The organism is Desemzia sp. FAM 23990 (assembly GCF_045528485.1).
GTDB lineage: Bacteria > Bacillota > Bacilli > Lactobacillales > Carnobacteriaceae > Desemzia.
In genome coordinates this window covers 1-57,671 of the sequence record NZ_JBGQQW010000018.1, presented here as the reverse complement: position 1 = coordinate 57,671, position 57,671 = coordinate 1, and the positions used below count along the sequence as shown (strand labels likewise).

53 protein-coding genes and 1 pseudogene (1 of these 54 running past the window's edge) are annotated in these 57,671 nt (G+C 37.3%); 47 read left to right on the top strand and 7 right to left on the bottom strand.

Annotated elements, in window-relative coordinates; genetic code table 11:
* A protein-coding gene (locus ACEN4I_RS08410; protein WP_407095939.1) for a class I SAM-dependent methyltransferase crosses the window boundary here: on the bottom strand, positions 1–29 show its 5' portion. 814 nt of this gene lie to the left of the window's left edge; the window shows 29 of its 843 coding nt (coding positions 1–29); it begins with the start codon at positions 27–29; its stop codon lies beyond the left edge, outside the window.
* A 152-nt stretch (positions 30–181) separates the two neighbouring features.
* Here ACEN4I_RS08410 and ACEN4I_RS08405 point away from each other — a divergent pair, with 152 nt between their 5' ends.
* The 7 genes from ACEN4I_RS08405 (at position 182) to ACEN4I_RS08375 (ending at position 7,015) form a co-directional block, all read left to right on the top strand.
* Positions 182–1,396 (top strand): MBL fold metallo-hydrolase, encoded by a 1,215-nt coding sequence (locus ACEN4I_RS08405; RefSeq protein ID WP_407095845.1) that lies wholly within the window; start codon positions 182–184, stop codon positions 1,394–1,396.
* Positions 1,397–1,398: 2 nt separating this feature from the next.
* Positions 1,399–1,659 carry a DUF3006 domain-containing protein gene (locus ACEN4I_RS08400; protein WP_407095846.1) on the top strand — a complete coding sequence of 87 codons (261 nt, stop codon included), beginning with the start codon at positions 1,399–1,401 and terminating at the stop codon, positions 1,657–1,659.
* 174 nt (positions 1,660–1,833) lie between these two features.
* Positions 1,834–3,300, top strand: a complete 1,467-nt coding sequence (locus tag ACEN4I_RS08395) for a nicotinate phosphoribosyltransferase (RefSeq protein WP_407102713.1) — start codon at positions 1,834–1,836, stop codon at positions 3,298–3,300.
* Between the two features lie 114 nt (positions 3,301–3,414).
* Positions 3,415–4,245, top strand: coding sequence for an ammonia-dependent NAD(+) synthetase (nadE, locus tag ACEN4I_RS08390; protein WP_407095848.1), 831 nt, complete (start codon positions 3,415–3,417; stop codon positions 4,243–4,245).
* Positions 4,246–4,436: 191 nt separating this feature from the next.
* Positions 4,437–5,576 (top strand): N-acetylglucosamine-6-phosphate deacetylase, encoded by a 1,140-nt coding sequence (nagA, locus tag ACEN4I_RS08385; RefSeq protein ID WP_407102714.1) that lies wholly within the window; start codon positions 4,437–4,439, stop codon positions 5,574–5,576.
* 16 nt (positions 5,577–5,592) lie between these two features.
* Positions 5,593–6,297: a glucosamine-6-phosphate deaminase gene (locus tag ACEN4I_RS08380; RefSeq protein ID WP_407095850.1), complete on the top strand. Its 705-nt coding sequence runs from the start codon at positions 5,593–5,595 to the stop codon at positions 6,295–6,297.
* 10 nt (positions 6,298–6,307) lie between these two features.
* Complete coding sequence (locus ACEN4I_RS08375) at positions 6,308–7,015, top strand: GntR family transcriptional regulator (RefSeq protein WP_407095851.1); 708 nt, start codon at positions 6,308–6,310, stop codon at positions 7,013–7,015.
* A 73-nt stretch (positions 7,016–7,088) separates the two neighbouring features.
* Here the strand turns inward: ACEN4I_RS08375 and ACEN4I_RS08370 are convergent, their stop codons facing one another.
* A complete protein-coding gene (locus tag ACEN4I_RS08370; RefSeq protein WP_407095852.1) occupies positions 7,089–7,967 on the bottom strand; it encodes a hypothetical protein in 879 nt (292 codons plus the stop codon).
* Between the two features lie 157 nt (positions 7,968–8,124).
* On the bottom strand, positions 8,125–8,979 hold the full coding sequence (locus ACEN4I_RS08365) for a DegV family protein (RefSeq protein WP_407102715.1): 855 nt from the start codon (positions 8,977–8,979) through the stop codon (positions 8,125–8,127).
* 257 nt (positions 8,980–9,236) lie between these two features.
* Here ACEN4I_RS08365 and ACEN4I_RS08360 point away from each other — a divergent pair, with 257 nt between their 5' ends.
* Both ACEN4I_RS08360 and ACEN4I_RS08355 read left to right on the top strand, forming a co-directional pair.
* A complete protein-coding gene (locus ACEN4I_RS08360; RefSeq protein ID WP_407102716.1) occupies positions 9,237–9,878 on the top strand; it encodes a YigZ family protein in 642 nt (213 codons plus the stop codon).
* A 457-nt stretch (positions 9,879–10,335) separates the two neighbouring features.
* Positions 10,336–11,397, top strand: coding sequence for an LCP family protein (locus ACEN4I_RS08355; protein ID WP_407095855.1), 1,062 nt, complete (start codon positions 10,336–10,338; stop codon positions 11,395–11,397).
* 92 nt (positions 11,398–11,489) lie between these two features.
* Here the strand turns inward: ACEN4I_RS08355 and ACEN4I_RS08350 are convergent, their stop codons facing one another.
* A complete protein-coding gene (locus tag ACEN4I_RS08350; protein WP_407102737.1) occupies positions 11,490–12,569 on the bottom strand; it encodes a glycosyltransferase family 4 protein in 1,080 nt (359 codons plus the stop codon).
* A gap of 268 nt (positions 12,570–12,837) precedes the next feature.
* Here ACEN4I_RS08350 and ACEN4I_RS08345 point away from each other — a divergent pair, with 268 nt between their 5' ends.
* From ACEN4I_RS08345 to uvrA, 27 genes are all read left to right on the top strand, one after another.
* Positions 12,838–13,851, top strand: a complete 1,014-nt coding sequence (locus ACEN4I_RS08345; protein WP_407102717.1) for an LCP family protein — start codon at positions 12,838–12,840, stop codon at positions 13,849–13,851.
* Between the two features lie 131 nt (positions 13,852–13,982).
* On the top strand, positions 13,983–15,329 hold the full coding sequence (locus tag ACEN4I_RS08340; protein WP_407095857.1) for a DEAD/DEAH box helicase: 1,347 nt from the start codon (positions 13,983–13,985) through the stop codon (positions 15,327–15,329).
* On the top strand, positions 15,326–16,024 hold the full coding sequence (locus ACEN4I_RS08335) for a ComF family protein (protein ID WP_407095858.1): 699 nt from the start codon (positions 15,326–15,328) through the stop codon (positions 16,022–16,024). Before ACEN4I_RS08340 ends, ACEN4I_RS08335 begins: the two co-directional genes overlap by 4 nt.
* A 274-nt stretch (positions 16,025–16,298) precedes the next feature.
* Positions 16,299–16,856 carry a ribosome hibernation-promoting factor, HPF/YfiA family gene (gene hpf / locus ACEN4I_RS08330; RefSeq protein ID WP_407102718.1) on the top strand — a complete coding sequence of 186 codons (558 nt, stop codon included), beginning with the start codon at positions 16,299–16,301 and terminating at the stop codon, positions 16,854–16,856.
* Positions 16,857–17,155: 299 nt separating this feature from the next.
* Positions 17,156–19,693: a preprotein translocase subunit SecA gene (gene secA, locus ACEN4I_RS08325; RefSeq protein WP_407095860.1), complete on the top strand. Its 2,538-nt coding sequence runs from the start codon at positions 17,156–17,158 to the stop codon at positions 19,691–19,693.
* A 126-nt stretch (positions 19,694–19,819) separates the two neighbouring features.
* A protein-coding gene (prfB, locus tag ACEN4I_RS08320; RefSeq protein ID WP_407095861.1) for a peptide chain release factor 2 occupies positions 19,820–20,924 on the top strand; the annotation gives its coding sequence in 2 pieces (ribosomal slippage) (positions 19,820–19,891 and positions 19,893–20,924; 1,104 coding nt in all).
* Between the two features lie 367 nt (positions 20,925–21,291).
* The gene (gene ftsE, locus ACEN4I_RS08315) at positions 21,292–21,978 is read left to right on the top strand and encodes a cell division ATP-binding protein FtsE (RefSeq protein ID WP_407095862.1); all 687 of its coding nucleotides are present in this window, start codon (positions 21,292–21,294) and stop codon (positions 21,976–21,978) included.
* Positions 21,968–22,855, top strand: a complete 888-nt coding sequence (gene ftsX, locus ACEN4I_RS08310; RefSeq protein ID WP_407095941.1) for a permease-like cell division protein FtsX — start codon at positions 21,968–21,970, stop codon at positions 22,853–22,855. Before ftsE ends, ftsX begins: the two co-directional genes overlap by 11 nt.
* A gap of 82 nt (positions 22,856–22,937) precedes the next feature.
* Positions 22,938–24,143 carry an NlpC/P60 family protein gene (locus ACEN4I_RS08305; RefSeq protein ID WP_407095863.1) on the top strand — a complete coding sequence of 402 codons (1,206 nt, stop codon included), beginning with the start codon at positions 22,938–22,940 and terminating at the stop codon, positions 24,141–24,143.
* Positions 24,144–25,041: 898 nt separating this feature from the next.
* Positions 25,042–26,217, top strand: coding sequence for a PDZ domain-containing protein (locus ACEN4I_RS08300; RefSeq protein WP_407095864.1), 1,176 nt, complete (start codon positions 25,042–25,044; stop codon positions 26,215–26,217).
* A 30-nt stretch (positions 26,218–26,247) separates the two neighbouring features.
* Positions 26,248–26,973 (top strand): response regulator transcription factor, encoded by a 726-nt coding sequence (locus ACEN4I_RS08295; protein ID WP_407095865.1) that lies wholly within the window; start codon positions 26,248–26,250, stop codon positions 26,971–26,973.
* Positions 26,970–28,745, top strand: coding sequence for a two-component system histidine kinase PnpS (pnpS, locus tag ACEN4I_RS08290; protein ID WP_407127708.1), 1,776 nt, complete (start codon positions 26,970–26,972; stop codon positions 28,743–28,745). Before ACEN4I_RS08295 ends, pnpS begins: the two co-directional genes overlap by 4 nt.
* A 429-nt stretch (positions 28,746–29,174) precedes the next feature.
* Positions 29,175–30,086, top strand: a complete 912-nt coding sequence (locus ACEN4I_RS08285; RefSeq protein WP_407095867.1) for a substrate-binding domain-containing protein — start codon at positions 29,175–29,177, stop codon at positions 30,084–30,086.
* Between the two features lie 226 nt (positions 30,087–30,312).
* Positions 30,313–31,176: a phosphate ABC transporter permease subunit PstC gene (gene pstC, locus ACEN4I_RS08280; RefSeq protein WP_407095868.1), complete on the top strand. Its 864-nt coding sequence runs from the start codon at positions 30,313–30,315 to the stop codon at positions 31,174–31,176.
* Positions 31,173–31,988, top strand: a complete 816-nt coding sequence (pstA, locus tag ACEN4I_RS08275; RefSeq protein ID WP_407095869.1) for a phosphate ABC transporter permease PstA — start codon at positions 31,173–31,175, stop codon at positions 31,986–31,988. The genes pstC (ACEN4I_RS08280) and pstA (ACEN4I_RS08275) overlap by 4 nt, the downstream gene beginning before the upstream one ends.
* A complete protein-coding gene (gene pstB, locus ACEN4I_RS08270; RefSeq protein WP_407102721.1) occupies positions 31,988–32,740 on the top strand; it encodes a phosphate ABC transporter ATP-binding protein PstB in 753 nt (250 codons plus the stop codon). The genes pstA (ACEN4I_RS08275) and pstB (ACEN4I_RS08270) overlap by 1 nt, the downstream gene beginning before the upstream one ends.
* Before the next feature lie 33 nt (positions 32,741–32,773).
* Positions 32,774–33,445 carry a phosphate signaling complex protein PhoU gene (gene phoU / locus ACEN4I_RS08265; RefSeq protein WP_407095871.1) on the top strand — a complete coding sequence of 224 codons (672 nt, stop codon included), beginning with the start codon at positions 32,774–32,776 and terminating at the stop codon, positions 33,443–33,445.
* Positions 33,446–33,740: 295 nt separating this feature from the next.
* Complete coding sequence (locus tag ACEN4I_RS08260) at positions 33,741–34,610, top strand: phosphate ABC transporter substrate-binding protein PstS family protein (RefSeq protein WP_407095872.1); 870 nt, start codon at positions 33,741–33,743, stop codon at positions 34,608–34,610.
* A gap of 102 nt (positions 34,611–34,712) precedes the next feature.
* Positions 34,713–35,636, top strand: coding sequence for a phosphate ABC transporter permease subunit PstC (gene pstC / locus ACEN4I_RS08255; protein WP_407102722.1), 924 nt, complete (start codon positions 34,713–34,715; stop codon positions 35,634–35,636).
* Positions 35,633–36,517 (top strand): phosphate ABC transporter permease PstA, encoded by an 885-nt coding sequence (gene pstA, locus ACEN4I_RS08250; protein ID WP_407102723.1) that lies wholly within the window; start codon positions 35,633–35,635, stop codon positions 36,515–36,517. Before pstC (ACEN4I_RS08255) ends, pstA (ACEN4I_RS08250) begins: the two co-directional genes overlap by 4 nt.
* 198 nt (positions 36,518–36,715) lie before the next feature.
* Complete coding sequence (gene pstB, locus ACEN4I_RS08245; protein ID WP_407102724.1) at positions 36,716–37,522, top strand: phosphate ABC transporter ATP-binding protein PstB; 807 nt, start codon at positions 36,716–36,718, stop codon at positions 37,520–37,522.
* A gap of 20 nt (positions 37,523–37,542) precedes the next feature.
* Positions 37,543–38,301: a phosphate ABC transporter ATP-binding protein PstB gene (pstB, locus tag ACEN4I_RS08240; RefSeq protein ID WP_407102738.1), complete on the top strand. Its 759-nt coding sequence runs from the start codon at positions 37,543–37,545 to the stop codon at positions 38,299–38,301.
* A gap of 191 nt (positions 38,302–38,492) precedes the next feature.
* Positions 38,493–39,170 carry a phosphate signaling complex protein PhoU gene (gene phoU, locus ACEN4I_RS08235; RefSeq protein WP_407095875.1) on the top strand — a complete coding sequence of 226 codons (678 nt, stop codon included), beginning with the start codon at positions 38,493–38,495 and terminating at the stop codon, positions 39,168–39,170.
* A gap of 129 nt (positions 39,171–39,299) precedes the next feature.
* Complete coding sequence (locus ACEN4I_RS08230) at positions 39,300–39,605, top strand: ArsR/SmtB family transcription factor (protein ID WP_407102725.1); 306 nt, start codon at positions 39,300–39,302, stop codon at positions 39,603–39,605.
* 40 nt (positions 39,606–39,645) lie between these two features.
* Complete coding sequence (locus tag ACEN4I_RS08225) at positions 39,646–40,770, top strand: cation diffusion facilitator family transporter (protein ID WP_407095877.1); 1,125 nt, start codon at positions 39,646–39,648, stop codon at positions 40,768–40,770.
* Positions 40,771–40,898: 128 nt separating this feature from the next.
* On the top strand, positions 40,899–41,552 hold the full coding sequence (locus ACEN4I_RS08220; RefSeq protein ID WP_407102726.1) for an HD domain-containing protein: 654 nt from the start codon (positions 40,899–40,901) through the stop codon (positions 41,550–41,552).
* A gap of 135 nt (positions 41,553–41,687) precedes the next feature.
* The gene (gene uvrA, locus ACEN4I_RS08215; RefSeq protein WP_407102727.1) at positions 41,688–44,525 is read left to right on the top strand and encodes an excinuclease ABC subunit UvrA; all 2,838 of its coding nucleotides are present in this window, start codon (positions 41,688–41,690) and stop codon (positions 44,523–44,525) included.
* 80 nt (positions 44,526–44,605) lie between these two features.
* Here uvrA and ACEN4I_RS08210 read toward each other — a convergent pair whose 3' ends face one another.
* From ACEN4I_RS08210 to ACEN4I_RS08200, 3 genes are all read right to left on the bottom strand, one after another.
* Entirely contained in the window at positions 44,606–45,295 is a 690-nt protein-coding gene (locus ACEN4I_RS08210) for an ABC transporter ATP-binding protein (RefSeq protein WP_407102729.1), read from the bottom strand.
* The gene (locus ACEN4I_RS08205) at positions 45,295–46,419 is read right to left on the bottom strand and encodes an ABC transporter permease (RefSeq protein ID WP_407102731.1); all 1,125 of its coding nucleotides are present in this window, start codon (positions 46,417–46,419) and stop codon (positions 45,295–45,297) included. Before ACEN4I_RS08205 ends, ACEN4I_RS08210 begins: the two co-directional genes overlap by 1 nt.
* Positions 46,420–46,493: 74 nt before the next feature.
* Positions 46,494–47,072, bottom strand: coding sequence for a TetR/AcrR family transcriptional regulator (locus tag ACEN4I_RS08200; RefSeq protein WP_407127706.1), 579 nt, complete (start codon positions 47,070–47,072; stop codon positions 46,494–46,496).
* A 307-nt stretch (positions 47,073–47,379) separates the two neighbouring features.
* Here ACEN4I_RS08200 and liaX point away from each other — a divergent pair, with 307 nt between their 5' ends.
* From liaX to ACEN4I_RS08145, 11 genes and pseudogenes are all read left to right on the top strand, one after another.
* Entirely contained in the window at positions 47,380–48,948 is a 1,569-nt protein-coding gene (liaX, locus tag ACEN4I_RS08195) for a daptomycin-sensing surface protein LiaX (protein WP_407102734.1), read from the top strand.
* A 52-nt stretch (positions 48,949–49,000) separates the two neighbouring features.
* Positions 49,001–49,303: a PspC domain-containing protein gene (locus ACEN4I_RS08190; protein ID WP_407095881.1), complete on the top strand. Its 303-nt coding sequence runs from the start codon at positions 49,001–49,003 to the stop codon at positions 49,301–49,303.
* Positions 49,303–49,662, top strand: a complete 360-nt coding sequence (locus tag ACEN4I_RS08185) for a phage holin family protein (protein WP_407095882.1) — start codon at positions 49,303–49,305, stop codon at positions 49,660–49,662. Before ACEN4I_RS08190 ends, ACEN4I_RS08185 begins: the two co-directional genes overlap by 1 nt.
* Before the next feature lie 478 nt (positions 49,663–50,140).
* Positions 50,141–51,085, top strand: a complete 945-nt coding sequence (gene hprK / locus ACEN4I_RS08180; RefSeq protein WP_407095883.1) for an HPr(Ser) kinase/phosphatase — start codon at positions 50,141–50,143, stop codon at positions 51,083–51,085.
* 147 nt (positions 51,086–51,232) lie between these two features.
* The gene (lgt, locus tag ACEN4I_RS08175) at positions 51,233–52,072 is read left to right on the top strand and encodes a prolipoprotein diacylglyceryl transferase (protein WP_407095884.1); all 840 of its coding nucleotides are present in this window, start codon (positions 51,233–51,235) and stop codon (positions 52,070–52,072) included.
* A gap of 29 nt (positions 52,073–52,101) precedes the next feature.
* On the top strand, positions 52,102–52,776 hold the full coding sequence (gene ppaX / locus ACEN4I_RS08170; protein WP_407095885.1) for a pyrophosphatase PpaX: 675 nt from the start codon (positions 52,102–52,104) through the stop codon (positions 52,774–52,776).
* On the top strand, positions 52,776–53,789 hold the full coding sequence (locus ACEN4I_RS08165; RefSeq protein WP_407102735.1) for an NAD(P)H-dependent glycerol-3-phosphate dehydrogenase: 1,014 nt from the start codon (positions 52,776–52,778) through the stop codon (positions 53,787–53,789). The genes ppaX and ACEN4I_RS08165 overlap by 1 nt, the downstream gene beginning before the upstream one ends.
* A 22-nt stretch (positions 53,790–53,811) precedes the next feature.
* Positions 53,812–54,783, top strand: coding sequence for a UTP--glucose-1-phosphate uridylyltransferase GalU (gene galU, locus ACEN4I_RS08160; RefSeq protein ID WP_407095887.1), 972 nt, complete (start codon positions 53,812–53,814; stop codon positions 54,781–54,783).
* 232 nt (positions 54,784–55,015) lie between these two features.
* Positions 55,016–55,441: a tetratricopeptide repeat protein gene (locus tag ACEN4I_RS08155; protein WP_407095888.1), complete on the top strand. Its 426-nt coding sequence runs from the start codon at positions 55,016–55,018 to the stop codon at positions 55,439–55,441.
* A gap of 107 nt (positions 55,442–55,548) precedes the next feature.
* Entirely contained in the window at positions 55,549–56,517 is a 969-nt protein-coding gene (gene trxB, locus ACEN4I_RS08150) for a thioredoxin-disulfide reductase (RefSeq protein WP_407102736.1), read from the top strand.
* Between the two features lie 231 nt (positions 56,518–56,748).
* Positions 56,749–57,552, top strand: a pseudogene (locus ACEN4I_RS08145) (ArgE/DapE family deacylase); the annotation flags it as partial.
* Between the last annotated feature and the right edge of the window lie 119 nt (positions 57,553–57,671).

The following is a 57,671-nucleotide window of genomic DNA, read 5'->3' as shown; positions in this document are numbered from 1 at the left end:
CTTTTAGCCATTTCTTTTAAGTTGTTCATTCCCAATTCTTATCCCTCTTTCTATTTCTTTCAATGATATGCCGTTTGACTTACTTAGTATACCTTAGTTTTAATCCGTAAAGTGCAGCAAAATGAAAGGCAGTTTCTTGATTTTATGGTATTCTATAGAATAGAAGAAAGGTATGTGAAAGATGAAGAAAAGTTTGATCAAATTAAGAAAAAAATTAGGACTTGTGGCTGCTTTGAGCCTGCTAAGTGCCTGTGGAACAGAAAGTTCAGCAAATGAAGCCTCTAATCCTACTGCTTCTCATGTAGAAACGATTGAAAAAAGCGGCTTAGAAGAGTTGAAAGTTCATTACATAAATGCTGGACAAGCCGATGCAACGTTGTTTGAATTTGCAGATGAGAGTGAAGAATATACGATTCTCTATGATACAGGTGATTGGAACAGAACAGATGTGGTCGATTACTTGTCTAATGAAGGGATAGAAGAACTAGATTTAGTCATCGTCAGTCATCCAGATGCAGATCATATTGGTCAATTAGATAAAGTGATTGAACAATTTGAAGTAGGAGAAATTTGGATGTCTGGAAATACTACCACTTCAGATGTATTTGCACGATCACTCGAAGCAATTCAAGAACATGAAGTAGGGTATTATGAACCTCGAGCAGGAGACCAATTTGATGTTGGTCCATTGGATATGGAGATTCTTTATCCTGCTGAATTGACCGGCAATACAAACGCAGATTCTATTTCAATGATGGTTTCATATGGAGAGATTGATTTCATGTTTACAGCGGATGCTGGAAAAGCGCAAGAAATCGAAATGGTCAATTCTGGGATGAATGTAGATGCGGAAATTCTTTCGTTAGGGCACCACGGATCTGATACTTCCAGTGATCCTTCTTTCGTTGAAGCAGTTAGTCCAGAAGTCGCAGTCTACAGTGCTGGTGTAGATAATTCATACGGGCATCCTCATCAAGAAGTAGTGTCTATGATTAAAGATAAAGGGATAGAGCTTTATGGAACGGATGCCTATGGCACGATCATTGTCACTACCAATGGTGCAGAGTACACTATTCGAACAACTGGCAAAGGGGTTGTGAAGACCGGCAAGAAAGAAAAGAAGGATTCTTCAAAAAATAGTGCTACAATTTCTGAAGTCCCTGAGGAATCGGCTGAAGAAAGCAAACTTGCCCCATCTTCAGAAATGATAAACATCAACACAGCATCTTATGAAGAGTTGCTTGAGATCGTTCATATCGGTCCAGAACGGGCAGAAGAGATTATCGCCTTGCGTCCTTTCGAGCGAGTTGAAGAGCTGAGCGAAGTAAATGGCATTGGAGCTGCCAGGTTAGACGATATTTTAACTGAAGGCAAAGTTTATGTAGGAGGGGAATAAGTGTGAAAGGTATACTAGATCGATTTGAAGAAGATAAAGCTGTCTTATTGGTTGAGCAGTTAAATAAAGAATGGATTGTAGAGGTGGATCGCTTGCCAGCGGGAAGTAAAAAAGGTACTTGGTTTACCTTAGACATCAGTGGAGATGAGATAAGCAGTATATCCGTTGATCAACAGCTTACAGAAGAAAAGAGCCAGAAGATCAATGATTTGATGCAATCTATACGTTCCAAAAGTACAGACAGCAAATTCAAACGCAACTAAAAACGAGATGAATTCAACAGGCTCCATAAAAGATCGGGTAGTCCATTCGATTTTGTATGGAGCCTGTTTATTCTATTTCTTCATTACAATTCTTAGTGATTAAACATAGGTTGCATTTTGTTTTTGTGGTATCATTAAAAGCAAAGAAAAAGTAATTTTTTGGGGGCAATTAGTGTGAATAAAACGTATCCAGATGATAGTTTGGCATTGCATACAGACATGTACCAACTTAATATGATGAAATCGTATTGGGAGTTAGGGGATGCAGATAAGAATGCTGTATTTGAAGTATATTTCCGTGAAAATCCATTTGGTATTGGTTATACCGTTTTTGCGGGGTTGGAACGAGTAGTAAACTATGTAGAAAATTTAACGTTTACAGCATCTGATCTCGACTATTTAAGAGAGACTCAAGATTACCCAGAAGCATTTTTAGACTATTTAAAAAACTTTAAATTTACTGGAACGATTCGTTCAGTCATAGAAGGAGACTTAGTTTTTGCTAATGAACCCATCTTGCAAATAGAAGGGCCTCTGGCTGAATGCCAATTATTGGAGACAACTATTTTGAATGTAGTCAATTTTCAAACCTTGATTGCGACAAAAGCCTCTGAAATGAAGACCGTAGTTGAAGATGATCCCTTATTGGAATTCGGGACTCGAAGAGCTCAAGAAATGGATGCAGCAATTTGGGGAACACGAGCAGCTTTTATTGGCGGAGCAGATGCTACAAGTAATGTTCGTGCTTCAAAATTATTTGGTATTCCAGCCAGCGGAACACACGCTCATGCGATGGTGCAAGCTTACGATAGTGAATATGAAGCATTTATGGCATATGCCAAAACACATAGAGATTGTGTATTTTTAGTAGATACATTTGATACATTAAAAACTGGTGTGCCTAACGCGATTCGTGTTGCGAATGAAATGGGAGATAATATCAATTTTTTAGGTGTTCGATTAGATAGTGGAGATATGGCTTATATATCTAAGCAAGTACGGACGCAACTGGATGAAGCAGGATATCCTGATGCTAAAATCTATGCTTCAAATAACTTAGATTCAAAAACGATTTTAAACTTAAAAATGCAAGGTGCTAAAATCGATGTATGGGGAGTTGGAACACGTTTAATTACCGCGTTTGATCAACCTGCATTAGGAGCGGTTTATAAATTAGTGGCGATAGAAGATAAAAACGGCAATATGAGAAATACAATCAAATTAACCAGCAATGCTGCTAAAATGTCTACTCCAGGTAAAAAACAAGTGTGGCGAATCACCAGTAATGAAAAAGGAAAATCTGAAGGTGACTATGTAGCTCTTTGGGGAGAACGCCCCGATCTGGAAAAGGAGCTGTTCATGTTCCATCCGATCCATACGTATATCAATAAAACTGTTAAAGATTTCACTGCCGTTCCATTGTTGAAAGATATTTTTGTGGACGGTGAATTGGTGTATGAGTTACCTAAATTGGATAAAATCAAATCGCACGCAGAAGAAAGTCTGACGGCATTGTGGGATGAGTATAAACGAATATTGAATCCTGAATCTTATCCCGTTGATTTATCTCAAAAAGCTTACGATAATAAATTAGCGATCATCAGAGAAACGAGACGGAGAATGAAAGAGCTGGAAAGCTGATTATTTCTTTCTTCTCGCGAAACAGTGGTAATTTATAATGGTTATAATAAATATTATTTGCCGAGTAGTTGTAAAGCTTCAATAAATTAGTTGTGATGAGAAAGGGTGCAAGTTATGTCAGAAATCAGAGATGAAATACTAGCAGAAATGAAAGTAAAGCCTTCCATTGATCCTAAAGTAGAAGTTCGACAACGAGTAGATTTTTTAAAAGCCTATTTAACAAAATATCCTTTTATCAAAACGCTTGTACTAGGAATCAGTGGCGGACAGGACTCTACGTTGGCTGGGAAAATAAGTCAATTGGCGATTAATGAAATAAGAGAAGAGACAGGGGACGCTCTGTATCAATTCATAGCTGTTCGATTACCTTATGGAACGCAAGCAGATGAACATGATGCCATGGATGCCATTGAATTTATGCAAGCCGATAAAACGGTTCGCGTAAATATCAAACCAGCAACAGATGCTGTAGTCGAGGCTTTAAAAGATGAAACGATTGAATTGAGCGACTTTACAATTGGGAACATCAAAGCTCGTCAAAGAATGATTGCTCAATACGCGATTGCTGGAACTTACAATGGAGTAGTTGTAGGAACCGATCAATCAGCTGAATCAGTCACAGGTTTTTACACCAAATACGGTGATGGCGGAACAGACATCAACCCGCTGTTTGGATTAAACAAACGTCAAGGGAAAGCGTTACTTGTTGCATTAGGTTGTCCTGAACACTTGTATACTAAAATACCTACAGCAGATTTAGAAGACGACCGTCCATCCCTTCCGGATGAAGTAGCTTTAGGAGTGAGTTACGAAGCTATTGATGACTACCTAGAAGGTAAAGAAGTATCTGAACGGGAAGCCGCTGCTATTGAAGGCTGGTTCAATAGAACACGCCACAAACGCAATATGCCCATAGATGTCTTTGATACATTCTGGAAAGAATAAACGTACGATGTCGAGAATAGTGTGAGACGATAATTATAAGCGAAATCAAAAGTAACAGAAGGTTAAGAAGCTAGCTAAATGCCTAGTTTTCTTAATCTTTTTTGTTAGTGAAAGAAAAAAAGTTCATCCGTTGCATTTTCGGTCTATACCATTTATAATAGAGAGGTATTTTAAATGAAGGAGACAATAATATGACAAATAAAGTATTCGTCAATGGAAATGTTTATACAGGAGAAACTAAAATTGATAACGGTTTCGTCCGTTTCAACAAAGAAATCTTGGCGGTTGGTAGAATGGAAGATTTCACTCAAGAAGCTGAAGAGGAATTAATCGATATTTCCGGGGAAATAATCGTACCTGGATTTATTGATGTGCATAGTCACGGAGGATACGGCAGTGATAATATGGATGCGGATCCTGAAAAAATCAATCAGATGATTCAACAAATGTATCAAGAAGGAATCACTTCTTATTTTCCAACAACTATGACTCAATCTTATGAAAATATTGAAGCTGCTTTAAAAGGGATTGCTGAAGCAGCAGAAACAAATCCGGTGATTCAAGGGATTCATGTAGAAGGGCCATTTATTTCCGCTGTATTCAAAGGAGCTCAACCTGAAGAATATATTAGAATTCCTGATGCTGAAACAATGAAAAAGTGGGATGAGATTAGTGGAGGGCGTGTTCGTCTTGTAACGTATGCTCCAGAAACTAGTGATGCTAGTGAATTTGAAAAAATATGCCAAGAGAATGATATTGTTTTATCAGCTGGTCACACAAACGCGACTAGAGAAGAAATGAAACAATCTAAAGCTAGACATATCACGCATTTGTATAACGCACAACGAGGGTTGCACCATCGTGAACCAGGTGTAACAGGTCATGCTTTCTTAGACGAAGATACGTATGTAGAAGTGATTGCAGACGGGTTCCACATCCATCCTGAAATGGTGAAGATGGCTTACATGATGAAAGGTCCAGATCGCGTAGAGATTATCACAGACGCCATGAGGGCCAAAGGTATGCCGGATGGTGAAAGTGAGCTGGGCGGGCAAAAAGTTATTGTAAAAGATAAACAAGCTCGTTTAGAATCTGGTAATCTAGCTGGCAGTGTTTTGGAGTTCCAAGATGCATTCAAAAATATTATGGAATTCACAGGCTGCAGTGTGGAAGATGCTGTAAAAATGAGTTCAGTCAATCAAGCAAGAGAATTTGGGTTGACACAAAAAGGTATACTATCTGCGGGTAAAGATGCAGATATGGTAGTGTTGAGTCAAGATTTCAATGTCTTGCAAACAGTCAGTTATGGGGAAATCGTGTATAAAGAATAAAAGGAGCGAGTTAAAAATGAACGTTTTTGTAGCAAAAGATAAAAAAGAGGGTAGCCAAAAAGTATTTGATTTGATTACACAAGAAATGGAAAATGGGGCAAAAGTATTTGGTCTAGCAACTGGAAGCACCCCTGAAGATTTATACAAAATCATGACTTCAAGCGATATGGACTTTTCAGGTATTACATCTATCAATTTAGATGAATATGTGGGGTTATCACCAGAAGATCCGCAAAGTTATCGTTACTTTATGGAAAAACATTTATTCTCTAAAAAACCATTCAAAAAGACTTATGTTCCAAATGGTTTAGCAGAAGAAGCAGAAGAAAATACGCGTTACAATAAAATTATTGCTGAAAATCCTATTGATCTCCAAATCTTAGGGATTGGCACAAATGGACACATCGGCTTTAACGAGCCAGGTTCATCTTTTGAGTCTGAAACACGTAAAGTAGCTTTAGTAGAATCTACTATTGATTCCAACAAAGTTTACTTTGACCACGAAGAAGATGTTCCAAGATATGCCTTCTCTATGGGGATAAAATCGATTTTAAAATCTAAAAAAATTATTTTAATGGCATTTGGTAAAAATAAAGCAGAAGCTATTCAACAGATGATCGAAGGTCCTGTGACCGAAGAGGTTCCAGCCAGTGTTTTACAACAGCATCCAAATGTAATTGTGATTGTAGACGAAGAAGCTGGGTCGTTGTTGAATCGTTAGGAGTGAAATAATGACCAAGGAAAAACCGATTTATATTCAAATTCACAATAAGATCCGTAAAATGATCGAAGAAGGTCACTGGAAAGTTGGTGAACGGATTCCATCAGAACGTGATCTTGCTAAGACGTTTGAAGTTAGCCGAATGACTTTAAGGCAAGCTGTTCAGACACTTGTAGATGAAGGGATTTTAGAGCGGAAAGTGGGCTCGGGGACTTATGTTTCCAGTCAAAAAGTCCAAGAGAAAATGACTGGTATCCAAAGTTTTACGGAAACTATGCGTTCTCAAGGACGCAAACCAACGAGCAAGACGATTTCATACCATGTTAAACCTGCCAGTGTCAGTGAAGCAGAACACTTGCATTTGGAAAATGAGACAGTTGTATTGCGCATGGAGCGTGTAAGGTTTGCAGATGATGTTCCGATTTGTTTTGAGGTAGCGACTATTCCGTTTCATTTAGTAGAGTCATTAGGGAAAAAAGAGATCACGTCTTCTCTATATAAAACTCTTGAAGAAGAAAAAGATATCCATATCGGTAAAGCTGAACAAACGATCTCGGCTATGCTGGCATCAGAAAGAATTTCAGAATACTTGGATATCAAACGTGGAGAAGCGATACTGCAGCTGAGACAAATTACGTACAGCAACGACAATAGACCGTTTGAGTACGTAAGAACTCAATACGTAGCAGACAGATTTGAATTCTATCTAGAGAACTAGAACACAGAGCATGCACTGCTTTGTGCAGTGTGTATAAACAAAAGACTGTCTCACTGCGAGACAGTCTTTTTGTTTAGTAAAGTTGTTCCGATTCGAATAGTTGCTTCTGGATAGCCGCTTGATTGTTTTTCAGTTTTGTCTGCAATTCTTCAATATTCCGGCCTAGTTTTTCCAGCAGTTCGATGTTGCGTCCAATTTTTGATTTGGTATCCCAATCTGAAAATAGATTGTCAAAGAAGATATCGAATGTTTTGCTCATTCCGCTAAACTTCTCATAACTCAAAAAAGTATCCATAGACAAATCTGTTAATTCTTTAGAATAATGTTCCAACTGTTGTTCCAATTGACTCATTTTAGCTTCAGCTTTATCGATTTTATCGTATTTCATCATATCAAACAATAGACTGCTATCTGTAAACATATCCCAAGTAGAGTAAGAGTCTGCTGAGTCTAAATCGTCTAAAGCAAAATCGATTGCATCCAAAACACTTTCTCCAGCAGCTAAAGCTTCCTCAATTTCAATCAATTCTTGTTTTAGTTGTGCACGTTTCGTTTCTTCTGCAGTGATTCTTTCACGAAAGAGAGGATCACTTTGATACAGAGTTTCTTTTAATCGTTGGAGTTGAGAAGACGTTTCGTTGACAGCAGTTTGAACCGCATCTAATGCTTCTCTAGATTCAAGGGCCAAGGCTAGTGATAGATCCAGCTCCATTTTAGCCGTGAGTTGCTCTTGTTTCTCTTTATCCAGTCTTTTATCGTAATTGCCCACTAAGCGCTTTAAAAAAGTAGACAATGACTCTTCTTGCAATTTTTCTACATCATCGCTTTCTTTTGCAAAAATAGATTTAGCCGTTTCATAGCGTACTTTATTTTCTTCAAATCTGATTTTTGCATTCGCCTCTTTATTTAGTAAAGAACTCATTTTTGCTTGTAAAACTTCATACTCCTCCATTACTTGATCCTCTCCCTATAGGTAAGTCTTTTTTCTTTTTTATTATGACTGAAAAGAGTGCGAATCTCAATGATAAAAAAAGAGCTTGGACAAATGCCCAAGCTCTCATAAAAATAAATAATGGCTTAACTAATTATATAGTAGAAATGCAAAACAATTAATTTTTACTGAAATCTTCTACCCATGTCATTCCTAATGCACCTTCACCTAAATGAGTGCCGATAACGGGACCAAAATAACTCAGGTGAAATGTAACGTCAGGGTACAAAGATTCTAATTTTTCTTTCCAAATAAGAGCTTTCTCCTCAACGTTTGCATGTATAATGGTAGAAACGATAGGATAACCTTTGGCTGCATCAGCGCCTAATAATTCTTCGATACGTTTTAAGGCTTTTTTGTGTGTACGAATTTTTTCGAAAACGACAATTTGTTTGTCTTCAAAATGCAAGATAGGCTTAATCTTCAATAAGGTACCGATAGATGCAGCACCACTTGATAAACGTCCGCCGCGAACTAAATTCTTCAAATCATCGACTACAAAAAAGGCCTTCAAACTTTGCTGCATGTGGTCAAAGTGATGGAATATTTCTTGTACAGAAGCGCCTTCTCGAACTAAACGAACAGCTTCTAATGCAAAGTACCCTTGAGCAGTACAACTGAGACCGGAATCGTAGGGATAAACTTGTATGCCCTCCATGTATTGTCCAACGTTTGCGATGCTTTGGTACGTACCGCTGATTTTACTGGATAAGTGGACACTGATCACAGCATCATAATCTTTAGCTAGTTCAGCAAATAAAGATTCAATATCGCCAATAGTCGGCTGCGAGCTTGTGGGTAATTTTTCGCTATCTCGAATAAGGTCAAAGTATTGTTCGCTTGTGATATCTACTTCTTCTTTTAACGCTTCGCCATTCACAACAACAGAAAGCGGCAATCGATAAATATGGTTATCTTGGTACTGCTTTTCAGTCAAATAAGCAGTACTATCTGTTACAACAGCTATTTTCAATTCAAAACCTCCCAAGCTGATTTTATTGTGGTGAAATATCAGCACATATTAGAAAATTATAGCATAGAAAGAGTGTAAAACAGAATAGAATCTAAAATGTTTACATTGTTTTAAAATAATCTGGTTTCATAAACAAGTTGTACTTATTCGCACGACTAGTTAAACACAAGCTGTTTACTTGCCTTGTGTCATCAATAAAAAACTTGTAGACTAAAGGCAAAAACAAAATAGAAACTGTCTGAAGAAAGGAAATTATCATGCTGAAAAACTATCGTACTATTGAAAAAGATGGTCAATTTGAAATAGAGATCAAAAAATCTCGGTTTATTTGCCATTTAAAACGAGTGGCAGACGAGACTGAAGCGACAGCTTTTATTGAAGCCGTAAAAAAAGAGCATGCTAAAGCTACGCACAATTGTTCAGCTTATTTAATTGGAGATCAGAACGAAGTCCAACGAGCTCATGATGACGGAGAGCCTAGTGGAACAGCTGGAATTCCTATGTTGGAAGTGCTAAAGAAAAAAGAGTTGAAGAATGTAGCGACTGTAGTAACCCGTTATTTTGGAGGCGTTAAACTAGGTGCCGGCGGATTGATTCGTGCTTATGGAAATTCTGTCAGTAGAGCACTAGAGGAAATCGGACTAGTAGAAGGAATGCTCCAAGCTGAGATCCGTGCAACGATCGAGTATCCGTTATTAGGGAAAGTAGAGAACTTGCTGCGCGAGTCATCTTATACAATAAAAGATATCGTTTATACAGATAAAGTAACATTTAGTTGCCTTGTAAAAGAAGAGGAGAATGCTCGTTTTTATGAAGACCTGATTGAGTGTGTGAGCAATCAGGTCACTTTTGAGGAAGGTGAGTTAAGTTACCGTGAAGTAAAAATTACCTCTGAATAATAGATTAATTTGCAAATTGTAACTTAAATTTTGTGTTTCTTCAACATATATTCAATGGGGAAAAATGTTTCAAAGACTCCCTTTTGTTCTTGTTTCAGTCGTTAATTACAGTTAGTTAAATGTCAGCAGCCAGAGAAATGAGCATTTTGCCATAGTAGAAAATCGTTCTAGGTGGGTTGAACATCAATAAAACTTCTTGAATGATAAAAAAAGGTGAAATTGGGTCTCGATGTTGAACAATTGTTAAGAAACATTTACAATTTTTCAATAAGAGTATTGGAAATTGTAATTTTGTGATAAAATGACCAAGACTTCAAACAAAGCATCTGCATTATTTTTTTTATCCAATCAAAAAAGGATTGTTTGCTCTAGAAAAAACGTTAAGATATAAGCAATAGTACTGCTCATTTCAACAAATAAACTAGTTTCAAGAATACATTTGAAAAGGTGATAATCAGTGAAGAAAAAACAGAAAGACTCTTCAACTCGTTCTGAGTATAGGAGAAGCGGAAAACGCAAAAAATCCAAAGGCCAGAAAATTATTTTGGCTATTTTAATTCCTATCATGGCTGTTTTATTGGTAATAGCTATCTTTGCAGCAAAATTATTTGCTGAAGCTCAAACCGCTGTGGAAGATTCTTATCATTCTATTGAACGAGAAAGTGAAATAGATGTCGATCCAATAGAAGATACTGTCTCTTTACTGATCATGGGTGTGGATGACACTGAAAGTCGAAACTTGGGAAGTGCCAGAACGGATGCCCTGATTTATTTGACGATAGACCCTCAAAATCATGAAATTAATATGGTGAGTATCCCTCGAGATACGTATACCGAAATTATGAATGATGGTGAATTTTACAGAAGAAATAAGATCAATTCTGCTTATGAAGTAGGACAAGAAAAAGCCGTTATTGAAACAGTAGAGAACTTATTGGATGTGCCGGTTCATTATTACGCAACGTTTAACTTTGATTCCTTCTTAGAAATTATTGATGCTTTAGGCGGAATTGAAATGGATGTGCCTGTGACTATCTCAGAACAAAATTCTGATGGACAAATGGGTCAGATCCATTTAGAAGAGGGCTATCAAACCTTAAACGGAGAGCAAGCATTAGCGCTGGCTCGTACTAGAAAAATCGATAATGATGTCAAACGCGGCGAGCGTCAACAATTGATTATTCAAGCGATTGTGAAAAAAGCATTGAGTATCGGTTCGATTCCAAAACTTTCTGATGCAATCGAAGCTGTTGGAAGCAATATGCGTACCGATCTGCGATTTAATGAAATGCTGAATATTGCTCAATCAGGCTTGGAAGGAAGTTACACGTTCGATTCACACATTTTCGAATGGACTGATTTTACGTTTAATGGAGCTAGTATGGTCGAGTTGTATCCGGATAGTGTTGACTACATCAGTCATAAATTACGTGTAGCATTGGATTTAGAAGCTGCAGATGAACGCGATGCAGAAGGGTATGAATTTACTTCTAATCGAATAGCAGAATACGCTGATTAAAATCAAGGATGAAGAATTGTTGCACCTATAAAAAAAGTGAGTTGAGGCATATGAATATGCTTCAGCTCACTTTTTTTAGTATCGTGATAATGCTATTCTTTGCGATTCCAAGCACGAGCAAATTTGCGAATATGTTTTAACAAAGGCTGATTCGATTTACCTGTCAAGCCGATGAGTTCTACAAAAAGCTCCAGACCAAATCCTAAACCAATCGTCAGAAAAATCCAACCCCACAGAGAGGATAAAGGATAAAGCAGTGCAATCAAAGAAAAAATAGCGGCTAAAAAGTAGATAGCAACAACTGTTTGCTTGTGAGTGAAACCCAGCGTCATTAGGCGATGATGAATATGCAATTTATCTGCTGTAGCAATCGATTGTTTGTTTAGAATTCTGCGGATCATTGCATAAATAGTATCTGTAATAGGAATGCCTAAAATAACAATTGGAATAATCAACGTAATCAAAGTAGCATTTTTTAAACCTTGCAGAGACATGACGGAAATCATAAAACCAAGAAATAAGGCTCCGGTATCTCCTAAAAAAATTCGAGCAGGATTAAAGTTGTAGGGAAGAAAACCAGCAATACTGCCTACTAATACAAAAATCATGATTGGTACTGACATACTGTCTACGGTTAAAAAGAAATAGCCGATAATTCCCATAGTAGTCAATGCGATCATGGACACTCCGCTGGCTAATCCGTCTAAACCGTCAATCAAATTAACCGCATTTGTAATGGCTAAAATCCAAAACAGTGTTACCGGTAAACTGAAGGATCCAAAATGAAGCTCGCCAATAAAAGGCAAGTTGATCATATTTAATTGAATGTCTCCGACGTAATAAACGATCAGACCAGCAATAAGAATACCTAGCGATTTTAATTTAGGGCTCAACTCTTTTAAATCATCCACTATCCCAGTGATCAATATGACACTGGCCCCTAAAAAAATCGGCAGAGTCTCCTGATTGGGAATAGGCAACAGGAAGAAAATTGAGAGGAAGAAAGAGATGAAGACAGCAATTCCTCCTAAAGATGGTACGATTCTTGTGTTTACTCTTCGTTCATTTGGCAGGTCAACAGCTCCGATTGAAATAGCTAATTTCCTTACAAAAGGCGTTAAAACAATGGATATCAATGCTGCAGCTATACAAGTCAAAAGAACATGGAACATATTATACATTCAAATGATCCTTCCTTAACGTTATCTTCATTTATTATACAAATTTAAATGGTTAAACACAATTGCAGACCTTATTTATTTTAGGATTACGGGTCAGAACAGTATTGAACTCATGGCATTCAACATAAAAATTTTCTTTTGTTTCATTGTATTCAGAGAAATAATCCTATAAACTAGTTGAAAGAGCTTTTTTTGATAACGAGCATACCTGGAAAATAGTCCGTAATGGTGATGAATCTAACTTACGAGGAGAAAAAATATGCGCTCTACTGACAGAAAGAAAAAAAAGAAACGAACTAAATGGATTGTCCTTTCGGTTTTCATTTTCATTATACTAGGAATAGGTATTTATCTTACTTATGCGTTTATGTCGGCAAATCATTTTTTTAATTCCATTCAAGGAGAACCGATTCCTTCAGATGACGCAAATGAACAAGTCATTATTGAAAATAAAGAACCCTTTTCTATTTTATTGTTAGGTGTAGATGAGCGACCTGGGGATATCGGCAGAGCCGATACGATCATGGTGGCTACTGTGAATCCAACGAGTGAGGACATTAAATTGGTATCTATTCCTCGGGATACATTGATCGAATTACCCGATACACAAGAAGAAGATAAAATAAATGCTACTTATGCTTATGGAGGTATTCCTTACGTCATTGATACGGTTGAAGAGTATTTAGAGATATCGATTCAATATTACGCTCAAATCAATTTTCAAGGCATGGTTGATTTAGTAGATGCAGTTGGCGGAATTGATGTGAATTCTCCTTTAAAATTCACCGTACAGGATAGTACTGAGAAAGCCGATGCGATCCATATTGAAGAAGGCAATCAGCACTTAAATGGGGAAGAAGCTCTGGGATATGCTAGAATGCGAAAACAGGATCCTCGTGGCGACTGGGGGAGACAAGAGCGTCAACGGCAAGTGATAGAAGCTATCGTAGATGAAACGATCTCTATTTCGAGTTTGACAAACTTTAATACAATCTTTAATGCGATTGCTCCAAATTTGAAAACCAATTTAACTGGTCGCGAGATATGGATTTTAGGCACAAATTATGCGCCGGCAGCACGAAACATTGAATCATTGACATTAGACGGTGAAGCAGATACAGTTTATTTTTCAACGTATGGACAAGACGTCTATGTATGGGTCCCTTATGAAGAGACATTAGAAGAAATTCGTCAAGTATTGCAAGAACACTTGGAAATCAATTCTTCTAATAATGATATATCCATAGAGGAAAGCAATACTGAAATAGAGTAAATAAAAAACGAGGGAAATGTGGATGGTTATCCACTTTTCCCTCGTTTTTTATGGTTCATAATTGCATTATGTTATTTAGTGTATTTCAAAAAATAGTTCTTTTTTTGCGTAAATTATTTTGAGGTGATGTGATGGAAAAGTGGTTAGTTGGAAGAGAATTGTTGCGGAACGAACTGATTTCTGTAATAGAAGCTTCAGAAAACATTCAAGAGAGAAAAGGCTTTACGTTAAATGCCAAAGAAATCATCTGTAATCGATGCGGCGCCAGTCAATCGAAAGATAGAATCAGTGCGCCTTGTCCATGTAGTACAGACTGTTTTTATTGTGTCAGCTGTCTGCAAATGGGGAAAGTAAAAAAATGCAGTGTTTTGTACTATCAGCAAGAAGAAAACAGTTTTGATGATCTAGAGGAACCTATTTTGACTTGGACAGGATCGTTGTCTCCCCAACAGCAGCAAGCTTCAGTAGAGATTTTGAATGCTGTACGAGTTGGAGAAGAGCGGTTGATTTGGGCGGTTGCAGGTGCGGGGAAGACGGAAATGCTATTTCAAGGAATAGCCGATGCATTAAAGGATAAGAAGAGAGTCTGTGTGGCTTCTCCTCGAGTAGATGTTTGCTTGGAGTTAGCGCCTCGATTGCAACAAGCTTTTTTGCATGTAGAAATAGCTGTTTTGCATGGAAATATGGAAGAACCTTATACTTATACACAGCTTGTGATTGCGACAACGCATCAGCTGATACGGTTCCGTGAGGCGTTTGATGTGCTGATTATTGATGAGATAGATGCTTTTCCATTTCATATCGATAAAAGCTTGCAATTTGCTGCTCAAAAGGCTCGTAAGAAAAAGGGAGCCTTGATTTACTTATCAGCTACACCAAGTAAGGAAATGCAAAAAGCGATTCGGTCAAAACAATTATCGGCATCGATTTTACCCGCTCGTTATCATGGTTTTTCACTGCCTGTGCCAAAGTTTATTTGGACAGGAGATTGGCGAAAAGGGATAGCAGATCATAAAAAAGCCTTACCTTTCTTGGATCACGTCAAAAGATTGACAGAGAAAAAACGGAGATTTCTTATTTTTGTGCCTCATATTGCATTGATGGGACAATTGGATGCTTATTTACAAATCCTGTTTCCAGCACATTCTTTTACGAGTGTTTACGCAGAGGATCCAGAGAGAAAAGAAAAAGTTTTAAAGATGAGGCAAGAAGAATATGATTTTTTACTGACTACCACTATTTTAGAAAGAGGAGTAACCTTTAGAGATATTGATGTATTGGTCTTAGGTGCAGAAGACAAAACTTTTACAGAAGCTGCACTGGTGCAAATTGCCGGTCGAGCTGGAAGGCACAAAGATTATCCAAAAGGAGAAGTGTTATTCTTTCATTATGGGCAGTCAAAAGAAATGAAACGAGCGCGTAAACAAATTCGGCAAATGAATAAATGGGCATCGGAGAGAGGACTGATCCAAAAATGACCAATTGTTTGTGGTGTGGACGTGAAGAGTTGCCTAAAATTCGTTTGATCGATATTGTTGGACTGACAAAAATTAAAACAGAACCTCTGTGCAGACAATGTAAAAAGCAATTAAGCTATTTAGACGATCAATCAACTTGCAGGGGGTGTGGAAGACCTGAAGACGGGGAGGAATACTGTAAAGATTGTATACGTTGGCAAAATCTTTATCCCCATTATGATTTTCATAATGAAGCATTGTACGAATACAATGAGTTTATGAAAGAGTGGATAGAAGCCTATAAATTTAAAGGAGACTACCGCTTAGGAAAGGTATTTGCGGAACCGCTAAAGTACAAGGTTGAAAAGAGAGCTGATACAGAGTCTGTTATCATACCGATTCCCATCAGCAAGAAAAGTATGGATATTAGAGGATTTAATCAAGTGAAAGGATTGCTGGATTTTGCAGGCCTTTCATATAATGAAGTTTTGGTTCATGTAGGGATTGGAGAGAAGCAATCTAGTAAGAATCGACAACAGCGGATGACCAGCTCGCAACCATTTGAAATCAAACCAAGTAAACGGATAGAAATAGAATGTCGGAATATATTATTGATCGACGATGTTTACACTACAGGAAGAACTCTTTTTCATGCAGCAGATTGTTTGTTTTTGAATGGTGCGGCTAACGTGCAGTCTTTGACGATCGCACGTTAAAGCGGATTAAAAGCGTGCAAAATTCTTTTGACGACAAAAGAAAGATTTCAATTGAAAAGTTTGCTTATTAAAACGCTATCTTTTATAATGATAATAAGCAATACATCCTGTGAGTGGTCCACATGGTGTTGCGGTATCTGATGATGAGAGGTGTTAAAACAGCAGAATCAGAACTACTAATATATGAAGATAGGCGGATTCATAAAGAAAGTTCTGCTATTTAAACGAATCATTGAATTACCAAAAAGGTATCAGATGAAAGGGGAGACTGTTTATGATTAGATACAATGTCCGTGGAGAAAACATCGAGGTGACTGCTGCAATTCGCAGTTATGTTGAGAAAAAAGTAAGTAAGATTGAAAAATACTTTAATGATGTACCAGAAGCCACAGCTCATGTAAACTTAAAAACTTATTCTGATAAAACAGCTAAAGTAGAGGTTACAATCCCAGTACCTTATATTGTATTACGTGCAGAAGAAACCTCTCCAGATCTATATGGAAGTGTGGATTTGGTTGTAGATAAATTGGAAAGACAAATGCGCAAATACAAAACAAAATCAAACCGTAAAGGGCGCGAACAAGTATCTCAACCTGTTGACCCATTGATTGGAACTGACTTCGAGCATGCTGATGCAGAAGAAGTCGAAGAAGAGTTGCCAATTGTGCGCACAAAACGCTTATCATTGAAACCAATGAACAGTGAAGAAGCCGTATTGCAAATGGATATGCTTGGACACGACTTCTTTATTTTCGAGGACGCAGATACAAACGGAACAAGCATTGTTTACCGCAGAAATGACGGGAAATATGGATTGATTGAAACAGAATAATCGTTGATTCTATCTATTAATAAATGAGTTAAACTAAAAGAACACAAGCGAAGAGTTCATTCTCCGTTTGTGTTCTTTTTACGATTTGAGGTCAATCATAGAGTATTTAGTCCATTACTGCCATAAGTTTAGGAGAGGGAAGCTGGTTTTATCGAAAAAAGCTTTAATTTCTTTCTATATATGATAGAATTAGAAAGAATGTAAACTGAATAATAGGCGAAGTGTAACAAAAAGGATATGTCAGATTATATAGGCAAATAACTAGTGGATAGAATGACCATATAGGGGAGAAATATTGAATGGCAAATTTATTACGCAAAATTTTTGATACAGATAGAACAGAATTAAAAGAATTGGATAAAATCGCAAAACAGATAGAAACGTTTGCTGATCAAATGGCAGCTCTAACTGATGAGCAGCTGCAAGCAAAAACGCCAGAATTGCAAGAACGTTACCAAAAAGGTGAAACTCTGGATGAAATGTTGCCAGAAGCATTTGCTGTAGTTCGAGAAGCTGCAAAACGAGTGTTGGGATTGTATCCTTTCCATGTTCAATTAATGGGTGGTATCACCTTGCACAGAGGAAATATCGCGGAAATGAAAACTGGTGAAGGGAAAACTCTGACTGCTACGATGCCCGTTTATTTAAATGCGCTTAGTGGTGAGGGAGTTCATGTTGTTACCGTCAATGAATATTTGGCTAGTCGTGATGCGATCGAAATGGGAGAGCTGTACGAATGGTTAGGTTTAACGGTTGGGTTGAACACCAACGATAAATCCTCTGCGGAGAAACGAGAAGCTTACCAATCGGATATTATGTACAGTACGAATAACGAATTGGGCTTTGATTATTTACGTGACAACATGGTTGTTTACAAAGAACAAATGGTGCAACGTCCATTGAATTTTGCTGTAGTGGATGAGGTTGACTCGATTTTAGTGGATGAAGCCAGAACACCATTGATTATTTCTGGACAAACACAAAAATCAAATACTCTTTACACACGTACAGACTTTTTTGTTAAAGGTTTAACCGAAGAAGAAGATTACACGATTGATGTTTCTTCAAAAACGATTGCTTTGACAGAAACGGGTATGGAAAAAGCCGAAAAAACGTTTAGAGTCCAAAATTTATACGATGTTGAAAACCAAGAGTTGACGCATCACTTAGACCAAGCTTTACGAGCAAATTACATTATGCACCATGATTTTGATTATGTAGTACAAGAAGGCAAAGTAAAAATCGTAGACCAATTTACTGGACGTATCATGGAAGGTCGTCGTTATTCAGATGGACTTCATCAAGCAATCGAAGCTAAAGAAGGCGTTGAGATTCAAAAAGAATCTAAAACAATGGCCAATATTACCTTCCAAAACTACTTCCGTATGTACAAAAAATTATCTGGTATGACAGGGACAGCCAAAACAGAAGAAGAAGAATTCCGTGAAATCTATAATATGAATGTAGTCGCTATTCCGACGAACAAACCATTGCAACGGGATGACCGTGCGGACTTGTTGTATCCTTCTTTGGAAAGCAAATTCAAAAGTGTTGTAGCAGAGATCAAAGAACGCCATGCTAAAGGCCAGCCGATTTTGGTAGGTACTGTAGCCGTGGAGACTTCTGAATTGCTTTCTAGAATGCTGAAACAAGAAAAAATTCCACATGCTGTATTGAATGCAAAAAATCACTTTAAAGAAGCGGAAATCATTACCAATGCGGGTCAACAAGGTGCTGTAACGATTGCTACCAATATGGCTGGTCGTGGGACAGATATCAAGTTGGGGGCTGGAGTTCGTGAAATAGGCGGATTATGTGTTATCGGTACCGAAAGACATGAATCTCGCCGTATTGACAATCAATTGCGTGGACGCGCTGGACGTCAAGGAGATCCGGGTGTCAGTCAATTCTACTTATCTTTAGAAGATGATTTGATGAGACGCTTTGGTTCTGAAAAGATTCAAGCTGTCTTGCAACAATTAAAGATTCAAGAAGAAGATGCTGTTATCCAAAGTAAAATGATCTCTCGCCAAGTAGAATCGGCACAAAAACGTGTCGAAGGAAACAACTACGATACACGTAAAAATGTCTTGAAATATGACGACGTGATGCGTGAACAACGGGAAGTCATTTACAAACAAAGACTTGAAGTCATCATGGAAACTGAATCGTTGAAGAATGTATCCGTGCCGATGATCAAACGTACGATCAATCGAATCGTTCAAGCCAATACTCAAGGTGAAACGAAGGATTGGGACTTGCAAAATATTGTTGATTTTGCCGGTTCAGCATTAGTTCATCAAGATGATGTATCATTGAGCGATATGGAAGGCAAAACGGCTGAGCAAATCGAAACCTATTTATTAGACCTAGCTAAGACGGTCTATGCAGAAAAAGAAACTCAACTAAATGGTACTGAGCAAGTACTGGAATTTGAAAAAGTCATTATCCTGCGTGTTGTCGACAGCAAATGGACAGATCACATCGATACGATGGATCAATTGCGTCAAGGTATCGGTTTGCGTGCTTATGGGCAATCAAATCCGTTAGTAGAATACCAAACAGAAGCCTTTAATTTATTTGAAGAGATGATTGCAGCTATCGATTACGATGTGACTCGCTTCTTGATGAAAGCACAAATTCGTCAGAACTTGAAACGAGAACAAGTCAGTGCTGGAACGCCAGCTCATGCTGAAAATGCTAAAAAAGCTGCTGAACAAGCTAAACAAGTGATGAAACAAGCTGTTCATGTTGACGGATCTAAGGTTGGCCGTAACGATCCGTGCCCATGCGGCAGCGGCAAAAAATTCAAGAATTGTCATGGACAAGATGTATAGTCTTTTCATTAAAAATGAAATAAAGCAAATAAAAAAATACGAGCTTCGATAAGCTGTATTTAAAGACTAGAGGGTTTAGACAAATTATTTGGCTAAGCCCTTTAGTGAATTTTAGGAGGAATTTTAATGGAACTCAGTGAAGTAAGAAATTTTTTAGAATTTGTTGAAAAGAAGTTAGCCAATTTCAGGGGGTCTCTTTGACTTAGAAGGTATGGAGCGAGACATTGCTGAGTACAATGAAATGATGGCTGAACCAGGTTTCTGGGACAACACCGAGAAAGCTCAACAAACGATCAATGATGCGAATACGATCAAAGAGAAGTACAACCAGTTTAAAGGATTAGAAACGCAAAAAGAAGATCTTGAAGTGATGCTGGAAATGCTTAATGAGGAAAAAGACGAAGCGTTGGAAAAAGAATTAAGTGATACGACGATCCAATTTGAAAAAGAAGTAGAAGAATTCGAACTTCAAATGCTGTTAAGCGAGCCGTATGATAAAAATAATGCCTTGCTGGAAATTCATCCTGGAGCAGGCGGAACAGAGTCTCAAGATTGGGGCAGTATGTTGTACCGAATGTATACTCGCTGGGCAGAACAAAAAGGTTTTAAGATAGAGATTCTTGATTACCAGGATGGTGACGAAGCGGGAATTAAAAGTGTGACCTTATTGATCAAAGGACAAAATGCTTATGGGTATTTGAAAGCTGAAAAAGGTGTACATCGTCTTGTACGGATTTCACCTTTTGACTCTGCTGGAAGACGGCACACCTCCTTTGCGTCGGTAGATGTGGTTCCGGAATTTGATGATGATATTGATATTGAAATCAATCCGGACGAGTTGCGTATCGATACTTATCGAGCAAGTGGAGCTGGTGGACAACACATCAATAAAACAGATTCAGCGGTCCGCATCACCCATTTACCGACTGGAGAGGTAACGGCTAGTCAAGCGCAACGCTCGCAATTGCAAAATAAAGAGCAAGCAATGAAAATGCTGAAAGCCAAATTGCATCAACTGCAGCTCGAAGAAAAAGAAAAAGAAATGGCTGCTATTCGTGGAGAACAAAAAGAAATCGGATGGGGTTCTCAAATTCGCTCTTATGTTTTTCATCCGTATTCTATGGTTAAAGATCATCGGACGAACTATGAAACTGGAAATGTGAATAATGTGATGGATGGAGATTTAGATCCATTTATCCATGCTTATTTAACTAGTCATATCAGCAACTAAAAATATTCTGTCGAACTTTCGTCATACTTTATAGATGGCGAAGGTTCTTTTTTTGTCATCTTTGTAACATTCAAAGAATCCGGCTCTCTCGAAAAGAGGTGATAAAAGCAGCCAATTGCTCAATATAAGGCAAGCTAACCTCTAAACAATAGTAAAGTTGGAGTGAAGTCGAAGTAGAGAAAGACACAGGTAGAAAGAGTTCTATAGTGACATGTTGTGAAATATATTGAAATGTTTTTGTAAAGAGATTAAAACAGACATTGATTCTCTAAATGATATAATTGTTTTTGGGCAAAGGGAATACTTTGCTTTTTTTATACTGTTAGACAGTGTAAAAAAAATTCAAACTTAGATAGGTGATAAAATAATGATTGAAATGCTCAACGTTTCGAAGAAGTATCCTAATGGGATTACTGCTGTGAATGATTTGTCTATTCGTATTGAGCAAGGCGAATTTGTCTATGTAGTTGGGCCAAGTGGTGCTGGGAAGTCAACTTTTATTAAAATGATCTATAGAGAAGAGCTGCCTACAAAAGGAACGATAAAAGTAGGAGATTTTGATTTAGCGAAAATGAAAAATAAACAAGTTCCTTTTTTAAGAAGACATGTTGGAGTAGTTTTCCAAGATTTTAAACTGTTGCCAAGACTTACTGTATACGAAAATATTGCTTATGCAATGGAAGTAGTGGAAAAAAATCCAAAAGCTATTAAAAAACGTGTTTTGGAAGTACTGGATTTGGTGAAGCTGAAACATAAAGTTAAGATGTTCCCGAATGAATTATCAGGTGGAGAACAACAACGGATTGCGATCGCAAGAGCTATTGCCAATATGCCTCGCGTATTGATTTGTGATGAGCCGACTGGTAACTTAGACCCCGAAACATCATGGGAAATTATGCATATTTTAGATGAAATTGCCAACAGCGGAACAACCATTATTATGGCAACTCACAATAGTCAAATCGTTAATGAAGTAAGACATCGTGTTCTTGCAATCGAAAATGGCCGCATTGTCCGTGACCAACAGGAAGGGGACTATGGCTATGAAGCTTAGAACGATGGGAAGACATATCAAAGAAGCATTTAAAAGCTTAGTCAGAAATGGCTGGATGTCACTGGCAGCGGTTAGTGCTGTTGCTGTAACATTACTTTTAGTTGGTAGTTTTATCGCATTATTAATGAATGTAAATAAATTAGCCTCTGATGTAGAAAATGATGTGAGTGTTCGTGTATATATCGATTTAGCTGCAACAGAAGAACAACAATCGCAGTTAGGTGAAGACTTAGAAAAACTGCCAGAAGTTGAAACCGTTGAATATTCTAGTCGTGAAGATGAATTGCAACAAGTAGTTGGAACTTATGGAACAGAATTTGACTTATTCGAAGGCGATGATAATCCATTGCACGACGTTTATATCGTCAATACCAATTCGCCAGAACAAACTAGTGTCGTAGCTGAAAAAGTCGAAGAAATGGAATTTGTATCTCAAGCCAATTATGGTGGAGCAGAAGCAGATAAATTATTTGAAACAATGGAAAGTGTCCGCAATATTGGTGGGGTAGTTATTATAGCATTACTACTAACAGCGGTCTTCTTGATTTCAAATACGATTCGTATCACTATTTTCTCGAGACGAACAGAAATTGAGATCATGAAATTAGTAGGAGCCACAAACTGGTTTATCCGTTGGCCATTTGTTATTGAAGGAGCACTTATAGGATTAGTTGGTGCTATCATCCCAACAGCTATCATTAGTGCAGTATATGTATACGGATATGATATGATTTCAAATTATTTTGTTGGAACCTACTTCTCATTATTACCGGTAAATCCTTTCTTATTCCAACTGGGAGCAGTACTCTTAGCAGTCGGAATAGTTATCGGAGCAATAGGATCCTTACTTTCTATTAGAAAATTTTTACGTGTGTAAACAAAGTCAAAAATGTTAAAGAACTAGTCAAGTGTAAAGCAACTATCAGTCAAAAACTTATCGAATAATTGGGGGAAACATCGTGAAAAAGAAATTAGTCCATCTAGCATTGCTTACAGTATTAGGGTTTACTACAGTGGTATCGCCGATAACGGCTTATGCATCAATCGATTCAGATATTGAGAGTACAAACAAACAATTGTCAGATTTAGAAGCACAAGAGAAATCTGCTCAAGCAACTCTAGTAGAAATTGCTGATTCTATCAAAGAGAATGAATCTAAAGCAGATTCTCTAGTAAAAGAAATGACAGAAGCTCAAACAACATTGAAAGAATTACAATCTGAAATCAACTCTTTAACAGAAGCGATTGAAAACCGTGAAGAGAAATTGGCTGCACAAGCTCGTTCTGTTCAAACAAGCGGAAACACTGGAAACTTTGTTCAGTTTCTTTTAGAATCTGAAACTTTTGCTGATGCAATGACACGGATGGACGTAATTTCTAGTTTAGTTAAAGCTAATCAAGATCTAGTTACAGCTCAAAATGAAGATAAAGAAGCAGTAGCTGCTGCAGAAGCTGCAACAGAAGAAAAACTGCAAGAACAAAATGTATTAGCTGCGGAACTAGAAGCAGCTAAAGCTGATTTAGAAACTAAAAAGCTTGAAAAAGAAGTAGCAGTAGCAACCATTGCAGCTGATAAAGCTGATGTTCAAGATCAAAAAGACTACTATTTGAGTGTAAAAGAAGCAGCAGAAACAGAAGCTGCATTATTGACTTCAGTAGAAGCCGTTACACCTGCAGCAAGTACGGACAATAGTTCTTCTGATTCAGAAACTGCATCTGCATCAACTGTAGAAGCAGCTTCTGCTCCAGAAGCTGAATTGAAAGCTGCACAAACAGCTAACGCAACCACTTCTCCAGCAGGTGGAGTTTGGGGTACTGTTAAAAATGCAGCATTCTCAGTAAGTGGTACACCGTATCTATTTGGTGGGACAACTACATCTGGATTTGACTGTTCTGGATTTACAAGCTATGCTTTTGCAAAAGCTGGCATTTCACTTCCACGTACAGCAAGCGGACAATATGCAGCTTCTACAAAAATTTCTCAATCTCAAGCACAACCAGGTGATTTAGTATTCTTCAGCCAAACTGGTGGAGTTGATCATGTAGGAATTTATTTAGGAAACAATAAATTTATTGGTGCACAAAGTTCAACTGGAGTAGCAGTTGCTGAAATCAATCAATATTACTGGGCAAAATACCTAGTAGGTTTTGGACGAGTAAACTAATTTAATCATTATAGAGCATCCCCATTTAATTATTCGATAATAGAGATTGAATGCTTTTACGTTGGAGGCAGGACCTAGAGTCCTGCCTCTTTTTGTTCGCCCAGCATGGGCGAACTCTAACGGGTGCAAGTCCCGAATGCGACCTGACAGTGGTAAAGCATATAGTAGAAGGCAAAGGTGTCCACTGTGAGGTGAAATTTGGGTTCTGTGGCATTTAACGTTGGAAACTAAAACCATATTTTCTCATTAATTGTTAATTGTTGCTCGGAGGAGAACATGAATGAATCTGAGACAGCCAGCAACTCTATTGTTTTAGTTTATTAGTCAAGTGAAACTTCATTTTAGGTTCATTTGAGAAGTAAATACAATTTATTAGTCAATTGAGAGCTTAAGTGAACGCTGCTTCATCAATAAACCCCATTTATTCATCGAGTCGGACATTTTTGATTCCTCACTTGATGAATAACCCTCATTTGCTCCCACAAATGAAGGCCTCTTTTCACAGTGAACAGAGCATTCCTCCAAAGGAAGCTGTTGAGTGCCGTTACTCTACTCGAATAAAAACAAAATCGCCTAGTTTAAGTCCGCTTTTGTTTCCTCCTCACTGTTAATTGAAATAGAACCATACGCCTAAATCTTCTTCCTGACTATTAAGAAGAGCCCAGCTTTCTAGAATAAAGACTTATACAATAAACGCACTTTTTTTCAATACTCTTTTTATCATTAGTAAATTATATTTTTGTTTCCTTATGGTATAGTAGAGATAAATAGAATGCGTAAAAAGTTTTTTTGTGTATTTTTGTAAAAGTAATGTAAATTGTATGGTCTTTGTAAAAATCAAGATTATCTAATGTTTATTTGTTAAAATAAATGTTGGAGCTGGGAAGAAGGGGAAAATATGGTAAGTAATCTATTCAGTGCAGTACTACTCTTTTTTATTCAACCAACTTTTTTGATCGGTGTTATGGTGGCACTAAGTTTAGCAGTTAATAGAAAAAAACAAGAACGAAAGTTGTTTCGCGTAGCCATTAATAAAGACAATCATGAGGTGGTTCAATTTTTTACAAAAGGATTGATTCCCGGATTAATCGGTTCGCTCTTGATTGTTGGTGCTGGTGTACCGATCACGATTGAAATTATAGTTCTTTATCAACTATTTGCACTTCTAGGATTGCTGGCTGGATTACGCTTTTTTCATCCTCTATTTACGTTTCCTTTATCCGCTTTAGCTATTATTGGAATAGATAGATTTGGAATAGTGGATCAACTACCGAATCCCATCAATGATTGGTATCAGGGGATTACTCAACTAGAGTGGTTGAATGCTCAGCTCATCCAGAATAGTTTAATGATTGCAGTATTCAGTTTACTTGCAACAACAGCTTATTTGTTTTATCAAAGAGAGACGAGTTTTTCTCCAAGATTCAATAAAACCAAGAGAGGGAAGAAAATCGCGACATACCCATTGACGCCTTTTTGGTTGATGCCCTTAGTGCTTGTTATACCAGGTGAAACCTTTACTGAGTTATTTGATTGGTGGCCAGTCTTTTCTATTGGAAATGGAACTTATTCTTTTTTTGTGTTGCCCCTATTGATTGGATTTAGATACACTGTTCAATCTCAAGTTCCAAAAGAGGCAACTGAAAAAATAGCTAAGGAATTAAGTCTTGTAGCTCTACTCGGGCTCCTGTGCGTTGCAGGTTCTTTTTGGAATTCTTTGATCTTGTTAGGCGGATTAACAGTTTTATTCTTAGGTGGCGTTATTGTACTATGGAGACACTATTTGAGAGAAAAAAGTGGACGACGACTATATGCACCTGCGGATAAAGGATTAAAGATCATCGGTATCCGACCTAATACTCCGGCAGAAAAAATGAAGTTGCAGGCAGGAGAAACAGTAACTTATTGCAATGAAATCCCCATTGAGACAGAAGATGACTTCTATGCAGCTCTTGCTAAAAACAGTGTTTATTGTCATTTAAAAGTCAATGACATCAGCGGTGAACCACGATTAACGGAGACGGCTTTATACGCTGATGATCCACATGGACTTGGAATTGTCTTTTTACCCTGACAAAATGAAAAAAGTTAACGGAGGAACAATATGAAAAAAGTATTGATCGTAGACGATGAACCTTCAATTATTACGTTACTAGCGTTTAATTTAGAAAAAGAAGGCTATTCAGTTAAAACGGCTTCTGATGGATTAGAAGGGTACGAGTTAGCTGTTACGAAATCATTTGATTTTATTATTTTAGATTTAATGTTGCCATCAATGGATGGAATGGATATTTGTAAAAAGCTGCGTCAAGAAAAGATCAACACTCCTATCTTGATGTTAACTGCTAAAGACGATGAACTCGAAAAAATTATAGGGTTAGAACTGGGCGCGGATGACTATATGACAAAGCCGTTCAGCCCTCGGGAAGTCTTAGCTCGAATGAAGGCTATCATGCGTAGAATGGGTGAGCCTTCTGAGAATACTGAAAACGAAGCTAAAACAGATGTGCCAAATGAAGACGAAAAAATCGAAGTGGGAGAAATCGTCATTTACCCACAACAATATGAAGTAGTGGTTCGCGGTGACCAAATCGAATTGACACCAAAAGAATTCGAACTGCTCTTGTATATGACTAAAAGATTGAATCGTATTCTAAGCCGTGAGCAGCTTCTTAATGCTATTTGGAACTTTGATTATGCAGGAGAAACACGAATTGTGGATGTGCATATCAGTCACTTACGCGAAAAAATCGAAGTAGATACTAAAAATCCTGAATACATTCGTACTGTTAGAGGTTTCGGATATAAATTCGAGGCGCCTAAAGTATGAAGCAACTGCATTTAAGGATTTTAAGTACCTTTATGATTATTTTCATTTTGTTCAGCTTAGTATTCGGTGTCTTTTTAAATAATCTATTGGACTCGCATTCTCGTGAGCGACAAAGTGACACATTGATTGAACAAGCTCGATTGATGGGTTCCTTTTTATCCGATGACTTCGTAGAAAACAGCCCGATATCTGACACTTTAATGCAAATGGATGCTCTGTCTGTCCAACTGGATGAACGAATCACATTGATTCAACCAGATGGTACAGTTATTTATGATTCTGAAACAAATGCAGAAACGTTAGAGAATCATGCGAAAAGAGAAGAAGTGGAAACAGTTATAGATGGAAGTTCTTATGGAATAGGATCCCGGGTGAGCAATAGTACAGGGATAGAAGAATACTATGTGGCTGTACCTTTATTTGATGAAACTGGTGAACTCATTAATATCCTGCGTTTGTCTCAACCAGTTGAAACCATTACTCAGTTGTACACTGAAATTAATCAGTCTCTGGTTCTATTTATTATTGTGGCTTTATTAGTAGCGTCAATCATCACGTATTTCACAACTAAACGCATTATAAGCCCTATAGAAGAAGTTATGGATGTGACAAAAGAGCTTTCTGAAAAACACTATACGGTGCGTTATTCGGGTCAAGGATTTGGAGAGATTTCTAAATTGGGCTCAACTGTAAATGAACTGGCAGAGAGTTTAGAAAACCAAATGTTGGAGATTAGACAAAACGATGAACGACTGTATGAGTTGATCAATCATTTAGTGATTGGCGTCATGCTACTGGACGATCAACGCAACATCCAAATGGTCAATCCAGCCATGAATCGGATTTTAGGTGAAGATACGTCTAAACTGTTAGGGAAAACTTATGTGGAAGCCATTAAAAGCTATGGGTTAAGTCATATTATAGAGAGAGCGTACAGAAGGAAAAAAGCTCAAAATAATGAGATTTATTTCTATTATCCACAAGATCGGATCGTGGATGCCAATATTGTTCCGATCAGCGGGAAAAATCCTGGAGAACTCAACGTGATCGTTTTGCTGTATGATATTACGGAAATCAGGAGATTGGAAAAAGTCCGGACAGACTTCGTTGCCAATGCATCTCATGAGTTGAGAACGCCTGTAACAGCTCTAAAAGGCTTTGCAGAGACACTTCTAGACGGAGCGAAGGAAGACAAAGAAGTATTGGATCAATTTCTGGAAATCATGTTAAAAGAAAGCATTCGGTTAGATTCTATTGTCAACGATATTTTAGAATTATCTCGCGTAGAACAAAAACAAGTTCCTGTAAATGCGGAAAACGTGAAGGTGCGAGAGGCTATTGAATCAACTTTCAAATTAGTGAAACAAAAAGCGGAAAGTAAACAAATGGAACTTTCTATTATTGAAGAAGATACAGTCAGTATCCAAACCGACTTAAGTCGCTTAAAACAGGTCTTAGCTAATTTGATCAACAACGCCATTGTGTATACTCAAGAAAAAGGGAAAGTAGTCGTGAAGATTCATAAAGAGGATGAATATGCTGTTATTGAAGTAAGTGATAATGGTATTGGAATTCCTGAAGATGAACAAGACCGGATTTTCGAACGTTTTTATCGTGTAGATAAAGCGAGAAGCCGAAACTCTGGTGGAACAGGATTAGGATTATCCATCGTGAAGTATTTAGTGGAGAACTTAAATGGTTCGATCACTGTACACAGTAAATTAGGACTTGGAACCACCTTCACAGTTAAATTGCCCTATCATTTGATTTAAACTCATAAAAGCTCAAGAAATCAGCAGAAATGTGGAGATTTCTTGAGCTTTTTTGTGTATTTCCAGCGATTACAGTTGAGGATAACTCAACTGAAAGGTTCAAGAAACTGATTATTTGGGGATAAAGTCGGATAGAAAAATACTATTTTTCTTAAGCTATGTACACGCTGAGTATAACTATTAATAGGTACAGTCTATCGAAGTTTGCGAAAATAATGACATAGGTTAAAGACTTATAAAGGAAAGATTGATCAAAAAGGAGCAACTAACCTTCTTGCTCCATGTCCTTTTACATGAAGTTAATAATCTTTACATAATCCCAATGAAACATTACATAAAGTCGATTAAAAATTAATATTCACAGTTTAAGATAGGTTTTGTGGACGAGCGGATGTAGTCCAAAAAACCAAACAAAAAGGATGGGAATAAATGGATTTCAAAAAAATATCTAAATATATGTTAACTACCGGAGCAGCTCTTTTACTAGCAGCTTGTGGCGGTGGAGAAGAAGCTGGAACTGAAAGCGGAGATAATGCTGGGGGAGGAGATTTTGATACTTCTCAAACCATCAATGTTATCACACGTGAAGATGGTTCAGGTACACGCGGTGCTTTTACAGAGATCACTGGTGTTTTAGTTGCAGATGGCGACACAGAAACAGACAATACTTACGCTGGAGCAACGATTCAAAACAGTACTAACGGAGTCATGACCACTGTTGCTGGAGATCCTGTATCAATTGGTTATATCTCGTTGGGATCAATTAATGATACTGTAAAAGCATTAATGATCAATGGAGTTGAGCCAAGTACGGAAACTGTTCAAGACGGTTCATATGAAATTGCTCGTCCATTCAACATTGCATACAGCGGTGAATTGAGCGAAGTTGCACAAGACTTCTGGACATTTGTTATGAGCGCTGAAGGACAAGAGTTAGTCGTTGGAGAAGGATATGTTGAAGCTGTTTCAGATGCACCTGCATACGAAGCTGCTGAAGGACTTTCAGGAAATGTGAGTGTTGTAGGTTCAACTTCTGTAACTCCTGTAATGGAAGTATTGGTTGAAGAATATAAGAACTTAAACCCAGATGTAACGATCGATATCACATCTAACGGTTCATCTGCTGGTATGACAGCAGCAATGGATGGATCTGCTGATATTGGTATGGCTTCTCGTGAATTAAAAGAAGAAGAACTTGCTGAATTAACTGCAGAGGCGCTTGCAATTGATGGTATCGCAGTAATCGTTCACCCTGATAATTCAGTGGAAGATTTAACTACAGAACAAGTAAGACAAATTTATACTGGTGAAGTAACAACTTGGGCAGATGTTGCTGAATAAGTAAAACAATTAAAAGAAGACCAATTTTTCTGGTCTTCTTTTAGAATGTAAGAAAAAACAAGACATTCAACTTTACGAGCCTGCCTTATTGCTAAAGCAGGCTCGTTGTTTTTTTTATGGGGTAATGAAATTAGGTAAACTATTTTACAATTATCCATAAGTATACTGCCTTAAATGATATTGTATTTATGGATGATTTAATCTGTAACACAAAAAGGAGATAATCATGAAAGCAAAAAAATTAGAAGGATTTATGCAAGGTGTATTTCTATTTTCTGCCTTGATATCCGTACTATCAATTATTCTAATTATCATTTTCATGTTTGCAGGCGGAGTTCCGTTTATGATGGAATATGGATTGACTGATTTTTTGTTTGGAGAACGTTGGGCTCCTTCAAACTCGCCAGCATCATTTGGTATTTTACCAATGATTTTAGGATCAATTTTTGTAACCATCGGTGCCATTGTTATCGGTGTACCGATCGGTATTTTAACAGCTATTTTCATGGCGGAATTTTGTCCTCCAAAGCTGCACAAAATCTTAAAACCAGCTGTTAACTTAATGGCAGCTATTCCCTCAATTGTTTATGGTTTCTTTGCATTGCAACTAATTGTTCCGATCATGCGTGACATTTTTGGCGGGACTGGAATGAATATGTTGACGGCGATGATTTTACTTGGAATCATGATTTTACCGACAATTATCGGTTTATCAGAATCTAGTTTACGATCTGTACCTAGATCGTATTACACAGGAAGTATGGCTCTTGGCTCTACTCATGAACGCACGGTACTGAAAGTCATGTTGCCTGCTGCAAAATCTGGTATCATTTCTTCCGTCATTTTAGGAGTCGGAAGAGCTATCGGTGAAACGATGGCGGTCGTATTGATTGCTGGGAACCAACCGATCATCCCTCAAAACTTGACAAGCGGAGTACGTACATTAACGACGAATATTGTTCTTGAAATGGCCTATGCTGCTGGTAATCATAGAGAAGCACTCATTGCTACTGGTGTTGTGCTATTCGTATTTATCTTAATTATCAATGGAATTTTCATGATTATTAAGCGAAAGGAGTCTAAAGCATGAGCAGTAAGATTATCCGCTCTCTAGTATATTTATCCGCCACAATCACATTTGCTTCACTAGTTTTTATTTTAGTGTACATCTTTTCAAATGGACTCCCTCATTTAACAGCAGATATGTTTGCATGGGAATTTACTCCAGATAATCAATCGTTGATGCCTGCTTTGATTACGACTTTTATCGTTTTAGGACTAACGCTATTGATTGCAACTCCAATCGGTGTTTTTACAGGGTTTTATTTGGTAGAATATGCCAAAAAAGGAAATAAAGTAGTAGGAGCTATTCGTATGGCAACGGATACTTTAGCGGCCGTACCGTCAATTGTTTATGGATTGTTTGGAATGTTGTTCTTTGTAACTTTTTTAGGCTTTCAATACAGTGTGGCAGCAGGAGTGTTGACTTCTGTAATCATGGTGCTGCCTTTGATCATCCGTTCAACTGAAGAAGCATTGATGGCAGTAAATGATTCTCTTCGTGAAGCCAGTTTTGGTTTAGGAGCTGGAAAACTGAGAACGATTTTCAGAGTCGTTTTACCAGTCGCTATGCCCGGTATTTTAGCAGGAGTTATTTTAGCCAGTGGTCGAGTGATCGGAGAAACGGCTGCTTTAATGTACACCTTGGGCACTTCTTCTAATTTGCCAACTGGATTGTTTTCTTCAGGAAGAACGCTAGCTTTACACATGTATGTGTTATCAAATGAAGGTATCCATGTCAATCAATCGTTTGCTACCGGTGTAGTATTGATATTGTTTGTATTGGTCATCAACGGACTGTCAACATTTCTTAGCAATAAGCTCACAAAGGGGACTAAATAATGAGTAAAATTAGTATAAAAGATATGAATCTTTGGTATGGGGACTTTCAAGCTTTACATGGCGTAAGCTTAGAGATTCCTAAAAATGAAATCACAGCATTTATCGGGCCATCTGGGTGTGGGAAATCTACGTTGATCAAAAGCTTAAACCGAATGAATGATTTAGTAGAAGGCTGCCGAATCGAAGGAGATATTTTATTAGATGGTAAAGATATCTATAATTCGAGTACAAATGTGAATACTTTACGCAAGGATGTAGGGATGGTTTTCCAACAACCTAATCCGTTTCCAATGAGTATTTACAACAATATCGCGTATGGACCGAGAACACATGGAGTAAAAGATAAAAAAGAGTTGGATGAGATCGTTGAAAAAAGCTTGCGCGGTGCGGCTATTTGGGGTGAAGTGAAAGATGACTTAAACAAGAACGCACTCTCTATTTCTGGTGGACAACAACAAAGAATCTGTATAGCTCGAGCATTAGCTGTTCAACCAGAAGTATTATTGATGGATGAGCCAACCAGTGCATTGGATCCCATTTCAACTGCTAAAATAGAAGAATTGGTAACGGAGCTGAAAGAGAAGTATACTATAGTTATGGTTACTCACAATATGCAACAAGCATCTCGCGTTTCTGATAATACAGCCTTCTTTTTCAATGGGTACATTATTGAATCTGGTGACACCAGAAAGATGTTTACCAATCCAGAGAAAAAACAAACAGAAGACTATATTTCAGGACGATTTGGTTAGAGTAGAAAATATGTAACAGAAAGAGGTCCTTCAATGAGACAAAATTTTGAAGAAGAATTAAATGACTTACACGTTCATTTTTCTGAAATGGGCATGATGGTAAATGAAGCTATCTACAAATCGGTAAAAGCGTTTGTCAATCATGACAAAGATTTAGCGCATGCTGTAATAGAGGACGATGATGCTATCAATAACAGAGAAGCAGAGCTGGAAAATAAATGTTTTGAACTGATTGCTTTACAACAACCTGTGACGAGCGATTTACGGAAAATCATTACAGTGATGAAAGCTAGCGCGGACTTAGAGCGGATGGGAGACCACGCAGTAAGTATTTCAAAATCGACTATTCGAGTGAAAGGCAACAAACGTGTTCCAGAAATAGAAGCAGATATTGCTGATTTAGCTGAAAAAGTAAAAGAAAGTGTCGAAGTCGTTTTAGAAGCCTATCTAAAATACGATGTAGAAAAAGCCGAAGAAATTGCTTTGAACGACAGAAAGATTGATAAAGCTGCTCATACGATCACTGGAAAAGCCATTGAGGATATGAAAAGGAATTCAGAGTTGGTGATTGGGGCTACAGATTACATTTTAGTAGCAGGTTATCTAGAGCGAATCGGGGACTATGTCACGAATATTTGTGAATGGATCATTTACCATGAAACAGGAAAAGTAGTAGAGCTGAATACCAAAAATAAAGGTATCTAAGAAATACATGATGGAATTCTGTGTTTTATATTAGTTATTGTAAAAAAACTAGAAATTTTTTCAACAGACAATATTTGAATATGCAATAAAAAAAGCGTTGAAGTTAGTGTAACTTCAACGCTTTTTTTGTATATTTTAATTTTATGTAAAGGTTTTCCATTCATTCCCTTTACATAAAATTTACAATAAGACTATATAAGATTTACAAAGTATCGGTATTATGGATTTGAGTTAATTTTATGTATACTATTTACATACTCTATTTAAAAAAAGGTAATCTCATGGGAGGTACATGATGAAACTTAAAAAATTCCGTGTTCTTTTGACTATAATGGCCGGTTTGGTGTTGACAGCATGTGGTGAAGTAGTGGACGAAGAGTCTATCACAGCTGTGGGTTCCTCAGCTTTACAGCCATTAGTAGAAGCAGCCGGTGAACAATACAGTGCAGAAAATTTAGGGAAATTTATTAATGTTCAAGGCGGTGGTAGCGGGACTGGGTTAAGCCAAATCGCTGCAGAAGCAGTAGATATTGGAAATTCAGATATTTTTGCGGAAGAAAGCGACGGAATCGATGAGACTAAATTAGTCGACCACCGTGTTGCCGTAGTAGGTATCACACCTATAGTGACACCTGGGACTGGAGTAACAAATGTGACACTTGAAGAGTTACAGGGGATTTTTACGGGAAAAATCACCAACTGGGAAGAATTAGGCGGAGTTGATCTTCCTATTACAGTCTTGAATCGTTCATCAGGAAGCGGGACAAGGGCAACCTTTGAAAAATGGGTACTTGGAGATGACTTGAAGAGTATTGTTTCTCAAGAACAAGAATCCAGCGGGACAGTTCGTCAGATCGTGGCCAACACTCCTGGAACGATTAGTTATGTGGCTTTTTCATACGTAAATGACGATGTCGAAGCTTTGTCTATTAATGGAATTGAACCATCAGATGAAAATGTCAGTACAAATGATTGGCTCATCTGGTCTTATGAGCACATGTATACGAATGGAGAGCCCACAGGTCTTACAAAGGATTTTCTAGAGTACATGTTGTCAGAAGATGTACAAGGCGGTTTGATTGAAACATTAGGGTATATTCCCATCAACAAAATGGAAGTAGAAAGGGATTTTGAAGGGAATACAACTCCTATAGAAAATCCATAATTCAAAAAAATCGATAGTTAAAATATATGAAAGAGACGATTGTTTGAAAGAACAGCGTCTTTCGTTGCGCATTAGGCGGATGAGTACAAGGAGGTTTTCTTTTTGGAAGAGACACAAAGTAAATTTACACAAAAATCTAAAAAACGTAAATTTGAGCAATTTGGACGGACTATTAGTTTTATTTGTATCGCTTTTATTGTATTAGTCGTGTTGTCTATTTTATATTTCGTAATTAGTAAAGGACTATCCACATTTACAACAAACGGGGTGTCCGTAATAGATTTTTTATTTGGTGATACGTGGCGTCCAGGTGAAGTAGGAGAAAATGGCACACCTTTAGTAGGGGCTTTGCCGATGATTTTAGGATCTTTTTATGTTACTTTGCTTTCAGCAGTATTAGCTACTCCTTTTGCGATTGCTGCAGCCATTTATATGATTGAGATTTCTCCTAAAAACGGAAAGAAAATCTTGCAACCTGTTATTGAATTATTGGTAGGAATTCCTTCCGTAGTATATGGTTTTATCGGTTTAACAGTTATCGTACCGTTTATCCGCAATATTTTTGGTGGAACTGGATTTGGTATCTTATCCGCTACAATGGTATTGTTCGTAATGATTTTGCCAACTGTTACTAGTATGGCTGTAGACGCCTTAAATGCAGTGCCAAGGCATTACCGCGAAGCATCCTTAGCAATGGGAGGAACACGCTGGCAAACGATCTATAAGGTCGTTTTACGCGCAGCTACACCTGGTCTGTTAACTGCTGTAGTATTTGGTATGGCACGTGCTTTTGGAGAAGCCTTAGCAGTTCAAATGGTTATTGGGAATGCTGCTCTTGTTCCAACTGACTTGATTACTCCAGCTTCGACTTTAACAAGTATTTTAACGATGAGCATGGGGAATACAGTTATGGGAACGTTAGAGAACAATGTATTATGGTCTCTAGCAACCATCCTCTTAGTCATGGCTTTATTCTTTAACATATTGACACGTTGGATCGGGAAGAAAGGGGCAATGAAAAAATGAATCCGAAGAAAGTAGATAAAATTGCTGTCGGCGTAATTTACGTAATGTCGGGAGTTATCGTACTGATTCTTGCTAGCTTATTACTATTCATTTTATGGCGAGGATTGCCTCAAATTTCATGGGAATTTTTAACTGCTCCTGCAAAATCTTTCCAAGTTGGTGGTGGAGTTGGAATCCAGTTATTTAATTCATTTTATTTATTGTTGCTAACGATGCTGATCAGTACGCCACTAGCTTTAGGTGCCGCTATTTATTTATCAGAATATGCGAAACAAAACTGGATGACAGATTTTGTGCGAACGGCTATTGAAGTGTTGAGTTCATTGCCGTCTGTAGTAGTAGGATTATTTGGTTTCTTGATTTTCGTTATCCAATTTGACTTTGGTTTTTCCATTCTTTCCGGAGCATTAGCTTTAACTATTTTTAACTTGCCCTTGTTAACTAGAACAATCGAAGATTCTTTACAAGCTATTCCAGCTACACAAAGAGAAGCGGGTCTAGCATTAGGTTTATCTCGTTGGGAAACAGTTACCAGAGTTATCTTGCCTGCAGCTTTACCGGGAATTATTACTGGTATGATTTTAGCTGCCGGACGTATTTTCGGAGAAGCAGCTGCGCTGATCTACACAGCAGGACAAAGTGCACCAGCACTCGATTTTACAAATTGGAACCCGCAATCTATCACTAGTCCGTTAAACATTTTCCGTCCCGCTGAAACATTAGCGGTTCATATCTGGAAAATCAATAGTGAAGGTGTCATGCCAGATGGAGCAGAAGTTTCAGCTGGAGCATCTGCAGTATTGATCATCGCCGTAATGCTCTTCAACCTAGTATCACGCTACCTAGGAAGAAAACTACAGAAAAAAGCCACATCCGCATAAACTTAGCATGTGGAGGTCGCTGCTCTGACTCGATAGGAAAATCTATTCTATTTTTAGAGGACGTCCTTTGTCCTCAAAAAATAGAATGATTTTACCAAGAGTCAAGCGACCGCAACTGACCTACAGCATGTGGAGAGGCCTTGGTAGAAAGCAGCTTTATCTAATTCTGACCCCCAGCAATGAAGGAGGACTTTTAAGATGAAAAGTCAATCAACTCAAGATACAAACATTATCACTCTAAAAGAAAATGCAAAGATAGCTCTTAAAACGAATGATCTACATGTTTGGTACGGAAACAACGAAGCCATTAAAGGTGTATCGTTAGAATTTGAAAAAAATAAAATTACTTCTTTGATAGGTCCAAGTGGGTGTGGAAAGTCAACTTATTTGAGATCCTTGAATAGAATGAATGATGAAATTGAAATTGCGAAAATATCTGGAGAAATTATTTATAAAGATGTAGATGTAAATGCACCGAATATTGATGTATTTGAAATGAGAAAAAATATTGGGATGGTTTTTCAGAGACCAAACCCATTCAGTAAATCCATTTATGAAAATATTGCATTTGCTTTAAAAAGACATGGAATCAGAGACAAAAACAAGTTAGATGAGATCGTGGAAACCAGTTTAAAACAAGCAGCCTTATGGGATCAAGTAAAAGATCAGTTGCACAAGAGTGCATTGGCTTTATCTGGTGGACAACAACAACGTTTATGTATTGCACGAGCTATCGCATTGAAACCAGACATCCTATTGCTAGATGAGCCTGCAAGTGCATTGGATCCTATTTCAACTGCTCAAGTAGAAGAAACTTTGCTGCAATTAAAAGAAGACTATACGATCATTATCGTGACGCATAATATGCAGCAAGCTTCACGTATCAGTGATTATACAGCATTCTTTTATTTAGGAAATGTATTGGAATATGATGATACACGAAAAGTATTTACACGTCCGAAAATTCAAAAAACAGAAGATTATGTTTCAGGTAATTTTGGTTAAGGAGGGACTACAAGTTGGTAATGAATGAAAAAATTATTGAGACGAACGATGTACACTTATATTATGGTAAGAATGAAGCCTTAAAAGGTATCACACTTGATTTCAATCCTAATGAAATTACTGCTCTTATTGGTCCTAGTGGGTGTGGAAAATCAACCTACTTAAGAACACTTAATCGAATGAATGACTTGATTCAAGATGTAACGATCACTGGACAAGTAAAATATAAAGGCAAAGATATTTATAGTCCCAAAATGGATACTGTAGAATTGAGAAAAAAAATTGGAATGGTATTCCAACAACCGAACCCATTTCCTTTCTCTGTTTTTGATAACGTAGCTTATGGACTTCGAATCAGCGGAATGAAAGACAAACAAAAAATCCAACATATTGTTGAAGAAAGTTTGAAAAAAGCTGCTGTTTGGGATGACGTAAAAGATAAGCTTCATGACAGTGCGTTAGCGTTATCTGGTGGACAACAGCAAAGAGTTTGTATCGCTCGAGTTATCGCCATTGAACCAGAAATTATCTTGCTGGATGAGCCGACGAGTGCATTAGACCCGGTTTCTAGTGGGAAAATTGAAAATATGTTGTTGGAACTAAAAGAAAATTATACGATGATCATGGTAACGCATAATATGCAACAAGCCTCTCGTATATCTGACAACACAGCCTTCTTCTTGCAGGGACACCTTATCGAACATGGTAAAACGAGACAGATTTTCACCAATCCAAATCAGCAAGAAACTGAAGATTACATTTCAGGACGTTTTGGTTAATAAGTATTAAAAGAGGTGGGAAATTTCCATCTCTTTTTTATATAATGAACAATATTCTGGGTCTTCATTCATTATACAATAGTAAATAATGGATTTTTTCCTCGTTTCAGTGCATAATGAAGTATATGAAAAGGGCTTTCTTAAATGTAATTTAAGAACTAAAAGAAATTATAAGATGAAGGTGATAGCAAATGAGACAGGTATTCGAAGAAGAACTAAATGATTTACACATACACTTTTTTCAAATGGGAAAAGCAGTACATGAAGCAATTGAAAAATCTGTAGAAGCTTTTATTAAACACGATAAAGATTTAGCACAAGAAGTAATCGATAATGACGTTCACATCAATCGCCTTGAAATCGAATTGGAAAAAGACTGTATTGAACTGATTGCGCTGCAACAACCAGTTACAACGGACCTTAGAAAAATCATTACGGTGATGAAAGCTACTTCCGACTTAGAAAGAATGGCTGATCACGCTGTGAGTATCTCTAAATCGACCATTCGTGTAAAAGGAACTAAAAGAGAATACGATATTGAAAAAGGGATTCAAGAAATGTCCGTGAAAGTATTGCATATTGTGCGTAAAGTATTAGATGCTTATGTCATTTTTGATGCGCAAGAAGCGAGAAAATTAGCTTCATTAGATGTAGAAGTGGATAGGATGGGGAAAGAACTTTACACTAAGTGTATCAAGTTCATGAAAGATGATCCTGAAATCGTATTAGGCGCTACAGACTACTTACGAGTAACGACTTATTTGGAGCGTATTGGAGATTATTCGACCAATATCAGTGAATGGATCGTTTACCTAGAAACAGGAAAAGTAGTAGAGTTGAATACTCAAAATCATTTAGATGATATTTAATAGCTAAAGATAAAATAGAGCAAAGGGAAAGATCGAGCAATATGCGATCTTTTCCTTTGCTTTTTGCAAAACATATGATAATATAAACATATGAATATCCGTACATATAAAAAGAAAAGGACGACAATTATGGAACCTAATAAAGAATTGCTGTTAAGTGAAGCAACGATCCAAAAAGTCAGTAAGATGCTTAAAGTTTTAAGTGATCCTACTAGAATTACCATTCTCTATCTTCTTGATGGGGGAGAACTGAATGTAGGAGCGATAGCCGAACAGTTAGATATGGAGCAATCGGCGGTATCGCATCAATTAAAAACATTAAAATCAGCTCGACTGGTAAAGTCCAGAAGAGAAGGGAAAAATATTATTTATAGTCAAATCGATGAGCATATCTATAAAATTCTAGAGCAAGTGATCCAGCATGCACAAGAATAAAGGGATTAAATGATGCAGAAAGTTGTAAGGAGGAAATCCGATGAAAAAGTATAGCCTTCAAGGGATGCACTGTGCAAACTGTGCGAAAAAACTGGAAGCAAGATTGCAACAATTACAACACGGAGAAAAAGTTCAGGTGAATTTTTCCGATAAGGCACTCTTTGTACCTGAAGATGTGGATGTAAATGCAGTAAAAAAAATCGTGAGCGCTGAAAAAATGTACCTGAATACCACTTTTGCTCCAACAAATGGAGAGGAATCCCATCATCACCACGATGAGAAAGGACATCACCATCACCATCATATGAACTCTGGTGAAAAAGCTTCCAAAAATATGCAGTTGGTTTTTGTATTGAATCTATTGTTCTCATTAGTTGAGTTTGTGTTTGGTTTTCTCTTTAATAGTGCTGCTATACTGTCAGATGCCGTGCATGATTTAGGAGATTCGCTTTCTATTGGTTTGGCATGGGGATTCCAAAAAATCTCTAACAAAGAAGCCAATGAAAAATACAGCTTCGGACACAGAAGATTTTCATTACTAGGTGCTCTAACGACTTCTATTGTACTGATGACTGGTTCTGTGTTGGTCGTTATCCACAGTGTTCCATTGCTGTTCAATCCAGAACCTGTTAACTCACAGGGGATGTTTTGGATGGCTATCATAGCTATTGCAATCAATGGATTTGCTACTTGGTTAATGGGTAAAGGGTCATCTGCAAATGAAAGAGTCCTTAGCTTGCACATGTTAGAAGATGTTCTGGGATGGGCAGGAGTATTGATCGTCAGTGTGGTATTAAGATATCAAGAATGGTACATTCTTGATCCGCTATTATCCATTGGGATCGCGCTTTTCATACTCAGCAGAACCATCCCCAACTTTTTAAATTCTGCGAATGTATTCCTAGAATCTGTTCCAGAAGGTGTAGACATACGTCAGTTAGATAAGAAAATCCTCGGTATCGACTACGTGCATGGTGTCTCTCATTTGCATATGTGGTCGATCGATGGCGAGGAGAATGCTTTTGCTGTGACAGTGTATGTGTCTACAGAAGACGTCAATGAATTCGAAAACATTCGAGAACAGATCCGATTAATGTTAACAGATAACAATGTGACTCATTCGACAATTGAAGTCGTAGTTGACATGGAAAATTTAATTCACTAAGACACAAGACTAGTTAGAAAATGCTCCTAACTAGTCTTGTATCCTTTTAGCCAGTGGATTCTTTGCAATGCTGTAAGAAGTATGCTAGTATAGAAAAAATTTACTGTTTTTAAGAAAGGGTGGTATACATGGGTATGCATCAATACATTAAGAGCTTGAGTGATTTAGAGAATATCATTCGTTTGTCGGGAAAATTTAAATTTGAAGAGCATTCTGTAGCTGCTCACTCTTTTAAAGTGACACAAATAGCGCAATTTTTAGGGACTGTTGAGGAACAAGCTGGAAATAAAATAGATTGGCGCTCTCTTTATGAAAAAGCATTGAATCATGATTATACAGAATTGTTTATCGGAGACATCAAAACACCTGTGAAGTATGCGGATCCTTCGTTAAGAGAAAAACTGGCGAATGTAGAAGAAAAAATGGCTAAGAATTTCATTGAGACCGTCATACCAGAAGAGTTTCAAAAAGCCTATATCAATCGAATGAAAGAAGGCAAAGATGAATCGTTGGAAGGCCAGATTTTAGCTGTAGCAGATAAAATCGATTTGCTGTATGAATCATTTGGAGAGATTCAAAAAGGGAATCCAGAACCTGTTTTTGATGAGATCTATGAAGAATCTTTAAGCACGATCGTTCAATACAATCATTTAGATTGTGTACAATATTTGATTAAAGAAATCTTGCCTGATCTGCTTAGTGGTGATTACATTAATCAGGCACAGATTCAAGTGATCTCTCAAAGAATCGTAGAAGGAATGGAAGAAAAAACAACTAAGTGAACAAATGTTCGATAATAAAAAGGAATTGTGATAAAATAGTAAAAGGATAGGATCCATAACATTGTCCTATTCTTTTGTTTCGCGTTAAAATAAAAATGATAACCATTAAACACTAAAAATAAAGGATGTAGAAAAATGCCGAATGATAAAATTGTTGTTCATGGTGCCCGTTCACACAACTTAAAAAATATCGATCTTACGATTCCACGCGATAAACTAGTCGTCTTTACCGGACTTTCTGGTTCTGGAAAAAGTTCATTAGCTTTTGACACTCTTTATGCAGAAGGGCAAAGACGCTATGTTGAAAGTCTGTCTTCTTATGCACGACAATTTTTAGGTCAAATGGACAAACCTGATGTGGACAGCATTGACGGGTTAAGTCCAGCCATTTCGATAGATCAAAAAACAACGAGCAACAATCCGCGTTCCACTGTAGGAACTGTTACGGAAGTAAATGATTACTTACGTTTATTATATGCTCGTGTAGGACATCCGATATGTCCAAATGATGGTACCGAAATCAGCAGTCAAACGATCGAACAGATGGTAGACCGATTGATGGAATACCCTGAAAAAACAAAAATCCAAATTTTAGGCCCTGTTATCTATGGCAAAAGAGGGCAACATAAAAAAGTCTTTGAGAAAATCAAAAGCGAAGGCTATGTACGCGTCAGAGTGGATAAAGAAATGTATGATATCTCCGATGATATCGAATTGGAAAAAAATAAAAAACATGATATTGATGTTATCATAGATAGAATTGTTATCAAAGAAAGCAACCGTTCGCGCTTATTTGAGTCGTTAGAAGCGGCTTTGACATTAGCAGATGGTTACGCAATAGCAGATATTATTGGACAAGAAGAAGTTCTCTTCAGTGAACATTATGCATGTCCTTACTGCGGCTTCACAGTTGGAGATCTTGAACCGCGTTTATTCTCTTTTAATGCTCCTTTTGGGGCTTGTTCAGAATGTGATGGTCTTGGAGCAAAACTAGAAGTAGACGTTGATTTAGTGATTCCCGACCGTTCACTTAGCTTAAACGAAGACGCCATTATTCCTTGGAAGCCCATTAGTTTTAATTATTATCCACAGTTATTAAAACAAGCTTGTAAAAAGTTCAAGATCGATATGGACAAACCATTTCAAGATTTACCAGCAGAACAACAGGATTTAGTGTTAAATGGGTCAAAAGGTAAATTGTTCCACTTCCATTATAAAAGCGATTTTGGCGGTGTGAGGGATACAGAAATGCCGTTTGAAGGAGTCTTAACGAATATCCATCGTCGTTACAATGAAACGAGCAGTGACTATACACGTGAGCAGATGCGTCAATACATGACTGAACTACCATGTCAAGTATGTGGCGGGAAACGGTTGAATGAGCAAGCTTTATCTGTAAAAATCAATGGGAAAAATATTGGAGAAGTGTGTGAATACCCTATTGAACATTCGGTTACGTTCTTTGACCAGTTAAAATTAAGCGAACAAGAAACCGCTATTGCTGAACCAATCGTTAAAGAGCTGCATGACCGATTAACATTCCTGAAAGATGTGGGGTTGAATTATCTGACGTTAGCTCGTACAGCTGGGACCTTATCAGGTGGAGAAGCTCAACGTATTCGATTAGCTACGCAAATTGGTTCTAACCTATCAGGTGTATTATACATTTTAGATGAGCCTTCCATTGGGTTGCATCAACGAGATAACGACCGCTTAATCGGTTCTTTGAAAAAAATGCGGGATTTGGGAAATACTCTGATCGTTGTAGAACACGATGAAGATACGATGCGGGCTGCGGATTATTTAGTAGATATTGGACCGGGAGCAGGTAACAATGGTGGGGAAATCATTGCAACAGGAACTCCGGAAGAAGTGGAGAAAAATAAAAACTCTTTAACAGGTGCTTATTTATCCGGAGAAAAATTTATTCCGGTACCCGCTGTCCGTCGTACAGAAGACAAGGGAGCCATTCGTATTATTGGAGCCCAAGAAAATAATTTGAAAAACTTGGATGTTGATTTTCCTCTGGGCCGTTTTGTAGTAGTGACAGGAGTCTCAGGTTCAGGAAAAAGTTCTTTGGTAAACACTATTTTGAAACGAGCTCTTAAACGAGAAATCAACCGAGCGAAAAAGAAACCCGGAAAATTCAAATCGATGTCTGGATATGAATCAATCGAAAAAATTGTAAGTATCGACCAAAGTCCGATTGGACGTACTCCTCGAAGCAATCCAGCCACATATACAAGTGTGTTTGACGATATCCGAGACTTATTCGCCAGTACCAATGAAGCGAAAATAAGAGGATACAAAAAAGGCCGTTTTAGTTTCAATGTAAAAGGCGGTCGCTGTGAAGCTTGTAAAGGTGACGGTATTTTGAAAATTGAAATGCATTTCTTGCCGGATGTATATGTTCCTTGTGAAGTGTGTCATGGTGCACGCTATAATTCTGAAACGCTTGAAGTCAAATACAAAGGAAAAAGCATCTCTGATGTATTGAACATGACGATTGACGATGCTGTAGTATTTTTTAAAGCAATTCCAAAAATCCATCGCAAATTGCAAACCATCGTGGATGTTGGACTGGGGTATGTTACTTTGGGACAATCTGCTACGACATTATCAGGTGGGGAAGCCCAACGGATGAAATTAGCCAGTGAACTGCATAAACGCTCAAATGGAAAAAATTTCTACATTCTGGATGAACCGACTACCGGATTGCATACAGATGACATCGCACGTTTATTGGAAGTTTTGGACAGATTAGTAGAAGCTGGAAATACTGTTCTTGTGATCGAACATAATCTCGATGTTATAAAAACAGGAGATTACGTGATCGATTTAGGTCCTGAAGGAGGAGAAGGCGGCGGTACTATCGTTGCTAAGGGAACACCTGAAGATGTGGCAGCCGTTAAAGAAAGCTACACTGGAAAATATTTAAAAGAAGTTTTAGAAAAAGTAAAATCTAAAAAATAAAAGTAATGAGTGCAAAAATTTAGAGACGAGACAGGTATAAATGCTACATCAGCATTTATACCTGTCTCGTCTCTGTTCATTTAGTTGTTCGCTTCTTCTGTTAGCGATAAAATGCCATCTTCAATACGATAGACACGATCGCAATATGAAAGCATTCGCTCGTCGTGTGTCACCATAATAGCCGCTTTATTGCGCGCTTTCACTTGTTTAGCTATTAAAGCTACAACTTCGTGAGCACGTTTAGTATCCAAATTAGCTGTAGGCTCATCGGCTAAAATAATATTTGGTCCATTCATAAAAGCTCTGGCGATAGCTGTTCGCTGTTTTTCTCCACCCGAAAGTTGATAGGGATATTTTTTCATCTTTTCACCTAGACCTAAATCAGTGAGTAAATCTTTTGCAGTTTGACGATGTTCGTCTGAAATAGCACCGGCCATTTTCTTTACGACCAATAATTGATCCATTACAGTCAGATAAGGCAATAAATTTGACGTTTGCAATATAAATCCGATTTGAGACAGACGTACTTTAGACAATTGTTTTTCTGAAAGTGTTGCGATATTCACGTCATTTACGATAACTTCCCCAGAAGTAGGTTGCAACAGAGCGCCTGCTATAGAGAGAAATGTACTTTTTCCAGAACCAGATGGTCCGATGATAGCAGCGAATTCTCCCGGTTCGATACTTAGTGAAACATTTTCTAAAGCAGTAGTAGCAAATTCACCTTCTTGGTAAATTTTTGTAACTTCTTTTAACGTTAATCCAGCCATTATTCAGCCCTCCCTAATGCAGTTAATGGGTCAATTTTAATAATCTTCCGTACCGAGAATAGAGAGCCGAACAAACTGATAGCTAATAATATCAAGCTATAATTGATTACTAAATGAGGCAGCAAATTAAATGGCATACCTTCTGGGAGTACCATGGCTGTCAAATATGTCAGCCCTATTCCGATTATAATACTAATACTAGAAAGCAAAAATACTTGAGCAATAACGGATCCAATCACAAAACCGTTGCTTGCACCAATAGCTTTTAATACTCCAAACTGATGAACCTTTTGAGTGGTCAATACATAGAAAAAGACAGCAATCACAACAGCAGAAATAAGAATAAGAAACCCGAGCATCATAGTAATGGTTGCATTCTCAGCTTGATAACCAGGAATGGCGTTCAAAGTCTCTTTTTTATTCGCTGCTTCAATGCCTTCTAGATTCTCAACCATTTCCTCGTTGTCCAGATTAGTTCCTTTTACAAAGACAGCGTTGATAGGATCTTTAACTCCCATATCTGAACCTGGAACAGCGTATTTGTATTCTCTAAACGTACTCATAGACATATACACTACAGGTAAATGATTTAAGGTTTCATTCTCTGCAAAGCCACTAATTTCCAACTCTATATCTGTACCAGCTATGGTAATGAGATCACCTATAGCGAATCCCTCATCTATCAATGTTTCATTCGCAATAACTTTATTGAGGTTTTCAGTGTCTAATCCATTACCAGCAATCACTTCTGGTTCTAAAAAACTTCCCACTTCAATACCGGTGAGCATTACGGAAGTTTTCTTATTGCTGTCATTAGTGGAATCTCCCAGAATAATGGATCCTGGGGTTGTGCCGATAGCAGCAGCATCTTCTACTCCGGGCAGCTGATTTGCCTCATTCACTAAGTCTTCCGATAAAACAGATTTTGTTAAACTGAATTCGGATTCGTCTTGAAAAAGGACTGTATCCATTTCAATGTACCGAATGGTTGCGGCACCTAGATCAGACAATCCATTTCCTAATCCCGATAAAATAAAGACCAGCCACGCAACCAATACAATAATAAAACCGATAAGTAAAAATCTGCCTTTTGAGAACCAAAGTTCTTTACGTGCTAAAAACATAATACACCTTCTTTTCTTTTTATAAGAGTCAGTATACACCAAAGTTACACTTGTGTCACTTTAAATACAGAAACTTATTCAGGCTCCTGTAAAATTCCATAAAACAGCATTTCTTTTATATAATTTGCCCGCGCTGTTGCACTTAATCTTGCTCGATTGGGCAATGTGATGCTATGAAAAAGCTGTTCAATAATAAACATAGATGGAATATCTGCTAATAAATAACCTTGATTTTGGCCTTCTTCTATCACTTTTTGGATAAAGGAAAAGAATATATTATGAAGTTGTTTGGCTCTCTGAACATTTGGTAGATTTTTATTTTCTTTTGTCCAGTTCTGGGTAGGAATCATATTCGAAATAGCATGGGTATCAGCATACTTAAAAATCAAATCGATCAGTTGAGAAATTTTTTCTTTAAAATCAGTTGACCATTCGATAGATTCAATATTTTTAACCATTTGTTCCATCTGATCATTTAAATACTCTTGTACTAATTCGTCTTTATTCCCATAATATTTATAGAGTGCAGCACGTGAGATATGCAATTGCTTTGAAAGAAGCATAAAAGAAAATTTTTCGTATCCTACTTCTAGTATTAAATTGTGAGTCGCCTGATATAATTCATCTTGAGTAAATTTTCTCTCGCGGACCATTTCGATTCCCCCTTTTTTCAAACTTAGTATAGCATGGATCAGAGTTTTTTTTCATCAAATTACAAAGCATAGTGTGATATCTCTTACGTATACTTTTAATTTTTTTACGAATGTCTTTATGGTAAAATAAAAGATGAAACGAAGACCTTTACAGCTAAGACTATGTAAGGCTTATAAAATCGTTCTTAAGTCCTATGACTTTTTTCCCTTAGTATTGCATAATACGTATATAGCAAAGAACTTGAATAACTTAGCGCATATGAAACATTCAGGTAGTCTGATGGAAAGCATAAGGAGGAAAATGAACATGAAAGAAAGAGAAAGAATTCTTGAGCTCGTTAAAGAAGGCATTATTTCAACTGAAGAAGCTTTATTGCTTTTAGAAAATATGGCTAAAAAAGAAGGTAAAGAAGCTGTCAAAAAAGACCAAACTTCTGCAACTGAAGCTGAAACAGTAACGGAACAGAAAGATGAATCGGCTATTGAACCAGAAGGATTTGATACAGAAGAAGCTTATGAGAACGGCAAAGAACGTTTAGAAGCTGAAAAAGAAAAAGATCGCGAACGATTGGAAACGATTTTAGAAGAATTGGCAAACAAAGCATCAGCTTACTCTGTACAATTAGATAAATTAAACAGTGAAATCAATGAAACAAAACGCAACAAAGATTTGTTAGATGAAAAATTGATGGTTCTTCAAACGATGGAAGACTTAGATGAATTAGCTCCTGAAAAAGAAGATGAAATGGATTCATTAGAAGGCGATATTGATGTTCTGGAAGCAGAACTAGATGAGTTGTATGAAGAACGTGAAGAGTTAGAAGAACGTATGAAAACAGTGAAGAAAAAACAGTGGAAAACGCAAACGAAACAAGTCTCTGAAAAATTTGAAATTCCAGACGAGTGGAAAGATACAGCACAAAAAACTTTTACAGATGTGAATGAAAAAGTTACTGAAGCCGGAACTCAATTTGGTAAATTTATCAAGACCAGCTTGTCTCAAGTCATGGATAACATGGAGTGGAAGGATGTTAATGTCCGTATGCCTGGATTGGTATCCACTAAATTCACACATGAATTCTATTATCCAGAAACAACGGCTACTATTATCAACCTAAAAGTAGCGAATGGAAATGTACAATTCAAATCTTGGGATAGTCAAGACATCAAAGTGGAAGCTGATATTAAATTATATGGCAAACAAGAAGCTGGCGTAGAACCTTTGGAAGCTTTTGAAAAAAGAAGCAAAGTAGAATTAACAGAAGAATCATTTACTTTCCACGTTCCAAATAAAAGCGTCCGAACAGACATCGTTGTCTACCTGCCTAAAAGAGCTTACGACCATACTGCTCTTAAATTGTTGAATGGCAATGTGAAGTTCGAAGCATTTGAAGGGAAAGACGTCTATGTGAAATCTACCAACGGATTATTGACGTTTGAAAAAACAACTGCAACAATGTTGGAAGCGGAAGGTGTTAATGGTTCAGTAGATGTCTTAGATAGTCAAATTCGCGACTTATTGGTTCGCAGTGTAAATGGCAACATTGCGATTCGAGGAAATTACAAGAGCAGCAACTTATCTACTGTAAATGGAACAGTCAAAGTAACTCTGACTGGTAAAGACATAACTCGTTTAGAAGCAACTTCTGTGAATGGAACAGCGAAAGTATCACTTCCAAAAACAAGCAGTGTTGAAGGCGAAGCAAAAACGAACTTTGGTTCCATTCAAAATCGCATGGGTGACATTGAAGTTCTGAAAGAAAAGAAAGACCACACTAACCGTTCATTGATCTTCAGAAGAGTTACCGAAGAAGCACCTATTTATTTGAAAATAGGAACTACTACTGGTAGTGTAATGCTTAAAGATGGCGAATAAAGCGAACGGATAGACTAAAAGACAAAACTTAAAGGCAAAGGAGTGGAAACCATTGAAAAAATTGTATAAATCAAAAGATGATCGTATGGTATCAGGTGTTATTGGAGGAATTGCAGAATATTTTGATATCGATTCAACATTATTGCGTTTGATCTATGCTGTAGCATTATTTGTTGGAATCGGGTCACCAGTATTATTGTATATTATTCTGGCTATTGTCATTCCAGAACCTAAAATTGACCGAAAAAGACCAGAACGCAATAACCCTAAAGGGTACTACAAAACAAATGCATCACGAAAAAGCTCTCCTAAAGAAGCTGAAAAAGTTGAAGATGATGACTGGAGTGACTTTTAGTGAAGTTTTGGCAAAGAATCATTGTTAATGCTTTAGTATTTCTAGCATTATCAGGTTTGCTTCAAGCAAACTTCTACGTTGGAAGTGTTTGGGTTGCGTTAGGAGCTAGTATAGTTCTAGCATTGTTAAACATGACGTTAAAACCGATACTGTTTATTCTGTCATTACCGATTACCATTATCAGTTTAGGTCTGTTTAGTATCGTGATCAATGCAGTCATGCTCAGCTTAACAGCAGCGATTATGGGGAATGGATTTTACTTTTCTTCATTCTGGACAACGATGCTTGTCGCGTTGATTTTATCTTTAGTCAATACATTCTTTAACAACCGTACAACAGTGAATATTTATCGAGATTAATTAAAAATAAGAAAAGATTTGGAGCAAATCTTTTCGGTAGCGACCCTCAAAAATTAGAGTAATATCTAATCTTTGGGGGTCTTTTTTTAGGGTAAATCGGCTCTTCGTCTTCTAATATGGATAAAGAAATTTCTACCGGCCTATGGGGTCGCTTATGGAAAGCCTTGAGCCAAAAATCATGTCTTAAGTCTGGATGTATCTGAAGTCAAAACAGATAAACAGTCGTACAATAAAATTTAACTTTTGAGACCAGCATCTCTCAAGCCTTTTTGGTATGTACTAAAGTTATTTTTTTATGAAATGGATACTATTCGGTCTTTATTAATCCAAGTCTATCGGTTGTATTTAAAACTCTTGCGGTTCTATTTTTGTAGTATACCTTTCAAGGTGTGTCGGAAAATGTTAAAATAGGTTATCTCAATGGAAAATATAAAATATGAATTTTTATACGAATTTGAAAAAATAGGAGGTTTAAAATATGACTAGAAGTGTTAAAGTTTCTGAATTAGTCAAAGATGTCTCACTTGAAATTATTGCTGGTCATGATTACTTAGATCGAGAAATAAAAATAAGCGATTTGTCTCGTCCTGCTTTAGAATTGACGGGGTATTTTAGTTATTATCCATCAGACCGCATTCAGTTGTTTGGACGGACTGAGATTTCATTTATGGAGAAAATGACGGATGACGAACGTCTGATCGTGATGCGTCGCATTTGTCATGAAGAAACACCAGCTCTATTAGTATCTAGAGGACTGGAGCCGCCGTGGGGGTTTATTCAAGCTGCAGAAGAAGCAAAGATTCCAGTCTTGAAATCTGAAAATCCGACCACAAGATTGTCGAGTAATGTTACGAATTACTTAGAAGATCGTATTGCCACTCGCTTATCTGTACATGGGGTATTGGTAGATATTTATGGGATGGGAGTTTTGATCACCGGAGACAGCGGGATTGGAAAAAGTGAGACAGCTTTAGAATTGATTCAAAGAGGGCACCGTTTAGTGGCTGATGATCGGGTTGATTTGTATATGTTAGATGAACATCGCATTGTTGGAGAACCACCTGAAGTGTTGGCGCATTTAATTGAAATCCGTGGTGTAGGGATTATTGATGTCATTAATTTATTTGGTGTAGGCTCTATTCGAACCAGTAAAACAGTCAATTTAGTAGTGGATTTAAAAATGTGGGATAAAGAAGTTCAATTTGACCGTTTAGGCAGTGCGGATGAAAATAATCGATACTTTAACGTGGACATCCCTAAAATATCTATACCGGTCCGTACAGGACGAAATTTAGCAATCATCATTGAAGTAGCTGCGAAGAACTTTAGAGCTAAACAAATGGGATACGATGCTATTGAAACTTTAAACAAGAATTTAGAGCAGTTGATCAAAAAAAATTCTGTCGTGAACGATGAAGACTAAAAAAAGATAAAAAACAGGTATAGCAGAGCTTATTTTTCGTGGATTCTTCCTTGGAAAATAATCTTCTTGCTGAATATGGAACAGTTGTGCAGACCAACTGAAAGTAAAAAGAATTACAAATGTCTAGAATGAAATGGAGAATAAATGATGAATGATGTGTACGAACCGCTGAATCCAATTGCTCTTAAACTAGGACCTTTAGAAATTCATTGGTATGGAGTAATCATCGCACTGGCAATATTTGTAGCGATTTTTCTAAGCATGAAAGAGGCTGAAAAAAGAGGGATAGAAGAAGACACAATTATTGATATGGCCCTTTGGACGATTCCAATTGCTTTTGTAGGTGCTAGATTGTACTACGTGCTCTTCGAAATAGGTTATTACCTAGAAAACCCTTCTCAGATTATCGCGATTTGGAATGGCGGAATTGCGATATATGGAGGTCTGATTGCTGGAGGACTGACCGTCTACTGGTTTACCAAAAAGAAAAATATCTCCCTTTGGCTGATGCTGGATATTTTAGCACCGCACGTTTTACTGGCACAAGCAATTGGTCGTTGGGGAAACTTTATGAACCAAGAAGCTCATGGCGGGGAAGTTACCAGAGGATTTTTAGAAAACCTGATGCTGCCGGAATTTATTATCAATCAAATGGAAATCAATGGAATTTATTACCACCCAACCTTTTTGTATGAGTCTTTATGGAGCTTAGTGGGATTTGTTGTGATCGTATTATTACGCAACCGCAAGCACTTATTGCTGCAAGGCGAAGTGGCTTTGAGCTATGCTATGTGGTATTCATTTGGTCGTTTCTTTATCGAAAATATGCGTACGGACAGCTTGTATATTCCTGGTACACCGATTCGAGTTTCGCAAATGTTGAGTGTAGTGATTTTCGCAGCGGCTTTGATCATTTGGATCTATCGTCGCCGAGATTATCCTAAAAAACCTTATTACACTGATGGAATACTGAAAGTGAAAAAATAGACTTAAAATGAAATGGACTGAATAAAAACGTGACTATTGAAACAGTATTATTTGACTTTGACGGAACATTAGCAGATTCGAATGCGTTGATCAATCAATCGCATTTGAGTGTATTAGAAGAGTATTTCCCTGGGGAATATACACTGGATAGTGTGCGCCAATTCAATGGCCCTTCATTAGAAACAACATATCAATTTTTGGGTGCAGAAAAAAGTGACGAGATGATTGCGAAATACAGAGAATACAATGCTGTTTATCATGATCAAATGATCCGCTTATTTGAAGGTGTAGCAGATACGTTAAAATTGTTGAAGCAAAAGGGGATTCGATTAGGAGTTGTTTCAACAAAAAGAAATGATGTACTTGAAAAAGGCATTAGTCACTTAAATCTAGAAGGCTTATTTGAAGTAGTGATCGGGGCAGAGGATTATACACATTTCAAACCGAATCCCGAACCTATTTATACGGCTATGGCGCAAATGAATTGCCTGCATCGGACCACAATGATGGTAGGGGATAACGGACACGATATTATGGCAGCTAAAAATGCGGGTATCTTTTCCGTTTTTGTGGGCTGGTCACAAAAGACAGCAGAAGAAATCGCCCCTTTTGAGCCGGATCTAACCGTTCAGTCAATGGAAGAATTAGCAGATTTTATACTAAAAGATGGGGTTTCAACACTGGTAAAGGAAGAGATTAATTAATGAGTAAAAAACAAATCATCACCGTATTGGGAGCTGGTTCTTGGGGAACTGCTTTAGCAATGGTTTTATCAGATAATGGACACGAGACTCGTTTATGGAGCCACAAAAAAGAACAAGCAGATGAAATCAATCAGTACCATACCAATCACCATTATCTACCAGGAAAAAGTCTGCCCGAAAATTTAATAGGGTACTACGACCTAGAGGCAGCTGTAAAGAATGCTGATGGTATAGTCTTTGTGGTCCCAACAAAAGCCATGCGACAAGTTGCTCAAGATGCGGCGCCTTTTTTAAAAGAAAATACGATTATTATTCACGCTAGTAAAGGTCTGGAACAAGAAACACATAAACGGATTTCTGAAATACTGGCTGAAGAAATTCCTGAAGCCAAAAGAAAAGGTATCGTGGCATTGTCTGGACCAAGCCATGCAGAAGAAGTAGCAGTTAAAGATCTAACAACTATTACCGCTGCATCTAATCCAGTGACTGGTGCCGAATATGTGCAAAAGCTATTCATGAATGAGTATTTCCGAGTTTATTCGAACCCCGATATCATAGGAGTAGAACTTGGTGGAGCATTGAAGAACATTATTGCTGTAGGAGCAGGAGCTTTAGTGGGAATCGGTTATGGAGACAATGCTAAAGCAGCTCTCATGACGAGAGGCTTAGCTGAAATTACACGTCTAGGGGTTTCTTTTGGTGCAGATCCGTTAACTTTCTTAGGATTGAGCGGAGTGGGCGATTTGATTGTAACGTGTACCAGTATCCATTCTCGTAACTGGCGTGCTGGAAAGTTATTGGGCGAAGGAAAAGACGTAGACGATATATTGGAAAATATGGGAATGATCGTTGAAGGAGTATCCACGACAAAAGCAGCGTACGAATTAGCTGCACAAAAAAATGTCGAACTGCCGATCACGACAGCCATCTATGAAGTGTTGTATAATAAAGCTGATGTAAAAGAAGTTATCAAAGAGTTGATGAACCGTGTTGGAAAAAACGAAACAAATTAAGTAAATGGAGGAGGAAAACAGCATGCAGAAAGTGAGAAAAGCCGTTATCCCAGCTGCTGGGTTAGGGACAAGGTTTTTACCTGCAACAAAAGCAATGGCAAAAGAAATGTTGCCGATTGTAGATAAACCAACGATTCAATTTATTGTTGAAGAAGCGATCAATTCAGGTATTGAAGATATCTTGATTATTACGGGCAAAAGCAAACGTCCTATTGAAGATCATTTCGACTCTAATATTGAGTTGGAAGAAAATTTGCGGGAAAAAGAAAAATTTGAATTATTGAAAATAGTTGAAGAAACTATCGGGTTAAACTTGTTTTTCGTCCGACAATCTTATCCTAAGGGTTTAGGAGACGCTGTGCTTCATGCTAAAGCCTTTGTTGGAAACGAACCTTTTGTAGTGATGTTAGGTGATGATATCATGGAAGATGAAGTTCCATTAACTAAACAATTGATTGATCAATATGAAAAAACACATGCGTCTAATATAGCTGTGATGAAAGTTCCTCATGAAGATACGTCGAAATATGGAATTATTGATCCAGAAGCACAAATTGAAGAAGGTTTGTACAATGTTAAACGATTTGTGGAGAAACCAGATCCTAAAGATGCACCAAGCGATTTAGCGATTATTGGACGTTACTTATTGACACCGGAAATTTTTGAGCTATTGGAAAATCAAAAACCTGGAGCTGGTAATGAGATCCAATTGACAGATGCAATCGATAATTTAAACAAAACGCAACGCGTTTTTGCTCATGAGTTTAAAGGTGAGCGTTATGACGTTGGAGATAAATTTGGTTTTATGAAAACCAGTATTCAATATGGGCTAAGACATGAACAAATCAAAGATGATTTGCGAGCTTATATTAAAGATTTGGCTACAGAATTAGAGGCTGAAGACAATGAAAAAGCCATTGAAGAAATTGAAGAAGTGGTGAAAGAAAAAGTCGAAGAGAAGAAAGAAGAACTAAAAGAAAACAAAGAAAATTAAATAAGTTTACTGTAAAAGAGATGAGTTTTCCGCTCATCTCTTTTGCGTGAACAAAAGCTGTGCAGCAGATTGAACTTGTGTTGAAAAGCGAGGACATCTATCAAATATAGTGGGATTGTGCTATAATAGATGTTAATATAAAAATGATTCGAGTGTAAAAATACTCTAAATTGACAAGGATAGCGTTCTTTTTTAAGGATGTATAAACGGAGCAACAGAGAGGAGTAGAACGATGTCTAATAAAAATGGTCAAGCAGAAATCATTAAAATAAATCCCAATGCTGATTTTTATTTCAATAGAGCTTGGGAAGCGTTTGATAAAAATAACTTAGAACATTCATTAAAATATTTTCAACGAGCTACTTCTCTTGCGGATAATGATGTAGATAGAGAGTTCGGACAATGCCAAACAGCATTGATTTATCAACATCTTGGACATTTTCAAAAATCCTGTGATCTGATCGATGAATTGATCCAAAAAGGCAGTGAAAATTATCCAGAAGTTCATTATTTTCAAGCCAATAATTATGCTTTTTTAGGAGATTATGGCAAAGCTTTAAAGTGTACGCAAATGTATTTGTATTTGGTGCCTACAGGTGAATATAAAGAAGAGGCTGAAGAATTTCAAAAGGATTTGGAAGAAGAATTGAACATTTAATGACGGCACAATCAATTGACTTCTAAAAAGTAAGCAAAATTCTAGTGTTTTCTGGTTATTTTAGTTACAGTAAAAAAAGAGAATTTGATAAATAGGGAGAATGAGCTATGGAATTAACAAAAATTGAAAAGATTTATGATGTCATCATTATTGGAGCTGGTCCAGGAGGGATGACAGCTGCGCTATATGCGTCTCGTTCCAATTTAGATACATTGATATTAGAACGTGGAATTCCTGGTGGACAATTGAACAATACAGCAGAAATTGAAAACTACCCTGGTTTCAATAGTATTTTAGGACCTGATTTGTCCAATAAAATGTTTGAAAGTGCTAAACAATTTGGTGCTGAATATGCTTATGGTGATGTAAAAGAAGTGACGAACGGAAAAGAATACAAAACAATCGTTGCTGGTAAGAAAGAGTACAAAACTCGTGCAATTATCATTGCTACAGGAGCAGAACATCGTAAACTGGGTGTAGACGGCGAAACAGAATACAATGGTCGTGGAGTGTCTTATTGTGCTGTGTGTGATGGAGCATTTTTCCGAAACAAACATTTAGTAGTGGTTGGTGGAGGAGATTCAGCAGTTGAGGAAGGAACGTATTTAACTCAATTCGCAGATAAAGTAACGATTATTCATCGTCGTAATGAATTGCGTGCGCAAAAGATTTTACAAGATCGTGCTTTTAAAAATGATAAAGTTGAGTTTATCTGGGATTCTACCGTAGAAGAAGTCTATGGGGATGATATGAAAGTTACAGGTGTAAAAATAAAAAATGTTCATACCGGAGAAGTGATGGACTTCATGGCAGATGGTACATTTGTCTATGTTGGCTTGATTCCAAACTCTGAAAAGTTCCGTGCATTAGGTATCACGGATGAAGAAGGTTGGATCGAAACAGATGAAAGAATGGAAACAAGAGTTCCAGGTATTTTCGCTGTTGGGGATGTTCGTAAAACGCCATTGCGTCAAGTGGCAACAGCTGTTGGTGATGGAAGTTTGGCAGGTCAACAAGCCTTCAATTATGTGGAAGAATTAAAAGATTCAGTTGAATCTGAAAAAGTAAGTGGCTAATAAAAAAGGATGTCAGCTTGAGAAATCGAGCTGGCATCCTTTTTTATGGATCACTAGAATAATAGTTGCAAAATCCGCTGTATTAGCATTTGGTTCATTAGAGGAGTACAATAATTGTAGAGATTTCTTTAGTAGAAGTTTTTTGATAACGTACAAGAGTAGGACTTAATGATAAGGTCTAACAAACAAAATATTGGAGGGACATAAATGAAATAGTTTACAGAAGAAGAAAAAATCAAGATTCTCTCTGACATTGTAGCAATCAAATCGGTCAACCAAAATGAAATCGAAGTGGCCAATTACTTAAAAGATTTATTTGCTGAACACGGGATTAAAACTAAAATTGTTCCAGTTACTGAGACTCGTGTGAATTTAGTAGCGGAAATAGGAAGCGGAAAACCAGTCATTGGTGTATCTGGACATATGGATGTTGTCTCTCCTGGTGATGAAAGTGAATGGTCTTCAGATCCATTTACTTTGACAGAACGAGACGGAAACTTATATGGACGCGGATCAAATGACATGAAGTCAGGTTTAGTAAATCTTGCTTTAGTGTTGATCGAGCTCAAAGAAAGTAACGAGTTAACAAATGGAACCGTACGTCTTATGGCAACAACAGGTGAAGAAGTTGGCGGAGCAGGTTCTAAGAAATTGTATGAAGAAGGCTATATGAATGATGTAGATTATCTATGGGTAGCTGAACCATCTCAAGATACGATTATTTACTCACATAAAGGGTCATTAAACTTACGCGTCACTTCAATTGGTGAAGCGGCACATAGTTCTATGCCTGACCAAGGTTACAATGCGATTAATGCATTGATGGAATACTTGTTAGATATGGATAACAAGCTTAACAATGATGAACGGACAAATGAAGTGCTGAATAAATTAGTGAGCAGCACAACCATTTTCAATGGTGGGAATCAAGTAAACTCCATTCCGGACAAAGCTGTAGCAGAAATCAACGTACGTACGATTCCTGAATTTAACAATGATGAAGTTATTGAATTATTCAATACAACAGCTCACTAGTGTTGCATGAAACATAATATGTTTCACAATGTTATGTATCCTATTCCAATATGCAAAAAAGTCCTTTATACTGAACTTGGATGACTTATCCAAGACCAATAAAAAGGACCCAACTTATG

Coding starts and splice junctions, on each gene's coding strand:
- ACEN4I_RS08405 (WP_407095845.1), top strand. CDS start 182: ATGAAGAAAAGTTTGATCAAATTAAGAAAAAAATTAGGACTTGTGGCT.
- nadE (WP_407095848.1), top strand. CDS start 3,415: ATGTCAGAAATCAGAGATGAAATACTAGCAGAAATGAAAGTAAAGCCT.
- nagA (WP_407102714.1), top strand. CDS start 4,437: ATGACAAATAAAGTATTCGTCAATGGAAATGTTTATACAGGAGAAACT.
- ACEN4I_RS08380 (WP_407095850.1), top strand. CDS start 5,593: ATGAACGTTTTTGTAGCAAAAGATAAAAAAGAGGGTAGCCAAAAAGTA.
- ACEN4I_RS08375 (WP_407095851.1), top strand. CDS start 6,308: ATGACCAAGGAAAAACCGATTTATATTCAAATTCACAATAAGATCCGT.
- ACEN4I_RS08370 (WP_407095852.1), bottom strand. CDS start 7,967: ATGGAGGAGTATGAAGTTTTACAAGCAAAAATGAGTTCTTTACTAAAT.
- ACEN4I_RS08360 (WP_407102716.1), top strand. CDS start 9,237: ATGCTGAAAAACTATCGTACTATTGAAAAAGATGGTCAATTTGAAATA.
- ACEN4I_RS08350 (WP_407102737.1), bottom strand. CDS start 12,569: ATGTTCCATGTTCTTTTGACTTGTATAGCTGCAGCATTGATATCCATT.
- ACEN4I_RS08345 (WP_407102717.1), top strand. CDS start 12,838: ATGCGCTCTACTGACAGAAAGAAAAAAAAGAAACGAACTAAATGGATT.
- ACEN4I_RS08340 (WP_407095857.1), top strand. CDS start 13,983: ATGGAAAAGTGGTTAGTTGGAAGAGAATTGTTGCGGAACGAACTGATT.
- ACEN4I_RS08335 (WP_407095858.1), top strand. CDS start 15,326: ATGACCAATTGTTTGTGGTGTGGACGTGAAGAGTTGCCTAAAATTCGT.
- hpf (WP_407102718.1), top strand. CDS start 16,299: ATGATTAGATACAATGTCCGTGGAGAAAACATCGAGGTGACTGCTGCA.
- secA (WP_407095860.1), top strand. CDS start 17,156: ATGGCAAATTTATTACGCAAAATTTTTGATACAGATAGAACAGAATTA.
- ftsE (WP_407095862.1), top strand. CDS start 21,292: ATGATTGAAATGCTCAACGTTTCGAAGAAGTATCCTAATGGGATTACT.
- ftsX (WP_407095941.1), top strand. CDS start 21,968: ATGAAGCTTAGAACGATGGGAAGACATATCAAAGAAGCATTTAAAAGC.
- ACEN4I_RS08300 (WP_407095864.1), top strand. CDS start 25,042: ATGGTAAGTAATCTATTCAGTGCAGTACTACTCTTTTTTATTCAACCA.
- ACEN4I_RS08295 (WP_407095865.1), top strand. CDS start 26,248: ATGAAAAAAGTATTGATCGTAGACGATGAACCTTCAATTATTACGTTA.
- pnpS (WP_407127708.1), top strand. CDS start 26,970: ATGAAGCAACTGCATTTAAGGATTTTAAGTACCTTTATGATTATTTTC.
- ACEN4I_RS08285 (WP_407095867.1), top strand. CDS start 29,175: ATGGATTTCAAAAAAATATCTAAATATATGTTAACTACCGGAGCAGCT.
- pstC (WP_407095868.1), top strand. CDS start 30,313: ATGAAAGCAAAAAAATTAGAAGGATTTATGCAAGGTGTATTTCTATTT.
- pstA (WP_407095869.1), top strand. CDS start 31,173: ATGAGCAGTAAGATTATCCGCTCTCTAGTATATTTATCCGCCACAATC.
- pstB (WP_407102721.1), top strand. CDS start 31,988: ATGAGTAAAATTAGTATAAAAGATATGAATCTTTGGTATGGGGACTTT.
- phoU (WP_407095871.1), top strand. CDS start 32,774: ATGAGACAAAATTTTGAAGAAGAATTAAATGACTTACACGTTCATTTT.
- ACEN4I_RS08260 (WP_407095872.1), top strand. CDS start 33,741: ATGAAACTTAAAAAATTCCGTGTTCTTTTGACTATAATGGCCGGTTTG.
- pstA (WP_407102723.1), top strand. CDS start 35,633: ATGAATCCGAAGAAAGTAGATAAAATTGCTGTCGGCGTAATTTACGTA.
- pstB (WP_407102724.1), top strand. CDS start 36,716: ATGAAAAGTCAATCAACTCAAGATACAAACATTATCACTCTAAAAGAA.
- pstB (WP_407102738.1), top strand. CDS start 37,543: ATGAATGAAAAAATTATTGAGACGAACGATGTACACTTATATTATGGT.
- phoU (WP_407095875.1), top strand. CDS start 38,493: ATGAGACAGGTATTCGAAGAAGAACTAAATGATTTACACATACACTTT.
- ACEN4I_RS08230 (WP_407102725.1), top strand. CDS start 39,300: ATGGAACCTAATAAAGAATTGCTGTTAAGTGAAGCAACGATCCAAAAA.
- ACEN4I_RS08225 (WP_407095877.1), top strand. CDS start 39,646: ATGAAAAAGTATAGCCTTCAAGGGATGCACTGTGCAAACTGTGCGAAA.
- ACEN4I_RS08220 (WP_407102726.1), top strand. CDS start 40,899: ATGGGTATGCATCAATACATTAAGAGCTTGAGTGATTTAGAGAATATC.
- uvrA (WP_407102727.1), top strand. CDS start 41,688: ATGCCGAATGATAAAATTGTTGTTCATGGTGCCCGTTCACACAACTTA.
- ACEN4I_RS08210 (WP_407102729.1), bottom strand. CDS start 45,295: ATGGCTGGATTAACGTTAAAAGAAGTTACAAAAATTTACCAAGAAGGT.
- ACEN4I_RS08205 (WP_407102731.1), bottom strand. CDS start 46,419: ATGTTTTTAGCACGTAAAGAACTTTGGTTCTCAAAAGGCAGATTTTTA.
- ACEN4I_RS08200 (WP_407127706.1), bottom strand. CDS start 47,072: ATGGTCCGCGAGAGAAAATTTACTCAAGATGAATTATATCAGGCGACT.
- liaX (WP_407102734.1), top strand. CDS start 47,380: ATGAAAGAAAGAGAAAGAATTCTTGAGCTCGTTAAAGAAGGCATTATT.
- hprK (WP_407095883.1), top strand. CDS start 50,141: ATGACTAGAAGTGTTAAAGTTTCTGAATTAGTCAAAGATGTCTCACTT.
- lgt (WP_407095884.1), top strand. CDS start 51,233: ATGAATGATGTGTACGAACCGCTGAATCCAATTGCTCTTAAACTAGGA.
- ACEN4I_RS08165 (WP_407102735.1), top strand. CDS start 52,776: ATGAGTAAAAAACAAATCATCACCGTATTGGGAGCTGGTTCTTGGGGA.
- galU (WP_407095887.1), top strand. CDS start 53,812: ATGCAGAAAGTGAGAAAAGCCGTTATCCCAGCTGCTGGGTTAGGGACA.
- ACEN4I_RS08155 (WP_407095888.1), top strand. CDS start 55,016: ATGTCTAATAAAAATGGTCAAGCAGAAATCATTAAAATAAATCCCAAT.
- trxB (WP_407102736.1), top strand. CDS start 55,549: ATGGAATTAACAAAAATTGAAAAGATTTATGATGTCATCATTATTGGA.